Annotated in this window: 32 protein-coding genes and 1 pseudogene; 16 read left to right on the forward strand and 17 right to left on the reverse strand. The window is 72.5% G+C overall.

Features of this window, described 5'->3' with window-relative positions; genetic code table 11:
- Positions 1-151 precede the first annotated feature (151 nt).
- From AB0I16_RS31270 to AB0I16_RS31280, 3 genes are all read right to left on the reverse strand, one after another.
- Positions 152-2173 carry an alpha-1,4-glucan--maltose-1-phosphate maltosyltransferase gene (locus AB0I16_RS31270; RefSeq protein ID WP_363253014.1) on the reverse strand — a complete coding sequence of 674 codons (2022 nt, stop codon included), beginning with the start codon at positions 2171-2173 and terminating at the stop codon, positions 152-154.
- Positions 2174-2671: 498 nt separating this feature from the next.
- The gene (locus AB0I16_RS31275; RefSeq protein WP_363253015.1) at positions 2672-4981 is read right to left on the reverse strand and encodes a protein kinase; all 2310 of its coding nucleotides are present in this window, start codon (positions 4979-4981) and stop codon (positions 2672-2674) included.
- A 71-nt stretch (positions 4982-5052) separates the two neighbouring features.
- Positions 5053-7611 carry a protein kinase gene (locus tag AB0I16_RS31280; protein WP_363253016.1) on the reverse strand — a complete coding sequence of 853 codons (2559 nt, stop codon included), beginning with the start codon at positions 7609-7611 and terminating at the stop codon, positions 5053-5055.
- A gap of 233 nt (positions 7612-7844) precedes the next feature.
- Between AB0I16_RS31280 and glgP the strand changes: the two genes are divergently transcribed.
- Entirely contained in the window at positions 7845-10493 is a 2649-nt protein-coding gene (glgP, locus tag AB0I16_RS31285) for an alpha-glucan family phosphorylase (RefSeq protein WP_363253017.1), read from the forward strand.
- A gap of 78 nt (positions 10494-10571) precedes the next feature.
- On the opposite strand, the gene AB0I16_RS31290 is transcribed toward glgP, so the two are convergent.
- The 3 genes from AB0I16_RS31290 to AB0I16_RS31300 form a co-directional block, all read right to left on the reverse strand.
- On the reverse strand, positions 10572-12203 hold the full coding sequence (locus tag AB0I16_RS31290; RefSeq protein ID WP_363253018.1) for a M4 family metallopeptidase: 1632 nt from the start codon (positions 12201-12203) through the stop codon (positions 10572-10574).
- 326 nt (positions 12204-12529) lie between these two features.
- Complete coding sequence (locus AB0I16_RS31295; protein ID WP_363253019.1) at positions 12530-14608, reverse strand: M4 family metallopeptidase; 2079 nt, start codon at positions 14606-14608, stop codon at positions 12530-12532.
- Positions 14609-15069: 461 nt separating this feature from the next.
- Positions 15070-15807 (reverse strand): helix-turn-helix domain-containing protein, encoded by a 738-nt coding sequence (locus tag AB0I16_RS31300; RefSeq protein ID WP_363253020.1) that lies wholly within the window; start codon positions 15805-15807, stop codon positions 15070-15072.
- Between the two features lie 352 nt (positions 15808-16159).
- On the opposite strand from AB0I16_RS31300, the gene AB0I16_RS31305 reads away from it, so the two are divergent.
- The 3 genes from AB0I16_RS31305 to AB0I16_RS31315 all read left to right on the forward strand — a co-directional run bounded on the left by AB0I16_RS31305 (position 16160) and on the right by AB0I16_RS31315 (position 18636).
- Positions 16160-16831, forward strand: coding sequence for a DUF4097 family beta strand repeat-containing protein (locus AB0I16_RS31305; RefSeq protein WP_363253021.1), 672 nt, complete (start codon positions 16160-16162; stop codon positions 16829-16831).
- A 66-nt stretch (positions 16832-16897) separates the two neighbouring features.
- On the forward strand, positions 16898-17860 hold the full coding sequence (locus AB0I16_RS31310; protein ID WP_363253022.1) for an ATP-binding cassette domain-containing protein: 963 nt from the start codon (positions 16898-16900) through the stop codon (positions 17858-17860).
- Complete coding sequence (locus AB0I16_RS31315; RefSeq protein WP_363253023.1) at positions 17857-18636, forward strand: ABC transporter permease; 780 nt, start codon at positions 17857-17859, stop codon at positions 18634-18636. Before AB0I16_RS31310 ends, AB0I16_RS31315 begins: the two co-directional genes overlap by 4 nt.
- A 128-nt stretch (positions 18637-18764) precedes the next feature.
- On the opposite strand, the gene AB0I16_RS31320 is transcribed toward AB0I16_RS31315, so the two are convergent.
- From AB0I16_RS31320 to asnB, 3 genes are all read right to left on the reverse strand, one after another.
- Positions 18765-20084 (reverse strand): UDP-glucose/GDP-mannose dehydrogenase family protein, encoded by a 1320-nt coding sequence (locus AB0I16_RS31320; RefSeq protein WP_363253024.1) that lies wholly within the window; start codon positions 20082-20084, stop codon positions 18765-18767.
- Between the two features lie 72 nt (positions 20085-20156).
- The gene (locus AB0I16_RS31325; RefSeq protein ID WP_363253025.1) at positions 20157-20597 is read right to left on the reverse strand and encodes an NUDIX domain-containing protein; all 441 of its coding nucleotides are present in this window, start codon (positions 20595-20597) and stop codon (positions 20157-20159) included.
- Positions 20598-20625: 28 nt separating this feature from the next.
- Positions 20626-22392: an asparagine synthase (glutamine-hydrolyzing) gene (asnB, locus tag AB0I16_RS31330; RefSeq protein WP_363253026.1), complete on the reverse strand. Its 1767-nt coding sequence runs from the start codon at positions 22390-22392 to the stop codon at positions 20626-20628.
- Between the two features lie 320 nt (positions 22393-22712).
- Between asnB and AB0I16_RS31335 the strand changes: the two genes are divergently transcribed.
- Positions 22713-24110, forward strand: coding sequence for a sporulation protein (locus AB0I16_RS31335; protein WP_363253027.1), 1398 nt, complete (start codon positions 22713-22715; stop codon positions 24108-24110).
- 64 nt (positions 24111-24174) lie between these two features.
- Here AB0I16_RS31335 and AB0I16_RS31340 read toward each other — a convergent pair whose 3' ends face one another.
- Together AB0I16_RS31340 and AB0I16_RS31345 are read right to left on the reverse strand one after the other, a co-directional pair.
- The gene (locus AB0I16_RS31340; protein WP_363253028.1) at positions 24175-26052 is read right to left on the reverse strand and encodes an ABC transporter ATP-binding protein; all 1878 of its coding nucleotides are present in this window, start codon (positions 26050-26052) and stop codon (positions 24175-24177) included.
- Positions 26049-27842, reverse strand: a complete 1794-nt coding sequence (locus AB0I16_RS31345) for an ABC transporter ATP-binding protein (RefSeq protein WP_363253029.1) — start codon at positions 27840-27842, stop codon at positions 26049-26051. The genes AB0I16_RS31340 and AB0I16_RS31345 overlap by 4 nt, the downstream gene beginning before the upstream one ends.
- 108 nt (positions 27843-27950) lie before the next feature.
- On the opposite strand from AB0I16_RS31345, the pseudogene AB0I16_RS31350 reads away from it, so the two are divergent.
- Positions 27951-28070 (forward strand): annotated as a pseudogene (locus tag AB0I16_RS31350) (DNA-binding response regulator); the annotation flags it as partial.
- A 7-nt stretch (positions 28071-28077) separates the two neighbouring features.
- Here the strand turns inward: AB0I16_RS31350 and AB0I16_RS31355 are convergent.
- The 3 genes from AB0I16_RS31355 to glgX form a co-directional block, all read right to left on the reverse strand.
- Entirely contained in the window at positions 28078-29454 is a 1377-nt protein-coding gene (locus AB0I16_RS31355) for a carbohydrate-binding protein (protein ID WP_363253030.1), read from the reverse strand.
- A 178-nt stretch (positions 29455-29632) separates the two neighbouring features.
- Positions 29633-30586 carry a LysR family transcriptional regulator gene (locus AB0I16_RS31360; RefSeq protein WP_363253031.1) on the reverse strand — a complete coding sequence of 318 codons (954 nt, stop codon included), beginning with the start codon at positions 30584-30586 and terminating at the stop codon, positions 29633-29635.
- A gap of 76 nt (positions 30587-30662) precedes the next feature.
- Positions 30663-32951, reverse strand: coding sequence for a glycogen debranching protein GlgX (gene glgX, locus AB0I16_RS31365; protein WP_363253032.1), 2289 nt, complete (start codon positions 32949-32951; stop codon positions 30663-30665).
- Positions 32952-33104: 153 nt separating this feature from the next.
- On the opposite strand from glgX, the gene AB0I16_RS31370 reads away from it, so the two are divergent.
- The 7 genes from AB0I16_RS31370 to AB0I16_RS31400 all read left to right on the forward strand — a co-directional run bounded on the left by AB0I16_RS31370 (position 33105) and on the right by AB0I16_RS31400 (position 40598).
- A complete protein-coding gene (locus AB0I16_RS31370) occupies positions 33105-34316 on the forward strand; it encodes an Ig-like domain-containing protein (RefSeq protein WP_363253033.1) in 1212 nt (403 codons plus the stop codon).
- Between the two features lie 218 nt (positions 34317-34534).
- The gene (locus AB0I16_RS31375; RefSeq protein WP_363253034.1) at positions 34535-35779 is read left to right on the forward strand and encodes an Ig-like domain-containing protein; all 1245 of its coding nucleotides are present in this window, start codon (positions 34535-34537) and stop codon (positions 35777-35779) included.
- A 90-nt stretch (positions 35780-35869) separates the two neighbouring features.
- Positions 35870-36637: an enoyl-CoA hydratase-related protein gene (locus tag AB0I16_RS31380; protein ID WP_363253035.1), complete on the forward strand. Its 768-nt coding sequence runs from the start codon at positions 35870-35872 to the stop codon at positions 36635-36637.
- Between the two features lie 248 nt (positions 36638-36885).
- Positions 36886-37389 carry an ATP-binding protein gene (locus tag AB0I16_RS31385; RefSeq protein ID WP_363253044.1) on the forward strand — a complete coding sequence of 168 codons (504 nt, stop codon included), beginning with the start codon at positions 36886-36888 and terminating at the stop codon, positions 37387-37389.
- Positions 37390-37790: 401 nt separating this feature from the next.
- Positions 37791-38681: a polysaccharide deacetylase family protein gene (locus AB0I16_RS31390; protein ID WP_363253036.1), complete on the forward strand. Its 891-nt coding sequence runs from the start codon at positions 37791-37793 to the stop codon at positions 38679-38681.
- Positions 38681-39916: a YncE family protein gene (locus AB0I16_RS31395; protein WP_363253037.1), complete on the forward strand. Its 1236-nt coding sequence runs from the start codon at positions 38681-38683 to the stop codon at positions 39914-39916. The genes AB0I16_RS31390 and AB0I16_RS31395 overlap by 1 nt, the downstream gene beginning before the upstream one ends.
- A 130-nt stretch (positions 39917-40046) precedes the next feature.
- Complete coding sequence (locus AB0I16_RS31400) at positions 40047-40598, forward strand: glycoside hydrolase family 25 protein (RefSeq protein WP_363253038.1); 552 nt, start codon at positions 40047-40049, stop codon at positions 40596-40598.
- A 29-nt stretch (positions 40599-40627) separates the two neighbouring features.
- On the opposite strand, the gene AB0I16_RS31405 is transcribed toward AB0I16_RS31400, so the two are convergent.
- Positions 40628-41287, reverse strand: coding sequence for an NAD(P)-binding domain-containing protein (locus AB0I16_RS31405; RefSeq protein WP_363253039.1), 660 nt, complete (start codon positions 41285-41287; stop codon positions 40628-40630).
- 50 nt (positions 41288-41337) lie between these two features.
- Positions 41338-42336, reverse strand: coding sequence for a hypothetical protein (locus AB0I16_RS31410; protein WP_363253040.1), 999 nt, complete (start codon positions 42334-42336; stop codon positions 41338-41340).
- Between the two features lie 174 nt (positions 42337-42510).
- Here AB0I16_RS31410 and AB0I16_RS31415 point away from each other — a divergent pair, with 174 nt between their 5' ends.
- The gene (locus tag AB0I16_RS31415; protein ID WP_363253041.1) at positions 42511-43182 is read left to right on the forward strand and encodes a MerR family transcriptional regulator; all 672 of its coding nucleotides are present in this window, start codon (positions 42511-42513) and stop codon (positions 43180-43182) included.
- Between the two features lie 150 nt (positions 43183-43332).
- On the opposite strand, the gene AB0I16_RS31420 is transcribed toward AB0I16_RS31415, so the two are convergent.
- Positions 43333-44025: an FCD domain-containing protein gene (locus tag AB0I16_RS31420; RefSeq protein WP_363253042.1), complete on the reverse strand. Its 693-nt coding sequence runs from the start codon at positions 44023-44025 to the stop codon at positions 43333-43335.
- A gap of 333 nt (positions 44026-44358) precedes the next feature.
- On the opposite strand from AB0I16_RS31420, the gene leuA reads away from it, so the two are divergent.
- Together leuA and AB0I16_RS31430 are read left to right on the forward strand one after the other, a co-directional pair.
- Positions 44359-46074, forward strand: coding sequence for a 2-isopropylmalate synthase (leuA, locus tag AB0I16_RS31425; protein ID WP_363253045.1), 1716 nt, complete (start codon positions 44359-44361; stop codon positions 46072-46074).
- Entirely contained in the window at positions 46071-46892 is an 822-nt protein-coding gene (locus AB0I16_RS31430; RefSeq protein ID WP_363253043.1) for an ATP-binding cassette domain-containing protein, read from the forward strand. Before leuA ends, AB0I16_RS31430 begins: the two co-directional genes overlap by 4 nt.
- Positions 46893-46996: the final 104 nt, after the last annotated feature.

The raw sequence follows: 46996 nt of genomic DNA on the forward strand, positions 1-46996 counted from the left end.
GTGATGCCCTTCAGGTCACCGATGCCGTCGCCGTTGCTGTCCTGGAAGGAGCGGACGAGGACCTCGTAGAACACCGCGCGCTTGAACCAGTCGGGATCGCGGTCCTTGCTCGGCGTGTCCTCGAACGTGTCCTGGACGGGCTCATTGAAGATCATGGTGTGGGTGACCCTCCGATCAACGGTGAGGACGGTCGCAGGACGCGCAAGATGTGCGCGGGCGCGCGGCCCGGCTCCAGGCGCACATAGTTGGCCCTGCCCCAGTGGTAGGTCTCACCGGTGAGCTCGTCGCGCACCGGCACGGTCTCGTGCCGGTCGAGGCCGAGTTCCGGCATGTCCAACGAGACCGTTGCCTCCTGGGTGTGGTGGGGGTCGAGGTTGACGACCACCAGAACCGTGTTCGAACCGTGCGCGTCGGCGGCGGACTTCGAGTAGGCGATCACCGCTTCCTTGTCGGTGGGGTGGAAGTGCAGGCCGCGCAGTCGCCGCAGGGCGGCATTGGCGCGGCGTATCCGGTTGAGAGCGGTGATGAGGGGGGCGATGGTCTCGCCTCTTCGGGCGGCCCCCGCCCAGTCCCTCGGGCGCAGCTGGTACTTCTCGGAGTTCTCATACTCCTCGCTGCCGGGCCGTACGGCCGTGTTCTCGCACAGCTCGAATCCGCTGTAGACGCCCCACGTCGGTGAGAGCGTGGCGGCGAGCACGGCGCGCGTCTCGAAGGCGGGACGCCCGCCTTCCTGGAGGTAGGCGTGGAGGATGTCGGGGGTGTTCACGAAGAGGTTCGGGCGCAGGAAGTGCGCGGTGTCGCGTGACAGCTCGGTCAGGTAGGCGGTGAGTTCGTCCTTGGTGTTGCGCCAGGTGAAGTAGGTGTACGACTGCTGGAATCCGACGGCGGCGAGGGTCTGCAGCATGGCGGGGCGGGTGAAGGCCTCGGCGAGGAAGATGACGTCGGGGTCGGTGCCGTTGATCCGGGCGATCACCTCCTCCCAGAACACCACGGGCTTGGTGTGCGGGTTGTCGACGCGGAAGATCCGTACCCCGTGGCCCATCCAGAACCGCAGCAGCCGCTCGGTCTCCGCGATCAGCCCCGGCATGTCCCGGCCGAAGGCGATCGGGTAGATGTCCTGGTACTTCTTCGGCGGGTTCTCGGCGTACGCGACGGAGCCGTCCGCCCGGCGGTGGAACCACTCCGGGTGCTCCTCCACCCACGGGTGGTCCGGCGAGCACTGGAGCGCGAAGTCCAGGGCGACCTCAAGGCCGAGGCCGTCCGCCCTGCGCACGAAGGCGTCGAAGTCGTCGAGCGTGCCGAGGTCGGGGTGGACGGCGTCGTGGCCACCCGCCGGGGAGCCGATCGCCCACGGCACGCCGACGTCGTGGGGGCCGGGGGAGAGGGAGTTGTTCGGGCCCTTGCGGTGTGTGCTGCCGATCGGGTGGACCGGTGGCAGGTACACCACGTCGAAGCCCATGTCCGCGATGGCCGGCAGCCGCTCGGCGGCCGTGCGGAACGTCCCGGAGACCGGCGCGGCCCCCTCGCGGACCACCGCGCCCTCCGAGCGCGGGAAGAACTCGTACCAGGAGCCGAAGAGGGCCCGGGTCCGCTCCACGAGCAGCGGGAACTCCGGTGACGACGTGACGAGTTCGCGCAACGGGTGACGGGTGAGGACCGCGTTCACCTCGGGGGTGAGGGCCGCGGCGAGGCGGGCGGCGGGCGAGCGTCCGGTGTCGCGCAGGGCCTCGGCGGCCGCGAGGACGGCCGGCCGTGCGGCGGCGGGCACGCCGTCGGCCGCGCGCTCGTGGAGGCGGGCGCCCTCTTCGAGGACCAGCTCGGTGTCGATGCCCGCCGGTATCTTGATCCCCGCGTGGTGCCGCCAGGTCGTCATGGGGTCGCCCCACGCCTCCACGGCGTACGTCCAGCGGCCCTCGCGGCCGGGGGTGACGTCCGCGCCCCACCGGTCGGTGCCGGGGGCCAGTTCGCGCATCGGCGTCCATGGCCCCACGCGCCCCTCTGGATCGCGCAGGACGACGTCGGCCGCGACCGCTTCATGGCCTTCGCGGAAGACCGTCGCGCTCACCTGGAACGTTTCTCCCGGAACGGCCTTCACCGGTTTTCGGCCGCAGTGCACGGCGGGCCGGACGTCCAGGACGGGAATGGTGGGGTGCGGGGTTGAGCCTGAGGGCATGTCTGACCGCTCCTGTCCGCGTGCACGGATACGGGGGTGGGGAGAGGTACCGCGGTGCTGCCGGCCGATGGGAGCCGGAGAGTGTGCCGGAGTGCGTACCGGAGGAGCCTTCCCACACTCTTCGGGTGAACAATCCGGCGCTTTGTTAACTACTAGTGCGTAACGGCCCCTGCAAGACCGGCCTCGCCGTTAATGGCGCGGCTGGTCCGAAAATGCACTGTTTGGTGGGGCGAGAACTGCACCTTTTGGTACGGGCCATTTGCATATGCTCCGGGAGGCGGGACGGCCCGGGGAAGCGCCGGACGCGGGCGGGGGCCGCAGCTCGGCGCCCCTGCCCGCCCCCGCGCGGCAGTACGGCGCGGGGTGCCGGGCGGGGGTGCCCGGGACGGCCCAGCGCCCCGGAAGCGGCGCGGGACCGCCGGACCCGGCCGAACTGATCCACTCAGTCCGGCCGCCGGGGCGCCGCCCGAGGTATGGCGGAAACCCGCTCTCCGCCCGTCAGGGCGCGTACCCCGACAGAATCCTGCCGTCCTGGGTGGCCGAGAACAGGGCACCGCCCGCGTACAGGGGGGCGCCGAACGGCGACGCGGTGTCGAACCCGTCGCCGCCCTCCGGCCGCGGGATGTCCTTCCTGCGGTAGGAGTCGAGGTCGTCGGCGGTGCTCCTGCCCCACATCTCGTACGTCCCGACGGCCAGCACCCGCTTGCCCGCGAGCCCCACGGCCCTCGTGTCCTGCGGGGCGCCGTAGCGCCACAGGCGTCTGCCGGTGCGCCAGTCGTAGGCGCTCATGTGGTGCGTGACGGGGGCGTCCGCGTCCGGGGCGGCGGTGGTGACGACCAGGACGCCCGCGTCACCGACCACGGGCGGCAGCACCGGCCGGTCGGCGGGCGCCAGCGTGCGGCGCGGCTTCAGGGTGCCGGGGTCGAGTTCCCGTACGCCCGCCGCGCCGTGCGCCCAGCAGAGGAGCGAGGAGCGGTACGCCTGGAGCCCCTGGCAGGACCGGCCGGGGGCCTTCCGTGCGACCGTGCCGTCCTTCGTGGAGAGCGCCACGAGGCCGCCGCCCTCCAGCGAGGCGTACAGCAGGCCGCCCCTGGCGAGCGTCGCGTCCACGACCTTGCCCGGCAGCCTCGGCGAACGCCACAGCTCACGGCCGTCGGCGGCGCGGCGGGCGCGCACCCGGGCGTCGCCCGCCCCCGTAGCCTCGTCCGAGAAGCCGAACTCCGCGGTGTAGACGGCCCCCTCGGCGTACGTCAGCCCCATCACCGCCGTGCCCCGCGGCATCGGCTCGCGCCAGCGTTCGGCGCCCGACGCCAGGTCGACCGCGATGGTGCCGCGCTCGCTCGGCACGTAGACGCGGGTGCCGTCGCTCTCGGGCGGCAGGGCCTGGATGCCCTGGAGGCCGTCGGGGCCGACGCGGAAGCCGGGGGAGGTCCAGCGCCGCTTGCCGGTGGCCGCGTCCAGGGCCGTCGCGGAGCCCTTGCCGTCGCGGCAGACCAGGAGCGACGCCGCGAGGACGCAGCCGTAGCCCCTGTCGTCCATGCTCCCGGGGCGCCGCACGGTCCACGGCCGCCACCCCGCGGGCCGGCCGGCCGCGCTCTTCCCGGCGCCGAACTCGCCCGTACGGCCCGCGTTGCCGTACTGCGTGACGATCCCGGTGGCTCCCTCGGGGCCCGCGCCGCCGGGGCTCTTCGACGCCTCGCCCGCGGTGCCGCCCCCGCCGCCGGCCCGTGCGTCGCCGCCCTCGGGCAGCAGCACCGCCGCCACCGTGACCGCGGCGGCCACCGCCGCCGCCGCGACGATCCACGGCCGGCGGCGGCGCGCCACGGGCGGTGGGGTGGCGGGCGGTGGGGGGACGGGCGCCGCGGCCGGGGGAGCGGCGGTGGGCGCGGCGGCGAAGGAGTCGGCGGCCACCGCCCGTTCGCAGCGCGCCACCGCCTCGCGGTGCTCGGCGAAGAGCGAGAGGACCGGGGCGGGCCAGGGGACGCCGGAGGCCGCGGTGCCGCCGGGCAGCAGCAGATCGGCGAGGTGCGCCGCGGTGGGGCGGTCGCCGGGCGCGGGGCTCAGGCAGGCGGCGACCACCTCGCGCAGCTCGTCCGGTACGGCCGACAGGTCCGCGTCGCCCCGCGAGATGCGGAAGACGACCGAGGCCAGTTCCTGGTCGTCGAACGGGCCGCGCCCCGAGACCGCGTACCCGAGCACCGCGCCGAGCGCGAAGACGTCGGACGCGGGCACCACCGCGTGGCTGCCCTCGATCTGCTCGGGTGCCATGAAGCCCGGGGTGCCCACGATCATGCCCGCCGCCGTCAGCGCCGTCGCGTCGAAGGCCTGCGCGATGCCGAAGTCGATCAGCTTCGGCCCGTCGGGGGTGAGGAGCACGTTGCCCGGCTTGAAGTCGCGGTGCAGCACATGGGCCGCGTGCACCGCCGCCAGCGCGCGGGCGAGAGCGGCACCGAGGGCGCGCACCGTCGCCACCGGCAGGGGGCCGCACCGGTGCACCGTCTCGGCGAGGGAGGGCCCGGCGACGTACTCCGTCACCAGCCACGGCACCGCGGCGTCCGCGTCGCCGTCGAGGAGCGCCGCCGTGCCCGCCCCGGAGACCGCGCGGGCCGCGGCGATCTCCCGGCGGAACCGGACGCGGAAGTCGCGGTCGATGTCCAGGTCGGGGCGGACGGTCTTCACCGCGACCAGGGGCGCGCCGGGCCGGTGCCCGCGCGCCAGGTACACCTCGCCCATGCCGCCCGCGCCGATGGTGGCGAGCAGCCGGTACGGGCCGACGTGCCGGGGCGGCCCGGACAGCGGGTCGAGCAAGGGTCCTCCTGGAGTTGTGGACGCGGGAGCACGGCGGTGCCGGGGCAGGCGGGGGGCGGTGGCGCGGGCCCTCAGGGGGAGGGGAGCTTCAGGGAGACCACCGTGCCCTGGTCGTACACGACCGTCGCGACCCCGCCGAGCGGCAGCAGCCACGGGTGCTTCGGGGTGTCGGCGATGACGAGGCCGCCGTCCGCGGACTTCTTCGGCTCGCGGTCGCCGGGGGCGCCCGGCACCGGGGCCCTGCGGGTCTCGCCCGCCGCGGTGAGCGGGACGGAGAGCAGCGCGGAGTTGTCGGCGTACAGCGCGCGTCCGCCGACGAGCAGCGGTCCCGAGGGCGCCGGATGCCGGATGCTGTACGGGGTGATCGCGATGCGCTCCCGGCGCAGCACCTCGCCGCTGCCCGGGTCGGCGACCACGAGCCGCTTGCCCGTCATGTCGTACGCGAGCGCCGCCCGCTTCCCGACGGCGCTCACGACCAGGTCGCTGCCCCCGAAGCCGTCGTCGCCGACCGGCGGGGACCTGAAGCCGAACGCCTTCCCCGGGGCCAGCGTGCGCGGGTCGAGCCGGACCACCCGGGTCTGCGGGTCCTCCGTGGGGTCGGACAGGTCGCTGGTGTCGCCGAGCGGCTGGGCGCAGAGGATCTTGCCGCCGACCGCCTTCAGGGAGAGGCACTGCCGCTTGCCGTAGGCGCCGCCCACCCGGCCGCCGCGCCGGGCGTCGAGCGCGATGACGCCGTCCTTCGACTGGGCGTAGACGAGTCCGTCGTGGGCCAGTTCCGCCCGGTAGTGGCCCTTCTCGACCATGGCGAGGGTGTCGCCGCTGAGCTGTTCCCGCCACACTTGCCGGCCGCCGCGCGTGTACGCCCGCAGCCGCGCGCCGTCCGGTGTCTCTCCGGTGGCCGCGTCCGGGGCGCCCTCCTCGCTGACGACGAGCCGGTCATCGGTGAGCAGCACGGAGGTGATGACGTGCCCGGGCGACGGCTTCGCCGTCCAGCGCACCCGGCCGGAAGCGGAGTCGCGCAACTGGGCGCCTCCCCGGTACCCGACGACGGTCGTACCGCCGCGGACCTGCGGCTCGACCGTGTCCCCCGGGACGAAGAGGGAGCCGGACGGGCCGACGAACGCGTCCTGACGCGCGCCGCGGTCGGCGTCCGAGCGGCCGTCGGAGACCCACAGACGGTGGCCGTCGGAGGCGCTGAGCGCCTCGTAGGTGCCGTCGGTGAGGAGGCAGACGACGGCCTTCGTGTCGGCCGCGCAGTTCATCGGCGCGTGGCGGAACCTGGCGCGCCAGGGCTTCCAGCCCTTGGGGCGCTGCTCCTCGTACTGCGGGACGGAACCGCTCCTGTCCCGCGTGCCCGTCGCGTCGACGCCCGCCGTGGCGACGAGTTCCGCCGCCGAGACACCGGGCGGTCGCTGAGCGACGCCGGGGCCGGCGGAGCCGCCGGAGCCGCCGCCCCCCTCGCCCCCGCCGGAGCCCCGCAGCGCGAGCAGCGCCCCGACGCCGCCTCCCGCCACGGCCACCGCGACGATCACCGCGAGGGCGCGGCGCCGGGAGCGGGACGGCGCGGGGGCGGCGGGCGGCGCCGCGCCCATCGTGGGCAGGCCGTGCACGGCCGAGGCGGCCGGTGCCCGCGTCGGCGTCCACGTGGGGGTCTGCGTGGGGGTCTGCGTCGGGGTGGGCGCGGTCGCCCGCGGGGGCTCGGGGAGCGGCAGCAGGGGCCGGCCCGCGGCGCACAACCGCAGCGTGTCGCGGTGGATCTCCTCGATGGCGGCGACCACGGCGGAGGGCCAGCCGGGGGACTCCGTGCCGCCCCGCAGGGCGGTGAGCCGGGCCGCGACCTCCCGCGGGGCAGGGCGGTCGCCGGGCTCGGGCACCAGACAGGCGGCAAGGACCTCCCGCAGCTCCGCGGGCACGTCGTCAAGGCGGGCCTCGGCGCGCGACACGCGGTACAGGACGGCGGCCACCGGGCCGTCCCCGAAGGGGTCGCCGCCGGAGGCGGCGTACGCGAGGACCGAGGCCAGGCAGAACACGTCCGAGGCGGCCACCACGTGCCGGCCGCCCGCCACGTGCTCGGGGGACATGAAGCCGGGGGTGCCCACGAGCAGACCCGTCGAGGTCATCGTGGTCGCGCCGAGGGCGCGCGCCACACCGAAGTCGATGAGCTGGGGCCCCTCGGCGCCGAGCAGCACGTTCGCCGGCTTCAGGTCACGGTGCAGCGCCCCCGCCGCGTGCACGGCCGCCAGGGCCTCGGCGAGCCCGGCGCCGAGCGCGGCGACGGCGTCCGCGGGCAGCGGCCCGTGCGCCCGCACGGCCTGCGCGAGGTTCGGCCCCGCGACGTACTCGGTGGCGAGCCACGGCTCCGCGGCCTCGGCGTCACCGCCGACGAGGCGCGCGACGTACGGGCTGCGCACCGAGGCCGCCACGGATATCTCGCGCCGGAACCGGGCCCGGAAGGCGGGGTCGCCCGCGATGTCGCGGCGGATCACCTTCACGGCGACGAGGGCGTCCGGTTCGTAGTGCCCGGGGGAGGCGGAGTCCGGCGTCGCGAGGAAGACCTCGCCCATGCCGCCGGCCCCCAGCCGCCCCACGGTGTCGTAAGGACCCACCCGCTTGGGCGAAGCCTCACGCAACTGGCCGATCATCCGCACGCCCCCCGGCTGTCACCGCTGCCAATTCCTGTGCCACGTAGAGAGCTTGCAGATTACAACGGGGAAAGGAAGCCCTCCGGAGCCGCGTCACGGCCCGGGAAACGCCGCGCGCCCCGTGCGCGCGCCGTGGTGGGGGACCGCCGACCGCCGCTACCTTCGACTCGCGGAGGTAAATACGTGCCGCATCCAGGCGAATCCCCGCGAAGGTGGAGACCGTGAAGGCAATCCGACGATTCACCGTACGTCCCGTCCTTCCCGAACCCCTCGGCCGGCTGACCGAGCTGGCCCGCAATCTGCGCTGGTCCTGGCATCCGCGCACCCGTGACCTCTTCGAGTCCGTCGACCCGGAGCGGTGGCGGGCCGCCGGCTGCGACCCCGTGCGGCTGCTCGGCGGCGTCCCCTCCGCGCGCCTCGCCGAGCTGGCCGGGGACGAGGACTTCCTGCGGCGGCTCGACGAGGCCGCCGACGACCTCCATGAGTACGTCACCGGGGACCGCTGGTACCAGGAGCAGGGCCGCGCCCCCGACGACCCGGAGCGTACGGGCACCGAACTGCCGCGCGCGGTGGCGTACTTCTCGCCGGAGTTCGGCATCACGGCCGCCCTGCCGCAGTACTCGGGCGGCCTCGGCATCCTCGCCGGGGACCACCTCAAGGCCGCGAGCGACCTCGGGGTGCCGCTCATCGGGGTCGGGCTGCTCTACCGGCACGGCTACTTCCGCCAGTCGCTGTCCCGCGACGCCTGGCAGCAGGAGCACTACCCCGTGCTCGACCCGAACGAGCTGCCCCTCTCCCTGCTCCGCGAGGCCGACGGCACCCCCGCCAAGGTGGCGCTCGCCCTGCCCGGCGGGCGCGCGATGCTCGCCCACGTCTGGCACGCCCGGGTCGGCCGCGTACCGCTCCTCCTGCTCGACTCCGACGTCGAGGAGAACGACCCCGGCGAGCGCGACGTCACCGACCGGCTCTACGGCGGCGGCAGCGAGCACCGGCTGCTCCAGGAGATGCTGCTCGGCATCGGCGGCGTGCGCGCCGTGCGGAGCTTCTGCCGGCTGACCGGGCACCCGGCGCCCGAGGTCTTCCACACCAACGAGGGGCACGCCGGGTTCCTCGGGCTCGAACGCATCCACGAGATGATCGCCGCCGACGTCGACTTCGACGCGGCGCTCGAAGCGGTGCGGGCCGGGACCGTCTTCACCACCCACACCCCCGTCCCCGCCGGTATCGACCGCTTCGACCGCGAGCTGGTCGCCCGCCACTTCGGGCCCGGCGGCGAGCTGCCCGGCATCGACGTGGGCGCCGTCCTGCGGCTCGGCATGGAGACCTACCCGGGCGGTGAGCCCAACCTCTTCAACATGGCCGTGATGGGGCTGCGCCTCGGCAGCCGCGCCAACGGCGTGAGCACCCTGCACGGCTCGGTCAGCCGGGGCATGTTCGCCGGGCTCTGGCCCGGCTTCGACGCCGAGGAGATCCCGATCACCTCCGTCACCAACGGCGTGCACGCCCCGACCTGGGTCGCCCCCGAGGTCTTCAGGCTCGGCGCCCGGCAGATCGGCGAGCGGCGCACCGAGGACGCCCTGTCGGTGGGCGGCTCCGACCGCTGGGACGCGGTCGCCGACATCGCGGACTCCGACATCTGGGAGCTGCGCCGCACCCTGCGCGGGCAGCTCGTGGACGAGGTCAGGCGCCGCCTCTACGACTCCTGGCGCCAGCGCGGGGCGGCCGGCGCCGAGCTGGGCTGGATCGACGAGGTGCTCCACCCCGACGTCCTCACCATCGGCTTCGCGCGCCGCGTCCCCTCGTACAAGAGGCTCACGCTCATGCTGCGCGACCGCGACCGGCTGATGAGGCTGCTGCGCCACTCCGAGCGGCCCGTGCAGATCGTCGTCGCGGGCAAGGCCCACCCCGCCGACGACGGCGGCAAGCGGCTCATCCAGGAGCTGGTGCGGTTCACCGACGACCCGCGGGTGCGCCACCGCATCGTCTTCCTGCCCGACTACGGCATGGCCATGGCGCAGAAGCTCTACCCCGGCTGCGACGTGTGGCTGAACAATCCGCTGCGCCCGCTGGAGGCCTGCGGGACCTCCGGCATGAAGGCGGCGCTCAACGGCTGCCTGAACCTCTCCGTGCGCGACGGCTGGTGGGACGAGTGGTTCGAGCCCGACTTCGGCTGGGCCATCCCCACCGCGGACGGCGCCGCAATCGACGACGACCGCCGCGACGACCTGGAGGCCGCCGCGCTCTACGACCTCCTGGAGCGGCGCATCGCCCCCCGCTTCTACGAGCAGGGCCCCGGCGGCCTGCCCGACCGCTGGATCGAGATGGTCCGCAGGACGCTGACGCGGCTCGGCCCGAAGGTCCTCGCGGGGCGCATGGTCCGCGAGTACGTGGAGAAGCTGTACGTCCCCGCCGCGCGGGCGCACCGCGCGCTCGACGTCGCGTCCGCGGGGGAGCTGGCCGCCTGGAAGGGCCGGGTCCGCGCCGCGTGGCCGCGGGTGGCCGTCGACCACGTGGAGGCGTCGGCCACCGGGGCCACGGCCGAGCTGGGGGCCACGCTGACGCTGCGGGTGCGGGTCCACCTCGGGGAGCTGACGCCGGACGACGTGGAGGTGCAGGCCATCGCGGGTCGCGTCGACCCCGAGGACCACATCGGCGACGCCTCCGCGGTGCCGCTCAAGCCCGCGAGCGGCCCCGACGTCGAGGGCCGCCGGGTCTACGAGGGCCCCCTGGCGCTGGACCGCACGGGGCCCTTCGGGTACACCGTGCGGATTCTGCCCGCCCACCGGCTGCTGGCCAGTGGGGCCGAGCTGGGGCTCGTGGCGGTGCCCTCCGAGGGGGCCGGGGAGGGCGCGGGGGTCCTGTTGCGGTGAGCCGGCCGCGGGCGGGCCGAACGCGCGGTTCCCCGCACCCCCGGCCGGGGTGCGGGAACCGGGAGCCGTGCCGTACCGCTACTTGACGTTGACCGCGGCCCAGGCCGCGTCCACGCCCTTGTACTCGGCGGAGTCCGCGCCGTAGAGGTCCTTCGCGGCGCTCAGGGAGCCCTCGCGGGCCGCCTTGTAGTCCGTCGTCGACGTGAAGTACGCCGTCAGGGCCTTGAACCAGATCTTCTCCGCCTTGTCGCGGCCGATGCCCTCGACCCGGGAGCCGTCGGCGGTCGGGGAGTCGTACTGGACGCCGTTGATCTCCTTCTTGCCGCTGCCCTCGGACAGCAGGTAGAAGAAGTGGTTGGCGATGCCCGAGGAGTAGTGGACGTCGACGTTGCCCGCGTCCTCGCTCCAGCTGTCCAGGGACGAGCCGTCCTTGGAGGGCTTGTCCATGTAGCGCAGCGGGGTGCCGTCGCCGTTGATGTCGACCTTCTCGCCGATGAGGTAGTCGCCGACGTCCTCGGCGTTGTCGGCGTCGAACTCGACCGCGGCGGCGAAGATGTCGGAGGTGGCCTCGTTCAGGCCGCCGGACTCACCGCTGTACTCCATGTTGCCGGTCGCCGAGGTGACGCCGTGCGTCATCTCGTGGGCCGCGACGTCCAGCGTGGTCAGGGGCTTCTTGTCGCCCTCGCCGTCGCCGTACGTCATGCAGAAGCAGCTGTCGTCCCAGAAGGCGTTGACGTAGCCGGTGCCGTAGTGGACGCGCGAGGTCGCGCCCTTGCCGTCGCCGTTGATGCCGCTGCGGCCGTGCACGGACTTGTAGTAGTCCCAGGTGAGCTGCGCGCCGTAGGCGGCGTCGACGGCGGCGGTCTGCGCGTCGTCCGGCTTCCCGGTGCCCCACGTGTCGTCGTCGTCCGTGACGAGCTTGCCCTCGCCGCCCTGGGCGTGGTTCAGGTCGAAGGTGCTGTGGCCGCCGCGCTCGGCGTCGGTCAGCTCGAAGCCGCTCGCGCCCTTCTTGGAGCCGACTTCGACCTTGCCGCTGTACTGGCTGTTGCCGGTGCCGTTCTCGATGGCCTGGTACTGGTACAGCTTGTCGCCGGTCGCGGCGTCGGTGATGACGTGCAGTCTGCTGGGCGTGCCGTCCTTCTGGACACCGGTGACGACGGTTTCGTACGCGAGGACGGGCTTGCCCGAGGCGGCCCAGATCACCTTGCGCGGCGACTGCGCGTCGGCCTCGGCGGTCCTGGCCTCGGCCGCGGTCGACTCGGCGGACTCGGCGACGGCGGACTTGCCGAGCTTCGCGTCCGTGGAGGCGACCTTCACGGTGGCCTTCGTGGCCTTGGTGACGCCCTTGACCCTGCCGCTCGCGGCGGTGTGCACGACGAGGTCGCCGCCGAGGACCGGCAGGCCGTCGTAGGTGCGCTCGTAGCGGGTGTGGACGGTGCCGTCGGCGTCCTTGACGACGTCGCGGACGACCAGCTTCTCCTCGGCACCGAGGCCGATCTCGTCGGCGGTGGCCGCCTTGCCGGCGTTCGCGTCCTTCAGGAGGCCGGCGCGCGACGGGGCCGAGAGGCTGACGGGCGCCCCGGACGGCACGGCGTCCTCGGCGGGCTCGGCGGAGGCACCGGTGGTCAGCCCGGCGGTGAGCAGTGCTCCCGCGGCGACAGCGGTGGCGATGGCCAGGGTCGAACGCTTACGGGATATGTGGGGGGTCACGCAGGCTCCTTCTGTGGGGGGCCCGGGACGTGTTGGGGACTGCCCGGGCAGGAAAGACGCGGTGCGGTGGTGCGTGTGTACCTGTGGTGCGTGCGGTGCCTGTGGTGCCCGGAAAGAGTTTCATTCGGGACAGGTACATGTCATTACTCGGAGGGAGCTTGGCCGGAAATCGTCCGTTGAGCGGTGGTCGACATACGCAGTGCGAACACCGGGTGAACGCGGCGGCCGGCGGCCGACGGCTCCGGAACACGCGCGCCGCCCCGGGGAGTTGTTCACCCGGGGCGGCGGCGTGTCCTCACGCGGTGGTGCTCACCTGCTGGTGCGGCTTACGGGAAGGTCAGCTTGAAGCTGTTGATGTATCCCGTGTCCTGCCGCGCCTTGTCCTGCACCTTCAGCTTCCAGTTGCCGTTGGCCACCTCGGACGAGGCGTTGACCGTGTAGGTCTCCTTGACGTTGTCGGCGGAGTCCGAGCTGCTGGTGGCCTTCAGCGGGTAGACCGTCCCGTCGGGGGCCACCAGGTCGACCTGGAGGTCACCGCGCCAGGTGTGCACGATGTCGACGCCGACCTTGAGGGTGCTCGGCGCGTTGCCGGTGACGCCCGTGACGTCGACCGCCGAGGTGACCGCGGCGCCGGCGTCCGGGATGTTGACGTCCGCGGTGTTCTCGAAGGTCTTGCCGCCGGGCTCCTCACCGCCGGGGCGGGCGCCGACGTTCACGGCGGCCCAGGCGTGGGCGACGGCCTTGTACTCGGCGCTGGTGGTGCCGTACAGCTCACCGGCCACGGCGAGCGTCCCGGTGCGGGCCGCCGCGTAGTTGGTCGTGGTCGTGAACTTCGTGGTGAGCGCCTTGAACCAGATCAGCGACGCCTTGTCCCTGCCGATGCCGGTCACGGGCAGGCCGTCGGAGGTCGGCGAGTCGTACTGGACGCCGTTGATCTCCTTCTTGCCGCTGCCCTCGCTCAGCAGGTAGTAGAAGTGGTTGGCGACACCGGACGAGTAGTGCACGTCGATGCTGCCGATGCCGGAGTACCAGGAGTCCTTGGACCCGCCGTCCTTGGAGGGCTTGTCCATGTAGCGCAGCGGGGTGCCGTCGCCGTTGATGTCGATCTTCTCGCCGACGAGGTAGTCGCCCTTGTCCTGGGCGTTGTTGGCGTTGAACTCGACCGCGGCGGCGAAGATGTCGGAGGTGGCCTCGTTCAGGCCGCCGGACTCACCGCTGTAGGTCATGTTGCCGGTCGCGGCCGTCACGCCGTGCGTCATCTCGTGGGCGGCCACGTCGATGGACGTCAGCGGCTTGGAGTTGCCCGAGCCGTCGCCGTACGTCATGCAGAAGCAGGCGTCGGACCAGAAGGCGTTGACGTAGTTGTTGCCGTAGTGCACCCGGGAGTACGCGCCGACGCCGTCACCGCGGATACCGGAGCGGCCGTGCACGTTCTTGTAGTAGTCCCAGGTCAGCGCGGCGCCGTAGTGGGCGTCGGCGCCCGCGGTCTCCAGGTTGGAGGGCAGGCCGTTGCCCCACACGTCGTCGGCTCCCGTGAAGAGGGTGCCGGTGCCGGACGTGCCGCGGTTCAGGTTGTACGTCTTGTGGTTGCCGCGGCCGGTGTCGGTGAGGGTGTAGTTCGACCCCGACTGGGCCGTGCCCAGGGTGACCTGGCCGCTGTACTGCGTGTTGCCGGTGCCGTTCTCGATGCCCTGCCACTGGAAGAGCTTCTTGCCGGTGGCGGCGTCCGTGATGACGTGCAGCTCGTTCGGCGTGCCGTCGTGCTGGAGCCCGCCGACCACGGTCTCGTACGCGAGGACCGGCTTGCCCTCGGCCAGCCAGACCACCTTGCGCGGCGCGCGGTCCGCGTCCGTCTTCTTGGAGCCCTCGGCCTTCGCGGCGCCCAGCGCCTGCTTCTCGGCCGTCGACGCCTTGATGCCGGCACTCGTGTCGACACCCTTGAGCTGCGCCTTCACCGCTTTGGTGACGCCCTCGGTCTTGCCGCTCCTCGCGGTGTCCACCACCATGTCGCCGCCGAGGACGGGCAGGCCGTCGTAGGTGCGCTCGTAGCGGGTGTGGACGGTGCCGTCGCGGTCCTTGGCGACGTCGCGGACGACCAGCTTCTCCTTGGCCCCGAGCTTCAGGTCCTCGGCGGTCTCCGCCTTGGTGGCGTTGGCGTCGCGGATCAGCTCGGCGCGCTGGGCTGGGGAGAGCTTGACGGCCAGGGCGCCGGGGTCGACCTTGCCGAGCTTCTGGGCCGCCGCGGGGGCGGTCCTGGCCGCCGGGCCGTCCGCCGAGGCGGGGCCCGCCTGGACGGCCACGGCGAGGAGTGCGGCGACTGCGGAGAGGGCGCCGACGGCGGTCGCACGGGTGCGGACCGAACGGCTGCTGTGGGAGGTGGGTCTGTGGGAGGTGCTTCTCAACACGGACTCCTTCTGCGCGGCCGCGGGGATGCGCGGCCAGAGCTACCGGGCGGTTGGGTCGCCGTCCGGGCAGAGCAAGGCGGTACGCAGAACTGGGCGGTGCGTAAAGGGCGTTGCGAGGTGTTGCCGGGGTGCTGCCAGAGGCGCAGCCAGGCGTGGAGCTGGTGGTGGAGCTAGTGGCGGTGCGTGTGTGGTGCGTGAAGAGAAACCGTCGCCTTGTTGAATCTCGTGCGGCGGTCGAGGGGAAGAGTGGCACCAGAGCCACAGTTCTGTCAGGGCCGCATCAAGAGTTGGCCGGAATCAGTTCGTTGGCCGGTGGGGCACGTTCGGTATGCGGAGCGGCGCGGCGGGCTGGCCCGCGACCGGCGTTGAGCGGACGTTCGGGGGCTCGCGCACGGCTTCGGCCGCCGCACGCGCGTGTGCGGCGTGGCTGTTTTTCGCCGGTGCGGCCGAAGAGGAGCGCTTCAGGCGGTGGTGTCCGCCTCCGGCAGGGGCTTCGTGTGGAGGATGGCGCGGGCCTGCTCCGTGGCGCGGAGCATGCTCTCGGAGACGTAGTCGAGGAAGCGGGCGACGTTCTCCAGGCGGGTGGCGGCCGGTGAGCCGGAGCCGAGGATGGAGACGCCCTGCCGTGCGGTCTCGACGACCTGGGTCAGGGACCGGATGCTGACCAGCATCGACTGGTACCAGACGTCGTCGTCCACGGCGTAGCGCTCGCGGCGGCCCTCGGTCCGCTCCCGGCGGACGAGGCCCTGCTCGTCGAGGAACGTGATCGCCTTGGAGACGGACGCCGGGCTGACCCGGAGGTGCTGGACGAGTTCGGACGCGGTGAGGCTGCCCGAGTCGGTGAGGGTGAGGCAGGTCATCACCCTGGCCGTCATCCTGGGCATGCCGGAAGCCATCATGACCGTGGTCAGGACCTCCTCGTAGTCGCGCACGGCCTGGGTGTCGCGTCCGTGGGGCCGCGACGAGGCGTCCGCCCGCCCGTCGGGCGACGCCTGCCGGCGCCGGTGGGCGCGGTGCTCGGTGGCGCGGTGGGCGAGGTCGGCGCGGTAGGAGGTGGGGCCGCCGTTGCGCATCACCTCCCGCGTGACCGTGGAGGTCGGGCGGTCCAGGCGCCTCGCGATCTCCGCGTAGGCCAGGCCGTCGGCCAGGCCGAGCGCGATCTGCTGACGTTCCTGCTGGGTGAGCCTGCCGCCTGGCATCGCGATCTCTCCTTGGTGCTCCGTCGGGACCCTCCGTCGGGACCCTCAGCATAGCGTTCACCGTCAGCCCATTGCAATGAACGCCTGGCTCACTGTTGCGTTAAGCGTCAGGCCGTTGCAATGAAATAGCAGCTCTGAACTGCGAGTTGGCACTTCTTATGCAACATGACTGTTGCCGCGCCTGTAAATGCAACGTAGCGTTTGCGTCATCGGAAACGACGGACGAAACAACGGCCGAAGCGACCGACGAAGCGACTGACGAGCCGACGAAGCGACTGAAGAAGCGACTGACAAAGCAACTGACGAAGCGCCGTCGAAGTACCGACGAAACGCCGAACCCGAGGAGCACGCCATGCAGAAGTTCGCCACCGCCGCCCCCGTCTCCGCCGTCCTGGACATCGCCGCGGGCCGCATCCAGTTCATCGCCGCCGACCGTGCCGACACCACGGTCGAGGTCCGGCCCGCCGACCCCGCCAGGAGCCGCGACGTGAAGGCGGCCGAACAGACCGAGGTCACCTGCACCGACGGTGTCCTGCGCATCCAGGCCCCGGGTGAGAGGAACCGGCTCCTCGGCACGCGGGGGTCCGTCGAGGTCACCGTCCAGCTCCCGGCCGGCTCCCACGTCGAGGCGAAGGCCGCCGCCGCGGAGTTCCGCGGTGTGGGACGGCTCGGCGACGTGTCCTTCGAGGGCGGCTCGGGACCGGTCAAGCTCGACGAGGCCGCCGGCGCCCGCATCAGCGGACTCGACGCCCGCATCACGGTCGGCCGGCTCAACGGGCCCGGCGAGATCAGCACCCAGCAGGGCGACGTGACCGTCACCGAGGCCGTGCGCGGCACCCTCACGCTCAGCACCCAGCACGGCGACATCACCGTCGGCGCCGCCCGCGGGGTCTCCGCCGCCCTGGACGCCGGCACCGGTCACGGCCGCATCGACAACGCGCTGATGAACACCGACGGCGCCGATGCCGCCCTGACCATCAAGGCCACCACCTCGTACGGCGACATCACCGCCCGCAGCCTCTGAACCCCGCCACCCCCCTCGACCCGCGGCCCTCCGCACCCCACCACAGCGTTAGAAGGAGCTCTCCTCATGACCGACCTGGCCATCGCGGCGCACGGGCTGCGCAAGTCGTACGGGGACAAGACCGTCCTCGACGGTGTCGACGTGACCGTCCCCGAGGGGACGATCTTCTCCCTGCTCGGCCCGAACGGCGCGGGCAAGACCACCGCCGTCAAGATCCTCTCCACGCTCGTCCCCGCCGACGAGGGGTCCGGCCGGATCGTAATCGGCGGTCACGACCTCGCCACCGACCCCCAGGCCGTACGCGCCGCGATCGGCGTCACCGGCCAGTTCTCCGCCGTCGACGGCCTGATCACCGGCGAGGAGAACATGCTCCTCATGGCCGACCTGCACCACCTGCCCAGGCGCGAGGGGCGGCGGGTCGCCGCCGAACTCCTGGAGCGCTTCGACCTGGTCGACGCCGCCAAGAAGCCGGCGTCCACCTACTCCGGCGGCATGAAGCGCCGCCTGGACATCGCCATGACCCTGGTCGGCGGCCCGCGCATCATCTTCCTCGACGAGCCCACCACCGGCCTCGACCCCCGCTCCCGGCACAACATGTGGGGCATCATCCGCGAGCTGGTCACCAGCGGGGTCACCGTCTTCCTCACCACGCAGTACCTGGCGGAGGCCGACGAACTGGCCGACCGCATCGCCGTCCTGAACGACGGCAGGATCGCCGCCGAGGGCACCGCCGACGAGCTCAAGCGGCTCATCCCCGGCGGGCACGTACGACTGCGGTTCAGCGATCCGGCCGCCTACCGGTCCGCCGCCGGCGCCCTGACCGAGGCGTCCCGCGACGACGAGGCCCTGGCCCTGCAACTGCCCAGCGACGGCACCCAGCGCGAACTGCGCTCCATCCTCGACCACCTGGACGCCGTCGGCGTCGAGGCCGACGAACTCACCGTCCACACCCCCGACCTCGACGACGTCTTCTTCGCCCTCACCGACAAGACCGCCGTCCCCCGCCCCGCCAAGGAGACCGTCCGATGAGCAGCTCCCTCTCCCTCGCCGTCCGCGACTCCACCACGATGCTGCGCCGCAACCTCCTGCACGCCCGGCGCTACCCCTCCCTCACGCTGAACCTGCTGCTCACCCCGATCATGCTGCTCCTGCTCTTCGTCTACATCTTCGGGGACGCGATGAGCGGGGGCGCGGGCCGCGACGCGTACGTCTCCTACATCGTCCCCGGCATCCTGCTGATGACCATCGGCTCCACCACCGTCGGCACCGCCGTCTCCGTCTCCGGCGACATGAGCGAGGGCATCATCGCCCGCTTCCGCACCATGGCCATCCACCGGGCCTCGGTGCTCATCGGGCACGTCGTCGGCAGCGTGCTCCAGGCCATCGCCAGCGTCGTCCTCGTCGGGGCCGTCGGCCTGGCCATCGGCTTCCGCTCCGCGGACGCCACCGCCCTGGAGTGGCTCGCCGCCTTCGGGCTGCTCGTCCTCTTCGCCACGGCGCTCACCTGGATCGCCGTCGGCATGGGCCTGGTCAGCCCCAACGCCGAGGCGGCGAGCAACAACGCCATGCCGCTGATCCTGCTGCCCCTCTTCTCCAGCGCCTTCGTGCCGCTGCACTCCATGCCGGGCTGGTTCCAGCCGATCGCGGAGTACCAGCCCTTCACCCCCGCCATCGAGACCCTGCGCGGCCTGCTCCTCGGCAGCGAGATCGGCGCCAACGGCTGGATCGCCGTCGCCTGGTGCGTCGGACTCGCGGTGCTCGGCTACGTCTGGTCGGCCGCCAGGTTCGACGCCGACCAGAAGTGACGGAGTGGGCGCCGAAGCCAGAGGCCCGGCCGGAACCGCCACCACGGCGGTCCGGCCGGGCCTCTCGCCGTACGGACGCGGACCGCTCGCTGACCGGGGGCCCGCAGCTGAGTCTGGCACCGCGGCTGTCAGGGACGGCCCAGCGATCGGACGGTCCAGCCGGCCTCGCGCCAGGTCTCGGTGTTGAGGGTGCCGCGACCGTCGATGACCTTCGGGCTTGCCGCGAGGGAGGCGAGCCGGTGCGGGTCGACGTGGGAGAACTGCGGCCACTCGGTCAGATGCAGCAGCAGGTCGGTGTCCTGGACAGCGGCGATGGGATCGTCGATGTAGTCGAGTTCGGGGTGCGTCTTGCGTGCGTTGTCGATCGCCTGGGGGTCGGTGACGGTGACCGTGGCACCGAGTTCGTGGAGCTTCTGGGCGACGGCGAGAGCGGGCGAGTCGCGGACGTCGTCGGTGTCGGGTTTGAAGGCGGCGCCCCAGACGGTGACGCGCTTCCCGACGAGGCCGCCGTCGAGCTGCCGGCGGGCGAGGTCGACCATGCGCTCGCGGCGCCGGTTGTTGATCGAGTCGACCTCACGGAGGATCGTCAGGGCCTGGTCGACGCCGAGTTCGCCGGCGCGGGCCATGAAGCCACGGATGTCCTTGGGCAGGCAGCCGCCGCCGAAGCCGAGTCCGGGCCGCATGCCGCGGCGGCCGATCCGGGCGTCGTGACCGAGGATGTCGGCGAGCGTGGTGACGTCGGCGCCGGAGGCTTCGCAGACCTCGGCGACGGCGTTGATGAAGGAGATCTTCGTGGCGAGGAAGGCGTTCGCGGACACCTTGGCGAGCTCGGCGGTCGCCCAGTCGGTGACGATCGTCGGCGTCCCGGACTCGATGATCTTCTCGAAGCACTGCCGCAGTACGGCCTCGGCCCAGGAGTGCTCGGCGTCGAAGCCGAGGACGAGCCGGTCCGGGCGCAGGGTGTCCTCCACGGCGAAGGACTCGCGCAGGAACTCCGGGTTCCAGGCGACCTCGATCGCATCCCCGGCGGGGGCGAACTCGCGGAGGAGGTCGCGGACGCGAGGTGCGGTGCCGACGGGAACGGTCGACTTCACCGCGACGACGGCAGGACCCTTGATACGGGGTGCGAGGTGGCGGGCGGCGGTGAACAGGTAGCTGAGATCGTAGGCATGCTCGCCGGACCGCTGTGGCGTGCCCACCCCGATGAAGTGCAAGTCGGTGAAGGCGGCGGCTTCGGCGTACGAGGCGGTGAACCTCAGCCGTCCCGAGCCTGTGTGCTCGGCGAGGAGGCCGTCCAGGTCACGTTCGTGGAACGGGGCCTTGCCCGAGTTGAGGGTCACGACCTTGTCCATGTCGCTGTCCATGCCGAGGACCTCGTGGCCGAGTTCGGCCATGCAGGCGGCGTGGGTAGCGCCGAGGTAGCCGCAGCCGATCACGGTGAGCTTCATGAGCGGGGTTCCTTTGCGAGGCGGGACCGCCGGCGGTCGACCCACCTCCCCTCGTCCGTGAGAGCGGGGTGGTCAGGCGCGCCGGCCGGCGAGGTAGCGGTTGATCCCGTCCCGGATGAACGGCGGGATCGTGCGGAGTACAAGGTCCTCGGGGGCGAAAAACTGGAGCTTGACGCCTTCGGCGAGAGGTAGCTGCGTCTCGTCGCCGTCCCAGAAGGCGGAGAAGAACGTGATCAGCTGGCCGGAACCGTGCTCGTCACGGATGTCGAACAGCTCGGTGAGATCGGCGATGTCGGTCAGGCCGGCTTCCTCGTCGAGTTCTCGGGCGATCGCGGTGGCCGGGGCTTCGCCGGGGTCGCAGCCGCCGCCCAGGACGGACCAGTGGTTCGACCAGGCGATTACGCCGGGCAGGTCGTCGCGGAGATGGAGGAGGAGTTCGCCGCGGCGGTTGGTGATGATCGCAACCGCGCCGCGGGCGGTGGCCGGGCTGTCGGCGGAGGTGTCCAGGTGCATCCCGACACCGTAATGAGGTGAAAGGTCGTCATGCGGCAGCCTTCACCGTCCGGCCGTAGAACCAGGCGGCCGTCATGAGGGCCTGCATGCGGGTGCGGTCGAACCGTCCGCAGGGCGCGAGTCCGCCCTCCACCAGAGGCCGCAGCGTGGCCGGGGCCTCGGCCAGGGCGGTGTTGATCTGTGTGTCGGCCCAGTCGGCGAGCTCGCCGTTCAGCCAGGATGGGACCGGGGAGGCGAAGCCGAGCTTGTCCCGGCTTCCCCAGACCTCCCTCGGCAGGCCGAGGGCCTTCGCGGCGTCCCGCAGAATCCGCTTGCCCTCTGCCGGGTGCTCGATCTTGTGATCGGCGGGCAACCGGTAGGACAGCTCGACCAACTCCCGGGCCAGAAAGGGGGACCGGCGTTCGAGGGCGTGGGCGGAGGCGAGCTTGTCACTGGTCATCACCAGGGGCCTCCAGGCGGTGGCCAGGTCGGCCAGGGTGAGGCCGCGGGCAAGGTCGTCCCCCGCCCTCTCCGTGGCGGTGGCGATCAGATCGCGGATCCGCCGGTCGGGGTCGGGGCCGCGCAGGACGAGCCTGGTGACCGCCTCGGCCGGGTCGAGCTCCCGCCCGGCGGCGTGCAGGAGCTTCGCGGCCAGCGGCTTGTAGGCGTCCATCCCGGCGGCCAGGACCGCGTCGGGGCCGAAGAGGACCAGGGAGTGACGGACGTAGCCCATGAGGAACTCGTCCGGTCCCAGGCCGCCGACCACGACCTTCAGGCCTCTCTCGGCGATCTCCCGGTAAGCCATGTACTCGGAGAACGTGGAAGCGTTGCCCATCGGGTAGTCCAGCGCGGACATCATGTGCGGCAGCGCCTCGGTGAAGTCGGTCGGGTCCGGCTCGACCACCACGAGCTCGGCGCCGATGTCGGCGGCGATCCGGGCCGCGATCTTCGACTCGTCGAGGCGGTCCTGGCCCGGGTAGCGGACGGTGACGCAGACCGGCGGCCGCAGCAGGTAGGCCAGCACCGAGGAGTCCAGCCCTCCGGAGAGCAGGAGCGCGAAGTCACAGGCCGGAGCCCTCAGCGGGACCTGCTCGGCCAGCACGACCGAAAACTCGGCCAGGGCCTCGCTGTAGGTGCCGGTGAATGGCTGCAGGCCGGCCAAGCTCCAGTAGGTGCGCTGGTCGAGGGAGCCAGTGGCGATGTCGAAGGACAACAGAGTGGCGGGAGCCAGCAGCTGGATGCCCTGGAAGGGGGTGTCGACACCGACCGGCGTCTCGATCGCCAGTACCTCCGGCCGCAGCACCAGCGGGGCCGGACCGTAGCCGGTGAGGGTGGTGACCTCGCTCGCGAACGCGAGCCGGCCGCCGTCCAGACGCCAGTAGAGCGGTTTCTCCCCGAGCCGGTCCCGCGCGAGGGACAGTTTCCCGGCCTGCGGATCGTAGACCGCCATGGCGAACATGCCGTCCAGTCCGTCGAGACAGGCCGGACCGAGCTTGGCCCAGGCCCGCAGCACGAAGTGCGCGTCCGACTCACGGTGTCCGAGAAAGATCCCCCAGGCGGCGGCCTGCTGCCGGTAGTTGTAGATCTCACCGTTGAAGGCCAGCAGGATGCCGGTCCCGCGGTCGAGGTAGGGGCCGGGCATCGCCTGTGGGTCGACGATCAGCAGCGTGTTCATGGCCAGCACTGCCCGCCCGTCCATCGCGGCGGCGTGCATCGTGCCGTCCGGCCCGCGGTGGGCCTGGGTGGCGCCCATCGCGCCGACGGTCTCCACGTGCCGGTCGGCGTCGGCTCCGGCCAGTCCTGCGATTCCGCACATATCTGGTTCGCCCCCAAGTGTGGTGGTGCCGTGGCAGTGGTCGCCGCCGCAAGGAGATGTGTTCCGGTTCCGGCGGCGGCCCGGGTCTTCATCACAGCCGCCCGGCCGGATCACGGGGAGGGCTCGCAAGGGGGCTCACAACTCGCAAACGCGGTTCACGGCCGGGTGAGGAGGAATATCGTCGGTGACCCAACACGCGGAACACGTGCGGCTCATCGTTCTCAGTCGAGTACGGATCTCATGCGCCACCGAGTGCAGATATACGTACTCAACAATCTGTTCGAGCCGTGCGTGGTCTCGTCACTGGCAGAGGGAGAGTCGTGGCATCGCCCACCCGCCGGACTCGTCCGCCCAACGCGGACCTGTCCCGGCTCATCGAAGCCGGCGGCGCGAGCCACAAGTCCCTGGCTCTGCGCGTCAACCAGCTCGCCCGCCAGGCGGGGATGGAGACCGACTACTCACATACATCCGTGGCGAACTGGTGCAAACGGGGAATGACGCCGAGGTGGCCGGTCCCGAAGCTGTTGGCGCAGGCCATCGGTGAACGGCTCGGCCGTCCCGTCGACCTCGACGAGATCGGTATGGGCGCGGCGGAGACAATCGACGCCTCGGTGGGGTTGGATTTCGCGCGAGACCCCGCCGACGCCGTCCGCGTCGCCACCACGTTCTGGAGCTCCGTGAACCGCCGCGACTTCCTCAACCGCACCGGATCCGGCTTCGCCGCCTCCGCCTTCACCACCCCCGTCACCCGCTGGCTCGTCACTCCGGCCGATGAGACTGCTGATCACCGGGGCGGGCAGCAGGTCGGGCGGGCCGACCTCGATGAACTGCGCGAGGCCGCCGACGACGCCAGGCGCTGGGACTCCAAGTACGGCGGTGGGAACTGGAAGGCCAGCTCCGTCACCGCCTGCCTCGACCACCGCGCCGGGCCCCTGCTGCAGGGCAGCTTCTCCGACGGGATCGGCCGTGAACTCTTCAGCGTGACCGCCGAGTTGTCGAGACTCGCCGGGTGGACGGCCTTCGACGTCGGTGAGCACGAGGTGGCTCAGCGGCACTTCATCCAGGCCCTCCGCCTAGCCCGGGCCGGCGGTGACACGCAGCTGGGCTGCTATGTGCTGACCACGATGGCCCTGCAGTCCCTGATGCGCGGCTTCGCGTCCGAGGCCGTGGACATGGCCCAGGGCGCCTTCGAACGGGCCAAGGGCCAGGCCGTCCCCCGGGTCCTGGCGTTCACCAAGCTGATCGAGGCCCGAGCCCATGCCCGGGAGAACGACCCCCGAGCGGCAGCACGAGCCCTGAAGGCCTCCGAGGACCTGCTCGGGCAGGCGAAGGACGACAGCGGTGACGAGCCCGCGTGGATCGACTTCTATCACCACGCCCGCTTGTCCGCGGACGCCGCCGAGGTCTTCCGTGACCTGAGGAACCCCAAGGCGGCCCTCGGCTGGAACCAGCAGGCCACCGCCATGCCGACCGGAGTGTTCACCCGCTCCGTCGGCATGCGCCTGGCCATCGTCGGGACCGCCCACCTCCAGGGCCGCGACCTCGACCACGGCCTTGAACTGGGCAACCGCAGCGTGGGCATCCTCGCCCGCGTCCAGTCGAGCCGGGCCAAGGACTACGTCCGCGAGTTCAACGCGGCCCTCGCCCCCTGGCGGCGCGAGGCTGCCGTGCGCGAGTTCGTCCACCGGACCCGCAAGGAGCTCGGCGTCGCCGCCTGACCGGCCGGCTCGGGATGCCGAGGGTGAGCGCTGCCGAGCGGCGCGTCGGGATTTGGGCCGGGCCTCAGCCCACCACGCTGTCGCGCCACGCCCGGTGCAGGCTCGCGAAGGTGCCCTCGCCCGCGATGAGCCGGCCCGGGGTGCCGTCCTCCACGATCCGTCCGTGCTCCATCACGAGCACCCGGTCGGCGATCTCCACCGTGGAGAGGCGGTGGGCGATCACCACGGCGGTGCGGCCCCGCAGCACCGTGTGCATCGCGCGCTGCACGGCCCGCTCGCCCGGGATGTCCAGGGAGCTGGTCGCCTCGTCGAGGATCAGCACCGCCGGGTCGGCGAGCAGGGCCCGCGCGAAGGCCACCAACTGGCGCTGACCGGCGGAGATGCGGCCACCCCTCTTGCGTACGTCCGTGTCGTACCCGTCCGGCAGCGATGCGATGAAGTCATGGGCGCCGATGGCCCGCGCGGCGCGCTCGACGTCCTCGCGGGTGGCGTCGGGGCGGCCGATCGCGATGTTCTCGGCGACGGTGCCGGAGAACAGGAATGCCTCCTGCGTCACCATGACGACCCCGCGCCGCAGCTCGGCGCCCGCCAGGTCGCGCAGGTCGACGCCGTCCAGGAGGACACGGCCCTCCGTCGGGTCGTAGAAGCGGGCCAGCAGCTTCGCCAGCGTGGACTTGCCGGCGCCGGTGGAGCCGACCACGGCGACGGTCTGCCCGGCGGGCAGCGTCAGGTCGAAGCGGGGCAGGACCTCGCCGCCGGTGCGGTAGGCGAACCGCACGCCGTCGAAGCGGACCTCGCGGCCGGGGTGCTCGGACTCCAGGTCGGGCAGTGCACGCGCGGCGGAGGCGTCGGGCTCGGGCACGGCCGGGACCTGCGCGAGCAGCCCCGCGATCTTCTCCAGGGAGGCCGCCGCCGACTGGTAGGAGTTGAGGAACATGCCGAGCCGGTCGATCGGGTCGTACAGGCGCCGCAGGTAGAGCACGGCGGCGGCGAGCACACCGAGTGCGAGGCCGCCGTCCGCGACGCGCTGCGCGCCCCACAGGACGATCGCGGCGACGGCGGTGTTGGCGACGAGCCGTGAACCGACGACGTAGCGCGCCATCTCCAGCATGGCGTCGCCGTTGGTCCGCTCGTGCCGGCGGTTGAGTTCGGCGAACCTCGCGTCGTTGGCGCGCTCCCTGCGGAAGGCCCGCACCGGGCGGATGCCGTTCATGGTCTCGGCGAACTTCACGATGACGGCGGCGATCGCGGTCGAGCGGTCGCGGAACAGCGCCCCCGCGCGCCGCTGGTAGAGGCGTACGAGGAGGTAGAGCGGCACGAACGACGCCACGGCCACCGCGCCGAGGCCCAGGTCGAGCCAGAGCAGCATCGCCGAGATGTAGACGAAGGAGAGCAGGACGGTGATGAGTTCCTGGAGGCCCTCGCTGAGCAGTTCGCGCAGCGACTCGACGTCGGTGGTGGAGCGCGAGATCAGCCGCCCCGACGTGTACCGCTCGTGGAAGTCGACGCTCAGCGCCTGCGCGTGCCGGAAGATGCGTCCGCGCAGGTCGAGCAGGACGTCCTGGTTGACGCGTGCGGAGGCGACGATGAAGGCGTACTGGAGGGCGCCCGACGAGGCGGCGCAGAGCAGATAGCCGACGGCGACCGCGATCAGCGGGCCGTGGTCGCCCGCGCGCACCGCGGGCACCCCGCTGTCGATGGCGTACGCGACGAGGAGCGGTCCCGCCTGCACGACGGCCTGCTGGAGGAGGAGCAGGACGGCGGCGAGGACGACGCGCCCGCGCAGCGGCGAGAGCAGGGAGCGCAGGAGCGCGGAGGTGGCGCCCGGCGGCGTCGGCAGGTCGTCCTTGTCGAAGGGGTCCTGGTGGGCGGCCGGTTCTTCGGGGAGCCCGGGTTCCTCGGGGTCGAGGGGCTTCTCCCGTACGGGGGTCGACGAGGTCATCGGGCAGCCTCCTCGGCGGCGTGGGGGGTGTCGGCGCCGGACATCAGCCAGGCGTATTCCGCGTTCTCCCGCAGCAGTTCCTGGTGGGTGCCGACGGCGGTGACGCGGCCGCCGGAGAGCAGCGCGACGCGGTCGGCGAGCTGCACGGTGGAGGGGCGGTGGGCGACGATCAGCGCGGTCGTGTCCGCGAGGACCCGCCGCAGCGCAGCCTCCACCAGGGCCTCCGTGTGGACGTCGAGCGCGGAGAGCGGGTCGTCGAGGACCAGGAAGCGGGGCCGGCCCACCACCGCGCGGGCCAGGGCGAGGCGCTGGCGCTGCCCGCCGGACAGGCTCAGGCCCTGCTCTCCGACCTGCGTGCCGGTGCCCTGCGGAAGTTCGTGCGCGAAACCGGCCTGGGCGACGTCGAGGGCGCGGGCGAGGTCGGTGTCGTCCGCGCTGTCCACGGCGCCCATCAGGACGTTCTCACCGACCGACGCGGAGAACAGCGTGGGCTCCTCGAAGGCGACGGCCACCAGGGCGCGCAGCCGCTCGCGGTCCATCGCGGTGATGTCCTCGCCGTCCAGGGTGATGCGCCCGCCGGTCACCTCGTGCAGGCGCGGCACCAGGGCGGTGAGCGTGGTCTTGCCGCTGCCGGTGGCGCCGACGAGGGCCATGGTCTCGCCGGGGCGGATGTGCAGGTCGATCCGGTCGAGGACGGGGGGCGCGCCGGGCGGCGCGTCGGGGTACCTGAACTCGACGCCCTCGAAGCGCAGCCCGCCCCCGCCCGGGGCCCGGGCGGACGCCTTGACGGTGTCGTCCTCCGGCTCCGCGTCCATCACCTCGAAGTACCGCTCGGTGGCCGTCGCCGACTCCTGGGTCATCGCGAGCAGGAAGCCGATGGACTCCACGGGCCAGCGCAGGGCGAGCGCCGTCGACAGGAAGGCGACCAGCGTGCCCGCGGACAGGCCCCCGTCGGCCACCCGCACCGTGCCGAGCACGAGCGCGGCGCCGATGGCGGCCTCGGGCAGCGACACGATCACCGCCCAGATCGCCGCCAGGATGCGGGCCTTGGCCAGTTCGGTGCCGCGCAGGGTGTGCGAGAGCTCGCGGAACGCCCGTGCCTGGCTGCGGTGGCGGCCGAAGCCCTTGATGATGCGGATGCCGAGCACGCTCTCCTCGACGACCGTCGTCAGATCGCCCACCTGGTCCTGGGCCCGCCGCGCCACGGTCGCGTACCGCCCCTCGTAGTACGCGCACGCGATCACCATCGGTGCCACCGGGGCCAGGAGGACCAGGCCGAGCGTGAAGTCCTGGCCGAGCAGGATGATCACGCCGACCAGGATCGTCACGCTGTTGACCAGCAGGAACGTCATCGGGAAGGCGAGGAACAACCGCAGCAGCATCAGGTCGGTGGTGCCGCGCGAGAGGAGCTGCCCGGACGCCCACCGGTCGTGGAAGGCCACCGGCAGCCGCTGGAGGTGGCGGAAGAGATCCGCCCGCATCGACGCCTCCACGCTCGCCAGCGGCCGGGCCACGAGCCAGCGCCGCAGCCCGAACAGCAGCGCCTCGGCCACGCCGAGCAGAAGCAGCAGCAGCGCGCCGAACCACACCCCCGCCGCGTCCCTGTCGGCGACGGGGCCGTCCACCATCCACTTCAGTACGAGGGGGAAGACGAGCCCCGTACAGGAAGCGACGATCGCGACAACGGCCGCGGCGCCCAGGCGCGTTCGGACCGGACGCACGTACGGCCACAGCCGCAGCAGCGTCCGGATGGTGGACCGATCCTTGGTGGGGGCATCTGAATTAGGCATCAGGAGCGAGCCTACGGACGGCCACTGACACAGCCCACCGAGTTTTGGCCCGTCGGAGCTACTCCGCTGGTCCTAGGGCCGGCCCCGGGGCCACGGCGGGCTGGCCCCGTCCTCGCGCCCGCCGTGGCGTCCCGGCTCGCCCCACGCGCGCGTGCCCCCGGCGACGAGCCGCTGAGCACCCGGGAGTCGGGGGTGCTCGCGGTCGCCGCCAGGGGCACGTCGAACCGGTCGCGTCCTACGCCTGCTGCCACAGGGCGGGAGTGTTCGGCGGCTCCCAGCCCGGCTGGGCCTGGTGGCCCTGGAGGCAGCGGTACGTCGACCCGCCGTAGGTGACGGTGTCACCGGCCGCGTAGACCTTGCCGGTGGCCCAGGTGCCGCCCGGCTCAGGACCGGGGCCGGGGCCGGGGCCGTCCCCGGTGGTCTTCAGCGTCAGGCCGAACTGCGAGAGGAGCGGCAGGATCGGCTGGTGGAAGGTCTCGCCGCCGCTGCGGCAGTTGCCCGAGCCGCCCGAGGTGACGCCCTGCGCCTGGCTCCCGGAGATGTAGGAGCCGCCCGAGTCACCGGGCTCCGCGCAGACCGTGGTCCGCGTGACCCCGCTGATGGTCCCCTCGGGATACGTGACGCTGGTGTTGTGCTGCGAGACCGTGCCGCAGTGCCACCCCGTAGTGGAGCCCGAGCGGCAGATCGACGCACCCACCGGGGACTGTGTGGAGCCCTCGACGCCGATCCGCTGGCCGCTCTGGCCCTTCACGTACGGGGTGGCGGTCCACTGGGAGTTGGTGGCGACCCAGGCCATGTCCCTGCCGGGGAAGACCGAGCCTTGGAACGTGCCCTGGGCCACCTGGTTGTAGCCGGTGGTCGCGGTGCCCGTGCGCCCGCAGTGGCCCGCCGTCGCGAAGCCCTGCTGGGTGCCCTTGGTGACGGGGAAGCCGATGGAGCAGCGGCCGCCGCCCATGTAGTACGCCTCGCCGCCCACCAGGTCGTACAGCGGCTTCGGCCGGTCCTTGGTCCGCTCGACGCGTACGAGGGAGGAGTCCACGCCGGCGGCCGACGTCAGGGACGCGGCGGCCGAGGTCTTGACGGCCCGGACGACGACGGCGTTGGAGCGCACGTCGACGTACCAGACCGGGGCGTCGCGCGTGGCCGTCCGCTTCGCCGCCCGGTCGAGGCGGTCCTTCGCGGCGTCGAGCGCGGCGAGGGAGTGCGGCACCACCCTGGCGCGGGCGCCCCGCGACTCGATCAGCGGGACGTCGGCGGCGTCCGTGGTGGCCACGGTGAGCGTGCCGGAGGTGGCGCCCCGCACCCAGGCGCCCGCGAAGTCACGGCCGAGCGCGGCCCGCAGCGCTCCCGCGTCGGCACCGGCCTCGGCCTCGTTCACCAGCCGGGCCTCGGCCTGCGCCGACGTGAGGCCGAGGTCGCGCCGCATGGCGGCGATGACCTGGGGAGAGGTCTCACCGACGGCGGCGCTCACGGCCGGGGAAGGGGCCGCGGCGGGGTCGGTCTGCGCGGACGCGCTGCCGGGTGCCCCGGCGAGGACGAGCGCGCCCGCCGCGGCGATGGCGGCACAGACCGCCGTGGCACGTCTGGGGCGGGCGGGGAGCATACGAGGCATACGAGGTCTCCTCGGTGTACGCGGAGCCAGGCCCTGTCGTCGTGGGGAAGACGGAGATGTGCCGACGGGCCCGAGCGGGGGATCGCCCACAACGTAGAAGCCTCAACAGCCCGCCAGTAGACGTCAGCAGACCCCCGTCCCCGGCGTTATGGAACGCGTCCCCGGCTGCCGGGCGCCCTCACGGCAGGTGCGGCGAGGGCGCCGCCAGCCACGCCGTGTAGCTCTCGCTGCGGGCCGCGGCCTCGGCGTGGGCGGCGCGGGCCTGCGCGAAGACCGCGGCGGCCGTGTCGTGGGCGGGGGCCGCCGGATGCCAGCCGAGGAGGTGGCGCCAGTACAGCGGGGTCCCGGCCAGCGGACGGGTCACCAGGCCCGGCGTCGGCGGGAACGTCGCCCTGCAGAGCCCCACCGCCCGGCCCACCTGCACCAGATGGACGCAGGACGCGACATCCGTCTCGTACACGCGTGAGGGCGTGAACCCGGCGCGGGCGCACGCGGCGGAGAAGCAGTCGCCGAAGCAGCCGTCGCCCGGCACGTCGGTCCACGCCTCACCGGCCAGCGTGCCGAGGTCGATCTCCTGGTGGTCCGCGAGCGGATGGCCGGTCGGCAGCATGACGAACACGGGGTCGCGGGCCACCTCGCGCCAGACCAGCGGCTCGCTCTCCGGCGGGGCGCTCGCCCCGCACGAGCCGATCAGCGCGAAGTCCAGCGCGCCCGCCGCCGTGCGGGCCGCGATGTCCCGCTCCGACCAGGAGGTGTGCGTGGTGACCCGCGCCCCCGGGTGCGCGGCGGCGAGCCGGTCGACCAGGGCGCCCAGGAGCGGCCCGTGCGTGCCGCCGAGCCGGAACCCGGTGCCGCCCTGCCACGCCTGGGCGTACCGCCGCGCCTCCTCCCGCAGCTCGCTCACCGCGGGCAGTACGACGCGGGCCCGCGCCAGCACGAACTCCCCGAGCGCGGTGGCCCGCACCCCGTGCCGTCCCCGCTCGAACAGCTCACCGCCGAGCGCCCGCTCGATGCGCTTGAGCTGCGCGCTCAGCGCGGGCTGCGCGAGCCCGAGCGCGGTGGCGGCCTTGGTGAGGCTGCCCGCGTCGGCGATCGCCCGGACCGTCTTCAGGTGCCGCAACTCCACGTCCATGGCCCGAGCTTGGCCCGCGCCAGGAGGGTCGGCAATACTCCGGTCTGGACCAATCGGAGCGGGGTGCGGCCGGCCGTCACTCGTGCCCGACCCGCAACAGCAGCACCGTCCGCCCCGCCATCGCCACCGTGGAGCCCGCCCGGTGGACGGTGCCGGGCGCCCTCTCCTGCTCCTCCGCCGAGGTGTCGACGACGACCTCGTAGAAGTCCGCCCACGGCGGCCCGGGCAGTGCGAGGTCCACCGGGTCCGCCCCGGCGTGCAGCACCGCGAGGAAGCTGTCGTCGACGACCTGCGCGCCCCGCGCGTCCCGCCCCGGTATGTCCCGCCCTGACAGGTACATGCCGAGCGTCGCGGCCGGCGCGAACCAGTCGGCCTCCGTCATCTCCGTGCCCCGCACCGTGAACCACGCCAGGTCCCGCAGCCCGTCCGCCGAGTGCGCGCGCCCGGAGAAGAACGCCCGGCGGCGCAGCACGGGATGCCGGTGCCGCAGCCCGATGAGGCGCGCCGTCAGCGCGTACAGCTCGCGCCGGCCGGGGTCGTCGGCGAGCCGCCAGTCGACCCAGCTGATCTCGTTGTCCTGGCAGTACGCGTTGTTGGAGCCGCCCTGCGTACGCCCCATCTCGTCCCCGGCGACGAACATCGGCACCCCCGTGGAGAGCAGCAGCGTCGTCATGAGGTTGCGCATCTGCCGCCGCCGCAGCGCCGTGACGCCGGCGTCGTCCGTCTCGCCCTCGGTGCCGCAGTTCCAGGCGCGGTTGTCGTCGGAGCCGTCCCTGTTCCCCTCGCCGTTGGCCTCGTTGTGCTTGCGCTCGTACGTCACGAGGTCCCGCATCGTGAACCCGTCGTGCGCGGTCACGAAGTTCACCGACGCGTACGGCCTGCGCCCGCCCCACGCGTACAGGTCGCTCGAACCCGAGAGGCGGTATCCCAGATCCCGTACGTCCGGCAGCGCGCCGCGCCAGAAGTCCCGCACCGCACCCCGGTAGCGGTCGTTCCACTCCGTCCACAGCGGGGGGAAGGCGCCCACCTGGTAGCCGCCCGAACCCACGTCCCACGGCTCGGCGATCAGCTTCACGCGGCGCAGGACCGGGTCCTGGGCGATCACCGCGAGGAACGGCGAGAGCATGTCGACGTCGTGGAAGGAGCGCGCCAGCGCCGCCGCGAGGTCGAAGCGGAAGCCGTCCACCCCCATCTCCGTCACCCAGTACCGCAGCGAGTCGGTGATGAGCCGCAGCACGTGCGGCTGGACGACCTGGAGGGTGTTGCCGCAGCCCGTGTAGTCCGCGTAGCGGCGCGGGTCCTGCTGGAGCCGGTAGTAGCCGCGGTTGTCGATGCCCTTGAGCGACAGCATCGGGCCCAGCTCACCGGCCTCCGCGGTGTGGTTGTACACCACGTCGAGGATCACCTCGATCCCCGCCTCGTGCAGCGCCCGCACCATCCGCTTGAACTCCCCGACCTGCTGCCCCCGCGTCCCCGACGCCGCGTAGGCGGCGTGCGGGGCGAAGTAGCCGATGGAGTTGTACCCCCAGTAGTTCTTCAGGCCCCGCCGCAGCAGATGGTCCTCGTGCGCGAACTGGTGCACCGGCAGCAGCTCCACCGCCGTCACCCCCAGGCGTACGAGGTGGTCGAGCGCCGCCGGGTGCGCGAGCCCCGCGTACGTGCCGCGCAGCTCCTCGGGCACCCCGGGGTGCAGCTTGGTGAAGCCGCGCACGTGCAGTTCGTAGATGACCGAGTCCGCCCACGGCGTCTTCGGGCGCCGGTCGTCGGCCCACTCGTCGTCCGGCGCGTCGTCGTGCACGACCACGCCCTTGGGCACGTACGGCGCCGAGTCCCTGTCGTCGCGCACGGTGTCCGCCACGTGCTGCTGGGGCCAGTCGCGGGCGTGCCCGTACACCTCCGCGGGCAGCGTGAAGTCGCCGTCCACCGCGCGCGCGTACGGGTCGAGGAGCAGCTTGGCCGGGTTCCAGCGGGCGCCCGTCCACGGGTCCCAGCGGCCGTGCACGCGGTAGCCGTACCGCTGGCCCGGGCGTACGCCCGGGACGAAGCCGTGCCAGATCTCGTGGGTCAGCTCGGTCAGCGGGCAGCGCGTCTCGACGGCATCGCCGCCGTCCGTGTCGAACAGGCACAGCTCCACCGACTCCGCCCCGCCCGCCCACAGCGCGAAGTTGGTCCCCGCGACCCCGTCGGGCCCCGTGCGGAAGCGGGCCCCGAGCGGTGTCGGCGTCCCCGGCCACACCGGCCGGACGGGCGCGGCACGCGCGCCGGAGCGCCTGCTGCCGTTCACGGCGGTGACGGGGCTCCCGGGCGCGGCACGCCCCGGCGTCCGCGCCTCCCGCACGGTCCTCTGCTCGGATGCGCTCGACACCTGTCAGCCTCCCGCGGCTCCTCGGCCGACGCGCGAAGCAGGGCGTGCGGCGTCCCGGCCGCGGCCCCCCATACGTCGTCCCTCCCCACTGTTCTGCCCAGTGCGTGCGCCGCACTCACGTTTCCCCGGGCAGGGACGGTCGTTGGGACCCACGTGAGACAGAGTGCGAGGCGCGCACGGCGCGCAGGGGCCGTGCTGACGGCGGTACTGACATGGGCGGGCGTGCTGGCCGGGGCGACGTCCTGCTCCGGCGGCGACTTCGGTGAGGCCCTCGGCAAACCGCGCTCGCCCGCCGAGGTGATCCGCGTGACGCCCGACGACGGGAGCAAGGACGTCAAGCCGGACGAACGGCTCCGGGTGCGGGTGCCCAGCGGCCGTCTGGAGTCGGTGCGGGTGGTCCGGACGCAGGACGCGCAGAAGTTCGAGGTGCGGGGCCGCATCGCGGACGACGGCCTGACCTGGGAGCCGCTGGACCGGGGCCCGCTCGCGCTCGCCGCCTCGTACAAGGTCGACGCGGTCGCGCTGGACGCGCACGGCCGCCGCGCGGCCCGGCACACCACCTTCCGCACCCACGTCCCCGAGGAGCGTTTCATCGGGTACGTCACGCCGGAGAACCGCGCCACGGTCGGCACCGGCATGATCGTCTCCCTGGAGTTCAACCGCGAGGTGGTGAACCGCGAGGCCGTCCAGCGCGCCATCACGGTCACCTCCCGCCCGGCGGTCGACATCCGCCCGCACTGGTTCGGCGCCACCCGCGTGGACTTCCGCCCCGAGCGGTACTGGAAGCCCGGCACCGAGGTCACCGTCGACCTGGGCCTGCGCGACGTCGAGGCCGCCCCCGGCGTCTACGGCCTCCAGGACAAGAGCTTCACGTTCACCGTCGGCCGCAGCCAGCAGTCCCTGGTCGACGCCGCCGAGCACACCATGGAGGTACGCCGCGACGGCGAGCTCCTCTCCACCGTGCCGATCACCGCCGGCGCCCCGAAGACCACCACGTACAACGGGAAGATGGTGGTGACGGAGATGCTGGAGGTGACCCGCATGAACAGCCGCACCGTCGGCTTCGGCGGGGAGTACGACATCCCCGACGTGCCGCACGCCATCCGCCTGACCACGTCGGGCACGTTCCTGCACGGCAACTACTGGGCCCCCGACGCTCCCGGCAAGACGAACGTCAGCCACGGTTGCGTCGGTCTGCGCGATGTGAAGGGCGGCAGCTCACGGACGCCCGCGGGCTGGTTCTTCGACCGGACCCTCATCGGGGACGTCGTCGAGGTGATCAACAGCGATGACAAGAAAGTCGCTCCCGACAACGGCCTCGGGGGCTGGAACATGGCCTGGAAGGACTGGGTGAAGAGCAGCTGACCTCCCGGCGGCCTACCAGGTGGCCGCCGGGTGACCGGCGGAACACCACCTGCTGACGGAGGCCCGCGCGCACCCCTTGGCAGTTGGAACGGAACGGTGACATTGGCGGGGAGTCATCGCCCGGACCCGTGTGGTTATCTATCGCTTGCGCGTGTCTGAAACGCGCGGGTGCACTGGGGTGCGGGCCTGTATCCAGGCCGTGCGAGGGGAGACAGATCGTGAACGGGCGACCGATATCGGGGGCGTCGGTTGACGCGCGGCGGCGCGTACGACGGCGGGGCGCCAGGGGACTGACGGCGGTGCTCTCGGGAGCGGCACTGCTGATGGTCGCCGCGTGCGGGGGAGGCGGCTCGGACGCGGGCGGCGACGGCGACGCCAAGGGCAAGGCGGACAAGAACGCCCCCTCGGCGGCCGTGGTGACGATAGCCCCCGAGGACGGCGCGAAGTCGGTGGCGACCAGCGGCGCCCTGAAGATATCCGCGGACAAGGGCAAGCTCTCCGAGGTCAGGGTCGAGGACGGCAAGGGCAACCCCGTCCCCGGCAGGATGACCTCGGGCGGCAAGGGCTGGACCCCCGCCCACCACCTCGCGGCGGCCACCACGTACAAGGTCCACGCGGTCGCGAAGGACTCCGAGGGCCGGGCGTCCGCCAAGGACACCGCCTTCACGACGCTGACCCCGAAGAACACCTTCATCGGCCAGTTCACCCCGGAGGACGGCTCGAAGGTCGGCGTGGGAATGCCGTTCTCGATCAACTTCACCCGGGGCATCACCGATCCGGAGGCCGTCGAGAAGGCCATCCAGATCAAGACCGAGCCGTCCGTGCCGGTCGAGGGCCACTGGTTCGGCAACGACCGCCTCGACTTCCGCCCCGAGGAGTACTGGAAGGCCGGCACCAAGGTCACCGTCAAGCTCAACCTCGACGGCGTCGAGGGCCGCCCCGGCGTCTACGGCAAGCAGTCCAAGACCCTGAACTTCACCATCGGCCGCAGCCAGGTGTCCACCGTCGACGCCAAGACGCACCAGATGAAGGTCGTCCGCGACGGCAAGCAGATCAAGAAGATCCCGATCACCGCGGGCGCGCCCGGCACCACCACGTACAACGGCGAGATGGTCATCAGCGAGAAGCTGAAGGTGACCCGGATGAACGGCGAGACCGTCGGGTTCGGCGGCGAGTACGACATCAAGGACGTCCCGCACGCGATGCGCCTGTCCACCTCCGGCACGTTCATCCACGGCAACTACTGGTCGGGCGGTGCCTTCGGCAACACCAACGCCAGCCACGGCTGCATCGGCCTGAGCGACGTGCGCGGCGGCTACAGCAAGAAGACGCCCGCCGGCTGGTTCTTCGAGAACTCCCTCATCGGTGACGTCGTCGTGGTGAAGAACTCCGCCGACAAGAAGATCCAGCCCGAGAACGGCTACAACGGCTGGAACATGCCGTGGGAGGAGTGGAAGGCCTGACCCGGCCCGTCCGACGCCGTGTGAGGGGCCGGTGCACTGTGACCAAGTGCACCGGCCCCTTCGGCGTTGACCGGCGCTAACGTGCCGTACATGACTGCAACCCTCGAAGTCGCCGAAGGCGTCGGCACGATCCGGCTCGACCGCCCGCCCATGAACGCCCTGGACATCGCCACCCAGGACCGCCTGAAGGAACTCGCCGCCGAGGCCACGCGCCGCGACGACGTGCGCGCCGTGGTGATTCACGGCGGCGAGAAGGTGTTCGCCGCCGGCGCGGACATCAAGGAGATGCAGGACATGGACCACGCGGCCATGATCGCGCGCTCCGGGGCCCTGCAGGAGTCCTTCACCGCCGTGGCGCGCATCCCCAAGCCCGTCGTCGCCGCCGTCAACGGCTACGCCCTGGGCGGCGGCTGCGAGCTCGCGCTCTGCGCGGACTTCCGCATCGCGGCGGACAACGCCAAGCTCGGCCAGCCGGAGATCCTGCTCGGCCTCATCCCCGGCGCGGGCGGCACCCAGCGCCTGGCCCGCCTGGTCGGCCCGTCCAGGGCCAAGGACCTGATCTTCACCGGCCGCCAGGTCAAGGCGGCGGAGGCGCTCGCCATCGGCCTGGTGGACCGCGTCGTGCCCGCCGCGGAGGTCTACGAGCAGGCGCACGCCTGGGCGGCGCGGCTCGCCCGTGGCCCCGCCATCGCGCTGCGCGCCGCCAAGGAGTCCGTCGACGCGGGCCTGGAGACGGACATCGACACGGGCCTCGCGATCGAACGCACCTGGTTCGCGGGCCTGTTCGCCACCGAGGACCGGGAGCGGGGCATGCGCAGCTTCGTGGAGGAGGGTCCGGGCAAGGCGAAGTTCCTCTGACCGGTCATCGGCCAAAGTGGTACCCCGAAGGGGCGGTCTGCGCGGATTCGGCGAAAGCCCGCGTCCTCTGCGCCCGGTGCGGTATGTGATCACCCGGGCGCTGTGAGTCAGGGCAGGTCAGGGCCCCCTCGGGGGCCCTGACGCCGTAGCGGCATATGCCTGTCGCACCCTCCGGAACGGCTGGCTCCGGGGGGCCGATTCCGCCGGAACGCCCCCGGGGTCCGCACCGAGCGGCCATGATGGAGCACATGGCGGGGCTGGAGGGATACGAACGGCCACGGCGGCACGCCAGTGCGACCGCGGCGCGCTGGTCGCCGGCGGTGGAGGACGAACACGCCCTGAAGGCACTGGAGTTGTTCGGCAATCCCACCGACGCCGAGGTCCCGCTCCCCTCGCGCCCCGAGTCCGCCGCCATCGCGCGCCGCCTCGCCCAGGTCGTCGTCCTGCGCCACTGGGGGCTCTCCCCGAAGCTCACCGAGGACGTCGTCCTCCTCGTCTCCGAACTCGTCGGCAACGCCGTGCGGCACACCGGGGCCCGCGTCTTCGGGCTGCGGATGCAGCGGCGGCGCGGCTGGATCAGGGTCGAGGTCCGTGATCCGTCCCGCGGGCTGCCCTGTCTGATGCCGGTCCACGAGCTGGACCTGAGCGGCCGCGGCCTCTTCCTCGTCGACAAGCTCTCCGACCGGTGGGGCGTGGATCTGCTGCCGCGCGGCAAGACGACCTGGTTCGAGATGCGGGCCGCCGAGCGCTGACCCTGTCGGCCACACCTCCGGGATGCGCGAAAGCCCCCTGTGGCCGTGGTGCGGCTCCGCGGGGGCTTCCGTGAGGCGCCGTGGACGCAGGGGGTGTGTTCCACGACGGTTGGTGACGACCTGGGCCCGGGTCAATGGGGGTCGCGTCCCCGACTATGGCAGACAGGACCCCGCGAGCCAAAACGGCATAACCGGAAATATCGGGGCAGAGTGTCACAGTTTAAAGGTGAATCCTTGGTGAGATGGGACACCTGCCTGGTAAACGCTGGTCAATCGGGAGCTTTCGCGGGCGATAAGCAAGGCTTGGAGCTGGTGGGGCGGGTCGGCCGTCCGGGGGGTGCGCCATGCCCTGAACGGGGCAATCGGCATGATTCGGGTGATTGCCGTATTGAATGGACGGCGTGACGGAGCGTGTGACGCGGGGTGACGGCCCGGACGGCGAGGCCGGGCGCGGACGGCGGCGGGTCCTGCGGCTCGGCGGCGGCCTGGGCGCCGCCTGCGCGGGGGCGGTGCTGACCGGTGGTCTCACCGCGGGGTGCGCGGGCGGCGGTGCTGACAGGGGTGACGGCGGTGACAGGGGTGAGGGTGGAGACGGCGGTGACGGTGGTGCGGCCCGCGGCTCGGGCGGGCGTGACAGGCCCGCCGCGTCCCGGGCGCCGAGACCGGGCCCCGCGCCCCGCCGCTTCCCCGGGCTGCCCGCGCAGATCGCGCACGGGCCGCGCGACCGGCGCCAGGTGGCGCTGACCTTCCACGGCCAGGGCGACCCCGCCACGGCGAGGGCCCTGCTCGGCGCGGCGGAGAAGGCGGGGGCCAAGGTGACCGTGCTCGCGGTCGGCGGCTGGCTCGACGAGCACCCCGCGCTCGCGCGCCGCGTCCTCGACGGCGGCCACGACCTCGGCAACCACACCCTCCGGCACCTCGACATCAACGGCATGTCCGAAGCCGACGCCTACGCCGAGATCACCGGCTGCGCGGACCGCCTGCGGCGCCTCACCGGCTCCATCGGCACCTGGTTCCGCCCCTCGCGCGCCGAGCGGGCCTCTCCGCTCGTCGAACGCCTCGCCCGCCGCGCCGGCTACCCGCACGTCCTCTCGTACGACGTCGACTCCCTCGACTTCACCTCGCCCGGCGCCCCCGCCGTCACGCGGAACATCGCCGCGCGGGTCCGCGCGGGCTCCGTGGTGAGCCTGCACTTCGGGTACGCGGACACGGTCGCCGCGCTCCCCGCCGTCCTGCAAGAACTGGAACGCCGCGGCCTGCGCGCGGTCACGACCACGGAGCTGCTGAGCTGATGTCCCGTAAGAGACTGCCCCGTACGCGACTCGACCTGACCGGGCACGCGAGGCGCGCCGGACGCACCCGGCGCACCGCCGCCGTGTGCGCCGCCGGTGCCGTGCTGGTCGCGCTGGCCGGCTGCGGTTCGGGCTCCGCAGGGCGGGCGGACGAGGCCCTCGGCACCGAGGGCGTCCGCGAGCCGGCCGAGCCGAAGGCGTCCCCGGGGCTGCCCGGCATGCCACCGGTCCTCGATCCCGAGGACGTCTACGCCGCCGACCGGCCGAACGCCCTCCAGCCCGTGGCCAAGAAGTTCCTGTCCCGGGTCTACGTGCCCAACACCAACTCGAACACCGTCTCGGTCATCGACCCGAAGAAGTTCAAGGTCATCGAGACCATCAAGGTCGGCAACCAGCCCCAGCACGTCGTCCCCTCCTGGGACATGAAGACACTCTGGGTCAACAACGACCTCGGCGACACCCTCACCGCCATCGACCCCGTCACCGGCAGGACCGGCCGGACGGTCGAGGTCTCCGACCCGTACAACCTCTACTTCACCCCGAACGGCAGGCACGCCGTCGTCATGGCCTCCATGGACCGCGAACTCGTCTTCCGCGACCCGAAGACCATGGACCGCGTCAAGACCGTCCCCGTGAGCTGTGCGGGCGTCAACCACGCCGACTTCTCGATGGACGGCCGCTACTTCATCGTGTCCTGCGAGTTCTCCGGTGAGCTCCTCAAGGTCGACACGGAGAAGATGAAGGTCGTCGGGCAGCAGAAGATCCCCTTCGAGGGCGCCATGCCGCAGGACGTGAAACTGTCGCCGGACGGCAAGACCTTCTACATCGCCGACATGATGGCGCACGGCATGTGGGTCCTCGACGGCAAGAAGTTCTCGGCGCCGAAGCTGCTGCGCACCGGCAAGGGCTGCCACGGCCTGTACGTCAGCCGGGACTCCAAGGAGATGTACATCTCCAACCGGGGCGAGGGCACCGTCTCCGTCTTCGACTTCCCGAAGAACAGGCTCACCAAGAAGTGGAGGCTCCCGCAGGGCGGCAGCCCCGACATGGGCGGTGTCTCCGCCGACGGCAACACCCTGTGGCTCTCCGGCCGGTACGACTCCGAGGTGTACGCCATCGACACCCGCACCGGCGCCCAGGTGGCCCGCATCCCCGTCGGCAGCGGCCCGCACGGCCTCGCCGTCTACCCCCAGCCGGGCCGCTACTCGCTCGGGCACACGGGGATCTTCCGCTGAGGGGGATGCTCCAGACATGGACAGTTGACGGTTGAGCTATATCAACACCGGGCACCAAAGGGGCAGTTCAGGAAATTCTCGGCAGCCAGGAGTCCCGCTGCCGCACCCCCCACAGCCCCGGAGGCAGCCCATGCTGCGTGGCATCGACGTCAGCTCCCACCAGACCTCCTTCGACACGGACGGCCTCGCCTTCGTCATCATCAAGTCGACGGAGGGCCGTTCGTACGTCAACCCGAGACTGACCTCCCAGGTGAAGAGGGCCCGCGAGGGCGGCTGTGTCGTCGGCTTCTACCACTTCCTGTGGCCCGGGAACATCACCGCGCAGGCCGAGTACTTCGTGAGCAAGACGCCGGAGAAGTCCGGCGACCTGCTCGCGGCGGACTGGGAGTACACCAGCGACCGCTCGGCGGCGTCCAACAAGGAGAAGGACCGCTTCATCAAGGAGGTGAAGCGGCTGCGCCCCTCGCACCGGGTCCTGCTGTACACGAACCGCGACTTCTGGCTCAACCGCGACACCACGTCCTATGCGGGCGACGGCCTGTGGATCGCCGACTACGTCCGGGCGGGCAAGCCCCGCATCAAGGCGGAGTGGGCGATCCACCAGTACACGTCGTCACCCCTGGACAAGAACGTCGCCGACTTCGAGAGCGAGGACGCGCTGCGGGACTGGGCGAAGTCCTGACCCTCGGCCGCCGGGGCCGGGCACCGGCGTCAGGCGCGCCACTCGGGTGTGCGCTCCCGTGACGCCGCCGCCAGGGCCGCGCGGATCTCCTCGACGCCGCCCCTGTTGCCGTAGACGGGGGTGCCGGGCTGCTGGCGCCAGGACTCGTCCAGGCCGCCGTTGTCGACGGTGTCGAAGCCGAGCTCGTCGATGAGGTCCCGTAGGACCTTCTTGGCCGCCTCGTCGTCGCCGGAGACCGGCAGGGCCACGCGGCCGGCGGCACCGCGGGGGCGCGGCTCGTCCAGGATGTCCTGCGCGTACGTGCCGTTGAACGCCTTGACGACGGGGTGGCCGATCTGCCGCTCCGTCCAGCGGCTCTCGGTGAGGCCGTCCTCGATCTCGGCGATCCTGCCGTCGCGCTGCTGCGGGTAGTAGTTGCCGGTGTCGATGACCGCGACGCCGTCGGCGGCGCCGTCGAGGAAGCCCGCGGGCAGGTCGGGGACGGCCTTGAGCGGTACCGTCACGACGACGACCTGCGCGTCACGTGCGGCCTCCGCGGCGGGGACGGGCGTCGCGCCGGTCTCCTCGGCGAGGGCGGTGAGGGTGTGCGGGCCGCGGGAGTTCGCGACGGAGACGTCGTGCCCGAGGGCGGTGAGCCGCCGGGTGAGGTTGCCGCCGATGTTGCCCGCTCCGATGATGCCGATCTTCATGACTGCCCTTCCGGAGATCCATGGTGGTGGTAGCGGAGGTAACCTCCGGATCAGCCGCGGTATTCCGGGACAGTGGTGGAACTCTCGCGGTATCTCCGCGCGGGCGGCGGCGCCGGTGCGCGGGGGGTTCGTAGCGCGGCCCAGGTGCCGGTGGCCGCGGTGACGGTGATCAGGGCGGTGGCCGTCAGCGTGGCGCCGTCCGGGCGGAGCAGCGGCTGACCGCGCAGCGCCTGCCACGTGAGCAGGGCGAGGAGGGCCGCGTACGTGGCCGAGCCGACCAGGAGGAGCCGGAGCCGCACCCGCGCGTCGGCGAGGCGGACGAAGCGCGGCGCGAGAGCTGCGAGCGCCATGACGAGGAACGGCAGCAGTTGCAGGGCGTGCATGCCGAAGAAGTGCGGTATGCGCAGGTCGCCGCCGGTGGTCGACCAGCCGGTGAGCGGCATCGCGGGCCCGCCGTCTGCGACGCCCACGCTGTGCGCGCCGACCACGGGTGACTCGCCGCGCCGCTGGCCGGGGGCCGGCTGGGTCATCAGGAAGCCGAGGGCCGCTCCCGCCAGGGCGATGACGATCCCGCAGCGCATCGCCCAGGCCGAGGCCCGGTCGGTGAGCCGGGCGCGCAGCAGCAGGACGGCGATGGCGACGGTGGCGAGCCAGAGGACGACCACGGTGACGGCCATCGCGTCGAACAGCGCCTCGTCGAACGGGGTCTGGTGGTTGAAGTGGCTGCGCTTCCCGCGGATCACCTGGCCGGTGATGATCGCCATCTCGACGAGGCCGGCCGCGGCGACCACGGTCCCGGCCCACCAGGCCGCACCCCGTCCCGTACGCCGCTTCGTGCGCCGCCCGCGGTCGAGTACCGCCAGCATCCAGGCGAGCGAGAGCCCGTACGCGATGAACGAGACCGCGAACTTGAAGGGCTTGGCCCAGATCGGCGCGCCCACCAGGACCCGGTCGTCGACCAGGAGCCCCACGGCGGAGACGACGGCGACGACGGCCATGGCCGCGGAGAACAGGACGAGCGGTCGGTGCCATGAACGCCATAAGGACATGGGTTCCCCCTGGAGAGCATCAGTTGTCGAGCGGCTGGATCGGTGGCTGGACGGTTCGGTGGCGCGTCGGGGCCGCAAATGGATAGCGGCACTATCCGCTATCCGATAGCGCAACTATCTATGATGGGCCCGGGGTTGGCAAGGGAATCCGCCGCAGAGGAACGAGAACGAGCTGTGCGTATAGGCGAGTTGAGCCGCAGGACCGGCGTACCGGTGCCGACCATCAAGTACTACGTCCGTGAGGGGCTGCTCCCCGCGGGCGAACTGTCCAGCCCCAACCAGGCGCACTACGACGAGACCCACGAGCGCAGGCTCCGGCTGATCCGCGCGCTCCTCGAAGTGGGCGGTCTGAAGGTGGCGGCGATAGCGGAGGTGCTGGGCGCCATGGACGATCCCGGCCGCCCGCTGCACAAGGTGCTCGGCGCGGCGGCGGACCAGCTCGGTGCGGCGGGCGCGGTCGGCGACGACGCGGAGGCGGAGGCGGCCGGCGCCGTCGTCCAGCGGCTCATCGCGCGGCGCGGCTGGCACTCGCACGAAGGCGACCCGGCGGCCAGGGACCTCGCGCGGGCTCTTGCCGCGCTGAGCCGGGTCGGGCACGGGGCGTTCCTCGAACTGCTGGAGGAGTACGCCGACGCGGCGGAGGTCGTCGCCCGCGCGGACCTCGCCTACGTGGGCCGCCAGGGCCCGGTCGAGGAACTCGTGGAGAGCGTGGTGATCGGCACGGTGCTCGGCGAGGCGGTGTTCGGCGCGCTCCGCAGGCTGGCGCACGTGGACGCGTCGGCCCGGTTCTTCGGGAGGGTGGAGGGGCAGGCGGAGCCGGAGGGCGCCGGGGCGCGGGAGGCGTAGGCCGGGGCAGAGAACGTAGGCGGGGCGCAGGGGGACGCGGGCCGGGGCGCGGTGGGCCGCGGCCGGAACATCTCCTCGCGGAAGTAGTGAATGGCGCGCGCGGGGGCGCTCCGGCAGGTGGGGGAGCGCGGGGCGGTCGGCCGCGCGCCCTCAGCCCTGGTTCATCAAGAGGGCCAGGGTCGCCTGGAGTTCGTCCTGCGCCACGCGCGCGGCACCCTCGGCGTCCCTCGCCTCGACGGCCCGCACCAGTTCCGCGTGCGCGGCATCGCCGTGGTCCGCCTCCTCACGCCGTACGTCGATCAGTTCCAGCAGGTCGACCAGGCCCTGCCGCAGGGCCGGCATGAACTCGGCGAACAGGTCGTCGAGCACCGGGTTCCGCGCTGCGGCCACGACGGCGGCGTGCAGGGCGATGTCGGCGTCCACGAACGCCGCGTCGTCCTCGCCGCACGCCGCCCTGCGCCCGTCGAGCGCGGCCCGCATCGCCGTGATGTCGTCGTCGGTGCGCCGCAGCGCCGCGAGCCGGGCCGCCTGCACCTCGACGAGCATCCGCACCTCGTAGATGTCCGTGACGGCGGCCCGCCGCAGCCGGGCCGGCCAGTCCGCCACCGGTTCCGTGGCGGTGACGAAGACGCCCGCGCCCTGCCGTGCCCGCACGAGCCCGGCCCCGGCCAGGGCGCGCAGCGCCTCGCGGAGAGTGGACCGCCCCACCCCGAGCTCCTTGGCGAGCGTCGTCTCGCCGGGCAGCTTGGTCCCGACGGGCCAGTGCCCCCCGGTGATCTGCTCACGCAGCCGCGCGGCGGCCTGCTCGACGAGGGGACTGGGGCGTACGGAATCGAGCGGCATCGTTCTACAGCCTGTCTGAGGAGTACTTGTCTGAGGGGTACTTGTCTGGGGAGTGCTTGTCCGGGGGAACTTGTCTGAGGAGTACTTGTCTGAGGACCTGAGGTGTGACTACTGTACCCCCATGATCTTCCGCGGTCTCCTTCTCCTCGGCTGCCGCGGCGGGGCCTGAAGCGACCGGCACCCCGCCGCGGGTAGCCGTGCTGCCGGTCTCTCCCGACCGAGCCCAGGAGCAGACCTCCCGTGACCGCACTCCCCGCGCCTCCCACACCCCCCGCATCCCCCGTGCCCCCCGCACTCCCCACCCACAACTGGAACCCCCAGCGCCCCGGCCCCATGCCGTACCGCCGGTACCGCCCCTACCAGGACCGCGTCGACGTGCCGGCGAGCGCCGGAGGCAGGAGCTGGCCGAGTGCCCGGATCGAGCGGGCCCCCCTCTGGGTGCCCGTCGACCTGCGCGACGGGAACCAGGCGCTCGCCGAGCCGATGGACACCGGCCGCAAGCGGCGGTTCTTCGATCTGCTGGTCTCGATGGGGTTCAAGGAGATCGAGGTCGGCTATCCGTCGGCCAGCAGGACCGACTTCGACTTCGTACGGCGTCTGGCCGCGATGAGTGCCGGGGGCGGGCTGCCCGACGACGTCACCGTCGTCGTCTTCACCCCCGCCAGGCGCGAGCTCATCGACCGCACCTTCGCGTCCGTCGAGGGGCTGCCCCGCGCCGTCGTGCACCTCTACATCCCCACCTCGCCGACCTGGCGCGACACCGTGCTCGGGCGGTCGCGGGAGGAGGTGTACCGCGTCGTCGAGGAGGCCGCCGCGCACATGGCGAGGCTGGCGGACGCGCGGCCGGGGGCGGACATCAGGTTCCAGTTCGCACCGGAGACGTTCAACCTGACCGAGCCCGACTACGTCCTCGACGTCTGCAACGGCCTGACTGAGCTGTGGGACGCGAGCCCCGACCGGCCCGTCACGCACAACCTGCCCGCGACGGTCGAGATCGCGACGCCGAACGTGTACGCCGACCAGATCGAGTACATGCACCGGAACCTCGCCCGCCGCGGCTCGGTCATCCTCTCGGTCCACCCCCACAACGACCGCGGTACCGGCGTCGCCTGCGCCGAGCTGGCCGTGCTCGCCGGGGCCCAGCGCGTCGAGGGCTGCCTCTTCGGCAACGGCGAGCGGACGGGCAACGTGGACCTGGTGACGCTCGCCCTGAACCTGTACGCGCAGGGCGTCGACCCCATGGTCGACCTCTCCGACATCGACGCCGTCCGCGAGGTCGTCGAGCACTGCAACCGCCTGCCCGTGCACCCCCGCCACCCCTACGCCGGCGACCTCGTCCACACCGCGTTCTCCGGCACCCACCAGGACGCCATCAGCAAGGGCTTCGCGCACCACGCCCGCCGGGCCGCCGAGCTGGGCGTACCGGAGAGCGAGGCGCCCTGGGACGTGCCGTACCTGCCGATCGACCCCGCGGACATCGGCCGCACCTACGAGGCCGTGATCCGCGTCAACTCCCAGTCCGGCAAGGGCGGCGTGGCGTACCTCCTCAAGGCCCGGTACGGCCTGGACCTGCCGCGCGACATGCGCCCCGACTTCTCCCGCGTGGTGCAGGAGGCCACCGACGACAGCGGGCAGGAGGCGACGGCGAAGGAGCTGTACGAGCTGTTCCGCGCGACGTACGTGGCGCCCGGCAGGGACGGCGAGGTGACCCTGTACTCCTGGACCACGGACCGGGCCCCGGACGGCGCGCACCGCTTCGTCTGCACCCTGGGCGTGGGCGAAGGGGCGGCGGGCGACTTCGAGGGCGTGGGCAACGGACCGCTGTCCGCCTTCGCCGACGCCCTCGCCGCCGCGGGTGTCGCCGTCGACATCGTCGACTACGCCGAGCACGCGGTGGGCAGGGGCGGCGCGAGCGAGGCCGCCGCGTACGCGCGCTGCCGGGTCGGGGGCGCCGAGCACTGGGGCGCGGGCCTGGACACCTCGGTCCTGACCGCCTCCGTGCAGGCCGTGCTCGCCGCGGTGAACCGGGCGGAGGCCGTCCGCCGATGACCGCCGCACCCCCCGGAGCCACACCCGACCCCGCCGCCGCCCCCGTCCTGCGGGCCGACCGCGTCACCGTCGTCAGGGACGGCCGCCCGATCCTGGAGGACGTCGGCCTCACCGTCCGCCCCGGCGAACACTGGGCGCTGCTCGGTGCCAACGGCGCGGGCAAGTCCACCCTGCTCAGCCTCTGCGGCGCCGTCACCCACCCCACCCACGGCACGGTGGAGGTCCTCGGCCGCCGCCTCGGCAGCGTGGACCTCCGCGAGCTGCGGGCCTACGTCGGACACGTCAACCCGCGGCATCCGCTGCGCTCGCCGCTGCGGGTGCGCGACGTCGTGCTGACCGGGCTCACCAACAGCACCGAGCCGGTGCCGCGGTGGCGCCCCACGCCGGAACAGGAGGAGCGGGCCGACCACCTGATCGCCCTGCTCGGCCTCGGCCACCGCGAGGACGCGCGCTGGCCGACGCTCTCCCAGGGCGAGCGCGGACGCACCCTCATCGCGCGCTCCCTGATGCCGAGCCCCCGCCTGGTCCTGCTCGACGAGCCGGCCACCGGCCTCGACCTGGCGGGGCGCGAACGCCTCCTCGACAGTCTGGACACCCTGCGCGAGGCGCACCCGGAGCTGGCCACGGTCCTGGTCACGCACCACCTGGAGGAGCTGCCCGCGGGGACGACGCACGCGCTGCTCCTGCGCGACGGCCGCGCGCTGGTCTCCGGCACGGTCGACGACGTACTGACCGGCGACCAGATCAGCAAGTGCTTCGACCACCCCGTGCGCCTGGAGCGCAGGGACGGCCGCTGGAGCGTGCGCACGCACCGGTAGCGGACGCGCGCCCGCTAGGCGTCGATGCGCGAGCGGTCCATCGTCGCCGCCGAGCTGGTGATGAACTCCTTGCGGGGCGCCACGTCGTTGCCCATCAGGAGGTC

Source organism: Streptomyces sp. NPDC050703 (assembly GCF_040654435.1).
Lineage (GTDB): Bacteria > Actinomycetota > Actinomycetes > Streptomycetales > Streptomycetaceae > Streptomyces.

Bases quoted from the DNA above. Each gene is read 5' to 3' on its own strand.
- AB0I16_RS31270 (WP_363253014.1), bottom strand. From the start codon at position 2,173: ATGCCCTCAGGCTCAACCCCGCACCCCACCATTCCCGTCCTGGACGTC.
- AB0I16_RS31300 (WP_363253020.1), bottom strand. From the start codon at position 15,807: ATGCCAGGCGGCAGGCTCACCCAGCAGGAACGTCAGCAGATCGCGCTC.
- AB0I16_RS31305 (WP_363253021.1), top strand. From the start codon at position 16,160: ATGCAGAAGTTCGCCACCGCCGCCCCCGTCTCCGCCGTCCTGGACATC.
- AB0I16_RS31310 (WP_363253022.1), top strand. From the start codon at position 16,898: ATGACCGACCTGGCCATCGCGGCGCACGGGCTGCGCAAGTCGTACGGG.
- AB0I16_RS31315 (WP_363253023.1), top strand. From the start codon at position 17,857: ATGAGCAGCTCCCTCTCCCTCGCCGTCCGCGACTCCACCACGATGCTG.
- AB0I16_RS31320 (WP_363253024.1), bottom strand. From the start codon at position 20,084: ATGAAGCTCACCGTGATCGGCTGCGGCTACCTCGGCGCTACCCACGCC.
- AB0I16_RS31325 (WP_363253025.1), bottom strand. From the start codon at position 20,597: ATGCACCTGGACACCTCCGCCGACAGCCCGGCCACCGCCCGCGGCGCG.
- asnB (WP_363253026.1), bottom strand. From the start codon at position 22,392: ATGTGCGGAATCGCAGGACTGGCCGGAGCCGACGCCGACCGGCACGTG.
- AB0I16_RS31340 (WP_363253028.1), bottom strand. From the start codon at position 26,052: ATGACCTCGTCGACCCCCGTACGGGAGAAGCCCCTCGACCCCGAGGAA.
- AB0I16_RS31345 (WP_363253029.1), bottom strand. From the start codon at position 27,842: ATGCCTAATTCAGATGCCCCCACCAAGGATCGGTCCACCATCCGGACG.
- AB0I16_RS31355 (WP_363253030.1), bottom strand. From the start codon at position 29,454: ATGCCTCGTATGCTCCCCGCCCGCCCCAGACGTGCCACGGCGGTCTGT.
- AB0I16_RS31360 (WP_363253031.1), bottom strand. From the start codon at position 30,586: ATGGACGTGGAGTTGCGGCACCTGAAGACGGTCCGGGCGATCGCCGAC.
- AB0I16_RS31380 (WP_363253035.1), top strand. From the start codon at position 35,870: ATGACTGCAACCCTCGAAGTCGCCGAAGGCGTCGGCACGATCCGGCTC.
- AB0I16_RS31385 (WP_363253044.1), top strand. From the start codon at position 36,886: ATGGCGGGGCTGGAGGGATACGAACGGCCACGGCGGCACGCCAGTGCG.
- AB0I16_RS31395 (WP_363253037.1), top strand. From the start codon at position 38,681: ATGTCCCGTAAGAGACTGCCCCGTACGCGACTCGACCTGACCGGGCAC.
- AB0I16_RS31400 (WP_363253038.1), top strand. From the start codon at position 40,047: ATGCTGCGTGGCATCGACGTCAGCTCCCACCAGACCTCCTTCGACACG.
- AB0I16_RS31405 (WP_363253039.1), bottom strand. From the start codon at position 41,287: ATGAAGATCGGCATCATCGGAGCGGGCAACATCGGCGGCAACCTCACC.
- AB0I16_RS31410 (WP_363253040.1), bottom strand. From the start codon at position 42,336: ATGTCCTTATGGCGTTCATGGCACCGACCGCTCGTCCTGTTCTCCGCG.
- AB0I16_RS31420 (WP_363253042.1), bottom strand. From the start codon at position 44,025: ATGCCGCTCGATTCCGTACGCCCCAGTCCCCTCGTCGAGCAGGCCGCC.
- leuA (WP_363253045.1), top strand. From the start codon at position 44,359: ATGCCGTACCGCCGGTACCGCCCCTACCAGGACCGCGTCGACGTGCCG.
- AB0I16_RS31430 (WP_363253043.1), top strand. From the start codon at position 46,071: ATGACCGCCGCACCCCCCGGAGCCACACCCGACCCCGCCGCCGCCCCC.